The following is a 55,942-nucleotide window of genomic DNA, read 5'->3' on the forward strand; positions in this document are numbered from 1 at the left end:
ACAGGCCGCACTCCAGCCTTGGCTACCGGACACCCAAGCAGTTCAAGGAAGATCAGCAGCAAGAGCAGCAACCGACCCACCGAGCCATCGTCAACTAACCGGTGGTCCTAAAAAACCCGGCAGGTCACGGCGGCGGGGGCCCGGGAGCCGGCGGCAGTGCTGCCGGCCCGCATAGGTTAGCGGCAGCGCGGCCGCCGCCTGTAGGAGCCCATCTTCATGGGCGACCCGGCGCCCCGAACGTAGGGCCCATCCTTATGGGCGACCCGATGCCACCGATCGTAGGAGCCCATCCTCATGGGCGACCCGACGCCCCGAACGACGCGGCTATCTCGTCAACGACACCGGCACAGGGGACGTTCCTGCTGCTGCGACGCCAGTGTCGCCCATGAAGATGGGCTCCTACACGGGGGACCATCGGCGAGGGGCGCTAGCCGGCGGCTCCGCCTTCAATGGCCGGGTGCGGCCACGCCATCGCCGCCGCGCAGCGAGTACAGCGGCTCCAGCAGCCATTCGTGGAGCTTGCGGCGCTCGCCGAGGATGTCGGCTTCCAGCAGCATCCCCGGGCGCAGCGGTTCGGGCCTGCCGTAGGCCAGCACCTCCTGGCGGTCCAGCGCGACCAGGATCCGGTAATGCGGCTCGGACGACGGCGCGCCGGCAACAGGGGGAACCGCGCTGCGCGAGATGCGGGCCACGCGCCCACCCTGGTGGCCGAACTTCTGGAACGGATAGGCCTGGTAGCGCAGCCGTACGCGGTCACCCGGCCGGATGAAGCCGATCGCGCGACTGGGCACCTGCAGCTGGGCCTGCAATCGCGCACCCTCGGGCAATAGGCTCAGCAACGGCTGGCCGGGCTGCACCGCCTGGCCGGGCTCGACGAAGCGATGGGCGACCAGGCCCGCCAGCGGTGCCTTCACCAGCACGCCACCGTCGGCCTCATGGCGGTAACGCTCCTGGGCCAGCAACGCGTGTTCGCGTCGCGCGGTCGCCTCGATGGCTTCGCGCTGGGCCGGCAGCCCGGCCAGCGCCTGCTCCAGCCCGGCGATCTCGCGCGCCAGCGCAGTGGCCTGGCGTTCGAGCACCTGCCGCGCATTGAGCATCTCCAGCATCGCCTGCTCCTGCTGGCGCACCTGCACCACGCTGACATAGCCGGAGGCGGCGACCTCGCGGTAGCGCTCGGCGGTCTCGCGTCCCAGCCGCACCTGCGCGTCGCGCGTGGCGATGCCCGCGCGCACCTGGCCCAGCTCCGTGCGCAGCATCGCCAGCTGGCGCTGCTGGCCCTGCTCCTGGACCGCCAGCTGCGCGAGCTGGGCCTGCGCCAGCTGCGCGCTCGAGGAATCGCGCTCGTCCAGCCCACGGCCGATGACGGTGTGGGCATCGGCACCGCTCGCGGCAACGCGCGGCAGGTCGATTCGCACCAGCGCCTGGTCGCGGGCGACGCTGGCGCCCTCCTCGACCGTCATCCGGCCCACCATGCCCGAGGTCGGGGCGACCACCGTGGACACGCCGAGGTCCGGCACCAGTTGGCCACCCACGCGCGAGCGGTGCGCGTATTCCCCGAACAGGAGCAGGTATGCGACCGCTCCCGCGGCCAGCAGCGCGAACACGGCTCCCACCCACACCGGCATGGGCTGGGCGAGGGAGATCCTGCCGAGCCAGTCCTGTCGCCGCGCCTGTACGACCTCCGGACGGAAGAGCGGCGCATTCATGCCGGCAGGCCAATGATCGACGTGCCGATCCCGCCGACGGACTCCATGGCCGGCGCGGCGCCGGCAGCGAGGCCATCGCTGCGCGGCCTCTCGCAGATCCGGCCATCGCGAAGCTCGAGCACCCGATCGGCGCTGGCGATGGTTTCGGGGCGATGGGCGATGATGATGCGGGTCAGGTGCAGGCGCCGGACCGCCTCGTTGACTTCGCGTTCGCGCGCGACGTCGAGGTGGCTGGTCGCTTCGTCGAGCACCAGCAACTGCGGCTTCCGGTACAGGGCACGGGCGAGAATCACGCGCTGCTTCTGGCCGCCGGACAACGTAGTGCCCATGTCGCCGATCAGGCTGTGGTAGCCCATCGGCATGGCGGCGATCTCGTCGTGCACGGCGGCCTGCCGGGCCGCTTCCTCGATCCGGCGCGGGTCCGCATCCTCGTCGCCGAAGGCGATGTTCTCGGCGATGCTGCCGGCGAACAGGTGGTCGTCCTGCATCACCGCCGCGACCAGCTTCCGGTAGGACGCACTGCCCAGCTGCCGGATGCCGATGCCGCCCCAGCGGATTCCTCCCTCGGTCGCCGGCAGCAGCCCCAGCAGCAGCTTGGCCAGGGTGGTCTTGCCGCAGCCGGAGGCGCCGACGATGGCCACCGACTCGCCCGCCCCGATCCTGAAGTTGCAGTCACGCAGTACCCATGGCTCGCCCTCGGCATAGCGGAAGCCGAGCCCGACCGCCTCGATCGCCGCATCCGCCGGCGTCCCGGTTTCCGGCAGGCCGCTGTCGGACTCCGGCTCGGCCAGCACGATGTCGGCCAGGCGCTCTCCGTGCAGGCGCAGCATGCGGAACTCGACCCCGCGGTCGATCAATGCCGCCACCCGCTGCGCGAACTGGTCCTTGTAGGCCAGGTACGCCACCAGCATGCCGACCGAGAACGCGCCCTCCAGCGTGAGCAGCGCCCCCATCCAGATCACCGCCACCCGTTCGATGCCGAACACCAGCTGGCTGGCAGCCTGGAAGCCGATGCCCATCTGCGCCAGCCGAACCTCCCGGTTGACCGTCTCGCCCATCAGGTTCAGCCAGGCGGACTGGCGGACCGGTTCGCAGCGCGCCACCTTGACCGACTGCATGCCGCGCAGGGTCTCCAGCAGGTGGCCCTCCTGGCGCGCCGCCGCCACGATGTGCTGCTCGGTGCCTTCGCGCAGGGCGCCGAACGCCAGCAGCCGGATGCACAGGTACAGCAATGCGGCCACCAGCGTGACCAGCGCCAGTCGGGGGCTGTACAGCAACAGCATCGACACCGTGGCGACCGCCATCATGCCGTCGATCACCACTTCGACGAACCCGGTGGTGACCGTGCGCTGGATCGCCTGCACGCTGCCGAAGCGCGAGATCACGTCGCCGAGGTGCCGCTTCTCGAAGTAGCCGAGGGGAAGCCGCAGCAGGTGCGCGAACACGCTGGCCGTCCACTGCATGCCCAGCTGCATGGACAGCGCCAGCACCGCCCAGCCCCGCAGCGCACCCGTGCCGACCTGGAGCAACGCGGACAGGCCGAAGCCGATTCCGAGCACCACCAGCAGGTCGCGGTCGCCCGCGACGAGCACCTGGTCGACCACCCATTGCATGAAGAAAGGCGCGAGCAGGACGAATACCTGCAGCACCAGCGAAAGCGCGAATACGACGGCCAGGGCGCGCCAGAAGCCCGATACCGGACCGGCAAGATGGCGCAGCGGGATCGACAGGGGCTGCCGCTCCGGCTTGAACCCGGCCGCCGGCGACAGCTCCAGCGCCACCCCGGTGAAATGGCGCGACAGCTCTTCGGCGGAGACGCGCCGGCTGCCGTTCGCCGGATCGATGATCGAGGCGCCGCGCGGACCCGCCTTTTCGAGTACGACGAAGTGGTTGAGGTCCCAGTGCAGCACGCAGGGTGTACGCAACTGCGTCAGCTCCCCCAGCTCGAGCCGCAGCGCGCGGCCCGACAGCCCCAGCCGCGCGGCGACATCCAGCAACCGCGACAGGCTGGCGCCCTTGAGCGAAAGCGGAAAGCGGCGACGCAGCTCGCGCAGCGGCAGCACCATCCCATGGTGCGAGGCCACCATGGCCAGGCAGGCCAGTCCGCATTCGGCGGGTTCGGCCTGGAGGATGACAGTCCTTGTCACACCTGCACCCTCTCTCGTCAGTTCACTTACCTAGCCCAATCAGAAGAAGCCAAAGCCGGACGTGAGGTACCAAGCCATAACTATGGCATTCACTGCACCATGAACAACCGCTCTCTGAAGCGTTCCAATGTTCTTACTCAGCGCCAACCAACAAAGCACCATCGAAAGAATGAAAGACCATGCCACTGCATTTCTATGAACTAGGGAAAAAACTGCGGATACGACAACCGCCGACAACCAAGGCGTGGCCAGAATCGCCCCTCCACGAAGCAAAAGATTCCTGACCACCTTCTCTTCAAAAATTGGCGCGGTGACTATCGAGCTCGACAAGCCGACGAGAACAGCGACTTCGCTACCGGCAGCAAGATCGGGGAATCGTGTCCTGCCCCATGCAAAAACAACCACCCAGAAGATAGCCAAACTACAACCGAGCAATAGAAGTGCCGCGGCGCGCTTAAGAGTCCAAGATGCAACATGCGGTTCGGGGTAAAGCTTTAGGAGAATTACCGCGAGAAGAAGTTCGGTTAGTGGCTTGGCGCCGGCCACTGCAAAAATCTCTCCTAAGCGAATCAGGCCGGCAGCCAATACCGTCGCGAGGACTCCAGCCCCTAGAAATTGCCACCCAGCGGCACGCGAACCGGGCGGCGTGCGCCCGGCGCGCCTGAACGAGGAAGAGCGCGAGCGCTCTTCCTCGGATTGGTCACTTGATGCGTTCAATGATGCCGGGGACCGTGACAGGACTGGCCGCCAGGAAATTCCACACCGCCTTCCCCGCCGCAGCCCAATCGGAAGCCGAACCGGTACACGACAGAGACGGATCCTTCGACACGGTCACGGTGCACTCCAGCTCCCCACCAGCAACCGCCCCCACCTCATCCACAGTCAGACTACGCATGACATCCACTCCTTGGTTGTATGCATGACGGGCCACCCTGGTCCGCATGGCCGGCTTGGCCGGCCGCCTACCTATCGCACAACCGCCTCGCCGGCGGGATAGTCCGACTCCGGATCCGGGGTCGGAAATCCCTGATCCGCATCACCCCTTCCGCTCCCCCTCCCGCTGCGCCCGGATCTGCGCATCCACCGCGGCGATCGCGGTCATGTTCAGCACCCGGCGCGGGGTGGCGCTGGAGGTCAGGATGTGGACCGGCTTGCTGATGCCCATCAGGATCGGGCCGATGGCCACGCCCTCGGTGACCACGCGGACCATGTTGTAGGCGATGTTGGCCGAGTCCAGGTTGGGCAGCACGAACAGGTTGGCGCGGCCCTTGAGGGTGCTGTTGGGCATGATCTTCTGCCGCAGCAGCTCGTCCCACGCGGTGTCGCCCTGCATCTCGCCATCGACATTCAGCTTGGGCACGCGCTTGAGCAGCAGCTCGCGGACCTTGCGCATCTTCAGCGCGCCCGGGGTCTCGTGGCTGCCGAAGTTGGAGTGCGACAGCAGGGCGATGCGCGGCTCGATGCCGAACAGCTTCAGCCGGTAGGAGGCCTGCAGGGTCGCCTCGGCGATCTGCTCGGCGGTGGGGTCGTCCTGGACGTGGGTATCGAGGAAGAACCACACGCCCTGGTTGTTGATCACCCCGGTCATGGCGGCGGTGGACTGCACGCCCGGGTCCAGGCCGATCACGCTGCGCACGTAGCCGAGCTTCTTGTGGAAGCGGCCGACCACGCCGGTGAGCAGGGCGTCGGCCTCGCCGCGGGCGACCATGACCGAGCCGATCAGGGTGGGCCGCGAGCGCATCAGGTTCTTGGCCGCCTGCACGGTCACGCCGCGGCGCTCGGTGATGGCGTGGTAGTGCTGCCAGTACTCGTTGAAGCGCGGGTCGTCGTCCTGGTTGGTGATCTCGAAGTCCACGCCGGCCTTCATCCGCAGGCCCAGGCGCTGGATCCGGCTCTCGATCACCTCCGGGCGGCCGATCAGGATCGGGAAGGCCACGCCCTCGTCGATCACGGTCTGCACCGCGCGCAGCACCACCTCTTCCTCGCCCTCGGCGTAGGCCACGCGCTTTTTGTCGGCGCGGGCGCGGTCGTAGACCGGCTTCATCATCAGGCTGGTGCGGTAGACGAACTGGCCCAGCTTCTCGCGGTAGGCGGCCATGTCCTCGATCGGGCGCTCGGCAATGCCCGAGTCCATCGCCGCCTGGGCCACGGCCGAGGACAGCTCCACCAGCAGGCGCGGGTCGAACGGGCGCGGGATCAGGTATTCGCGGCCGAAGCTGGGGATGTCGTCGCCGTAGGCGCTGCCCAGGTCGGAGGCCTCGCGCCGGGCCAGCGCGGCGATGGCGTGCACGCAGGCGACCTTCATCGCCTCGTTGATGCCGGTGGCGCCCACGTCCAGCGCGCCGCGGAACAGGTACGGGAAGCACAGCGCGTTGTTGACCTGGTTCGGGTAGTCCGAGCGGCCGGTGGCGACCACCGCGTCCGGGCGCACGCGCTTGGCGTCCTCGGGCAGGATCTCCGGATAGGGGTTGGCCAGGGCCAGGATGACGGGGTTCTCCGCCATGGTGGCGACCATCTCCGGCTTGAGCACGCCGCCGGCGGACAGGCCGAGGAAGACGTCGGCGCCCTTGACGATCTCCTCCAGCGTACGCGCCTCGGTGTCACGGGCGTAGCGCTGCTTGTCCGGGTCCAGGTCGGTGCGGCCGGTGTGGATCACGCCGCCGCGGTCGAACGCGGTGATGTTCTCCGGCTTCAGGCCCAGCGACACCAGCATGTCCACACAGGAGACGCCGGCCGCGCCCATGCCGGTGGTGGCCAGCTTCACGTCCTCGATCTTCTTGCCGACCACGTGCAGCGCGTTGACCACCGCGGCGCCGACGATGATCGCGGTGCCGTGCTGGTCGTCGTGGAACACCGGGATGTTCATCCGCTCGCGCAGCTTGCGCTCGACGATGAAGCACTCCGGCGCCTTGATGTCCTCCAGGTTGATGCCGCCGAAGGTCGGCTCCAGCGAGGCGATGATGTCGACCAGCTTGTCGGGGTCGTTCTCGTCGATCTCGATGTCGAACACGTCGATCCCGGCGAACTTCTTGAACAGCACGCCCTTGCCTTCCATCACCGGCTTGCTGGCGAGCGGGCCGATGTTGCCCAGGCCGAGCACCGCGGTGCCGTTGGTGACCACGGCCACCAGGTTGCCGCGGACGGTCAGCTCGCTGACCTGCCTGGGGTCCTCGACGATCGCTTCGCAGGCGTAGGCCACGCCGGGGGAGTAGGCCAGCGCCAGGTCGCGCTGGGTCAGCATCGCCTTGGTCGGGGCGACCTTGATCTTTCCGGGGCGGGGCTGGCGGTGGGAGTCGAGGGCGGCCTGCTTGAAGTCTTCTTGTTCGGACATGTCCGTCACGGCGAGGGGCAGGCACGGGATTCTACGCGGACGCCGCTGGCGGGGTCCCGGCCGCGGCCGCCGCGCTGGCTGACGGAATCGGCACAGGCGCTTGCGGCAACGGGCTGACACCGGTTGCAGGCGGCGGCCGGCCCGGGTGGCGCGGGGCGGCGTGGCGCGGTCCGCGCGCCTTCGCGTATGAAAAAGTTTTCCAGCCCTTGTGCTACGTGGTACATAGGTTGCGGTAAGGAAGGCGGGGGCCACGGGCCGGATCGGGATGCCACACGAGAATTTCTTTCAGACGCCGGGCGGAGAGTTGGCCGGCAAGGGCCTGGGCGCTGGCCAGGCGGTGTTCGACGCCGGGGAAGTCGCCGCGGCCGGCTGGCGCATCCTCGAAGGCGAGGTCAGCCTGCCGGTGGCGGTGCTGCGCGACTCGGCCCTGGCCCACAACCTGGACTGGATGCGCCGGTTCATGGCCGCCTACGGGGTCGAGCTGGCCCCGCACGGCAAGACCACGATGAGTCCGGAGTTGTTCGCGATGCAGCTCGACGCCGGGGCTTGGGGCATCACCCTGGCGACCGCGCCGCAGGTGCACGACGCGTACCGCCACGGCGTGCGCCGGGTACTGATGGCCAACCAGCTGGTCGACCGGGCCAACATGGCGATCATCTCCGGGCTGCTGGCCGATCCGGAGTTCGAGTTCTGCTGCCTGGTCGATTCGGCGGCCAATGCGCAGGCGCTGGGCACGTTCTTCGCCGGCCGCGGGCAGCGCCTGCGCCTGCTGCTGGAAATCGGCGTGGCCGGCGGCCGCACCGGCGTGCGCGACCAAGCGCAGGCGCGCGAAGTGACCCAAGCCATCGCGCGCTGGCCGCAGTCGCTGGCGCTGGTCGGGGTGGAGACCTACGAGGGCGTGCTCAAGGATGAAGCCGGGATCCGCGCCCTGCTCCGTCGCACGGTCGCCACGTTGCAGGCGCTGCGCGAGAACGGCGCCCTCGCCGAGCCGGTCTCGCTGCTGTCCGGGGCCGGCTCGGCCTGGTACGACGTGGTCGCCGAGGAGTTCGCCGAGACGGCGAAGGATCCCGGCGTGCGCGTGCTGCTGCGGCCGGGTTGCTACCTGACCCACGACGCCGGCGCCTACCGCGAGGCCGATGCGCGCATCCACGCCGCCAATCCGGTCGCCCGCTCGATGGCCGAAGGACTGCGCCCGGCGCTGCAGCTGTGGGCCTGCGTGCAGTCGCGGCCCGAGCCGGGCCGGGCCATCGTCGGCCTGGGCAAGCGCGACGCGGCGTTCGACGCCGGCCTGCCGCTGCCGGCGCTGCACTACCGCGCCGGCGACGACGCGCCTCGCGACGCGCCGGCGCACTGGCGGCTGGGCGCGATGATGGACCAGCACGCCTTCCTCGAACTGGCCGGCGACGACGACCTGCAGGTCGGCGACCTGCTGTGCTTCGACATCTCGCATCCGTGCCTGACCTTCGACAAGTGGCGCCACCTGCTGCGCGTGGACGACGCCTGGCGGGTGACCGGCGCCGTGCGCACGTTCTTCTGACCGCATGGTCACCGGGACCCTGCTGCTGCTCTACGCCGCCATCGCGATCTGCGCGCTGATCGTGCTGATCGCGCGCTACCGGCTCAATCCGTTCATCACCCTCACCCTCGTGTCGCTGGGCTTGGCCCTGGCCGCGGGCATGCCGGCCGGCGAGATCGTCGCTGCCTACGAGCAGGGTGTGGGCCGCACCCTGGGCCATATCGCCCTGATCGTGGCGCTGGGCACCATGCTCGGCAAGATGATGGCCGAGTCCGGCGGCGCCGAGCGCATCGCGCGCACGCTGATCGCGTGGTTCGGCCCGGGGAACGTGCACTGGGCGATGATGCTGGTGGCGTTCGGCATAGGGCTTCCGATCTTCTTCGAGGTCGGCTTCGTGCTGCTGGTGCCGATCGTGTTCAACGTCGCCCGCCGCACCGGAGTACCGCTGCTGCTGGTCGGGCTGCCGATGGTCGCCGGACTGTCGGTGGTGCACGGGCTGGTTCCGCCCCATCCGGCGGCCATGCTGGCGGTGAAGGAATACCAGGCCGACGTCGGCCAGACCGTGTTCTACGCGCTGCTGGTCGGCCTGCCGACCGCGGCGCTGGCCGGGCCGGTGTTCGCCAGGTTCGTCGCCCCGCGCGTACGGCTGCCGGCGCACAACCCGATGGAAGCGGCACTGCTGGACGCAGGCCACGGCCGCGTGCCGGACGAACAGTTGCCCGGCTTCGGCATCACCGTCGCCACCCTGCTGCTGCCGGTGGGGCTGATGCTGCTGGGCGGCTGGGCCGACGTGCTGGCCACGCCGGGCACCCAGGCCAACGAATGGCTGCGCTTCCTCGGCAATTCGGTGGTGGCGCTGCTGCTGGCCACGCTGCTGAGCTTCGTCACCTTGGGCCTGATGCGCGGCTTCAACCGCGAGCAGATCCTGAAGTTCTCGCAGGAGTGCCTGGCGCCGACCGCGGCGATCACCCTGCTGGTCGGCGCCGGCGGCGGACTCAACGGGATCCTGGTCAAGACCGGCGTGGCCGCGGAGATCACCGCGCTGTCGCAGCGCTTCGAGCTGTCGCCGCTGCTGATGGGCTGGACCGTGGCCGCGCTGATGCGCATTGCCACCGGCTCGGCGACGGTGGCGATGAGCACCGCCGCGGGGATAGTGGCTCCGATCGCGCTGGCCGCCGGCTACCCGCACCCGGAACTGCTGGTGCTGGCCACCGGCGCCGGCTCGCTGATCCTGTCGCATGTCAACGACGGCGGCTTCTGGCTGATCAAGGAGTACTTCAACATGTCGGTGGCGCAGACGTTCAAGACCTGGACGGTGCTGGAGACGCTGGTATCGCTGGTCGCACTGGCGCTGACCGCGCTGCTGGCGACGGTGCTGGGCGCGTGACCGTGCACGATTTTGTCTACCAGCTGCGCCAGCGCCTGGACGGTTTCAGCCCGGTGGAGCGGCGCGTCGCCGATGCGATCCTGGCCGACATCCCGGCCGCGGCGCAGTCGGGCGTGGGCGAGCTGGCCGCGCGCGCCGGGGTGAGCGTGGCGGCGGTGTCGCGCTTCGCCAAGGCGGTCGGCTGCGCCCATGTGCGCGAGTTGCGCGCGCGTCTGGCCGAGGCCGGCGCGGTCGGCCGGCGCTTCCTCGAGCAGGCCGACGCGCCGCCGCTGCCGGCGCTGCATGCGCAGATCGCCGGCGATGTCGAAGCGGTGGTGCGCCGCAACCTGGCCGGCCTGGCCGAGCCGGTGGTCGGCTCGCTGGCGCAGGCGCTGGCCGGCGCGCGCCGCGTGCACGTGTTCGGCATGGGCGGCAGCTCGGCCGTGTTCGCGCAGGAACTGCAGCACCGCCTCACCCGGCTGGGTCTTCCCGCCGCCGCCTGCAGTGACGCGGTGGCCATGCGCATGCTCGCCGCGGCGATGGAGCCGGGCGACGTGGTGGTCGCGCTGTCGGTGGGCGGGCTCAACCCGGAACTGCGCGAGGCACTCGAAATCGCCCGCGGCTACGGCGCGCGGCTGGCGGCGATCACACGCGCCGGCACGCCGCTGGCCGCGCAGGCCGAATGGCTGCTGCCGCTGGTGCTGGACGAGACCGACTTCGTGTTCAAGCCCTCGGCCTCGCGCTATGCGGTGCTGCTGGCGATCGACGTGCTGGCCACCACCGTGGCCCTGTGCGATGCGGCCGGCAACCGCGAGCGGCTGCGCCGGACCAAGCTGGCGCTGGACACCTGGCGCGGCGGCGACGACGAACGCCTGCCGCTGGGGGACTGACGTGGGCCGCACGCGCTCCCCTGCCCGCCATGACTACGACCTGGTCGTGCGCGGCGCGTGCGTGTACGACGGCAGCGACGCGCCGGGCGCGGTCGTCGATGTCGGCGTGCGCGACGGCGGCATCGTCGCGGTCGGCACGGTCGAGGGCAGCGCCGGCGAGACCGTCGACGGCAACGGGCTGGCGCTGGCCCCGGGCTTCATCGACGTGCACACCCACGACGACCTGGAAGTGATCCGCCAGCCGGCGATGCCGGCCAAGCTGAGCCAGGGCGTGACCACGGTGGTGGTGGGCAACTGCGGGATCAGCGCCAGCCCCGTGGTGCCGGGCGGCGGCGCGGGTGGCGGCGGCGTGCCCGATCCGATGAACCTGCTCGGCGCCGACGAAGAGTTCGCCTATCCGCGCTTCGCCGACTACCGCGCCGCGGTCGAGGCGGCACGCCCGGCGGTGAACGTGGCCGCGCTGGTCGGCCACACCGCGCTGCGCCAGAACCACATGGACCGCCTCGACCGTGCCGCCAGCGACGCGGAGGTCGCGGCCATGCGCGTGCAACTGCGCGAAAGCCTGGACGCCGGCGCGCTGGGCCTCAGCACCGGCCTGGCCTACGCCTCGGCGCTGCAGGCCCCGGACAGCGAGGTGCTGGCGCTGTCGGAGGAACTGGATGGCCGGCGCCATGCCTACGCCAGCCACCTGCGCGACGAGTTCGCGCGGATCGTGCCGGCGATGGAAGAGGCGATGGCGGTCGGCCGCCACAGCGGCGCGCCGGTGCGGATCTCGCACCTCAAGTGCGCCGGCGTGGACAACTGGGGCCGCAGCACCGAGGTCCTGGCCGCGCTGGAGCATGCGGCGCGGGAGCATCGCGCCGACGTCCAGGACGTGGCCTGCGACTGCTACCCCTACGCGGCCAGTTCCTCGACTCTTGACCTGAAGCAGGTGACCGGCGACTACGACATCCTGGTCACCTGGTCCGAACCGCATCCGGACCAGGGCGGCCGCCTGCTGGCGGACATCGCCGCCGACTGGCACACCACCCTGGTCGGCGCGGCACGGCGGCTGCAGCCGGCCGGCGCGGTGTACCACTGCATGGACGAGGCCGACGTGCGCCGGATCCTGGCCCACCCGCTGACCATGATCGGTTCCGACGGCCTGCCGCGCGACCCGCGCCCGCATCCGCGCCTGTGGGGCACCTTCCCGCGCGTGCTCGGCCACTACGCGCGCGATGCGGGGCTGTTCCCGCTGCATACCGCCGTGCACAAGATGACCGGCCTGCCGGCCGCGCGCTTCGGCCTGCACGACCGCGGTGCGATCCGCGCCGGCATGGCGGCCGACCTGGTGCTGTTCGACCCGGCCACGGTGCGCGACGTGGCCGACTTCCACAATCCGGTGCAGCCGGCCGCGGGCATCCACGCCGTCTGGGTCAACGGCCGCCGCGCCTACGACGGCCAGGCGGTGGCTGCCGGGCGCCACGGCCGCTTCCTCGCGCCGCGCTGACTTCCTTCCGTTCCCAGGAGACGATCCATGAGCGACATCATCCGCTACGGCGCCGAGGGCGGCACCGGCCAGGGCCGGCAGCACATGCCGTTCTCGCGCGCGGTGCAGGCCGACGGCTGGCTGTACGTGTCGGGGCAGGTACCAATGCGCGACGGCGAACTGGTCACCGGCAACGTCACCGAGCAGGCGCACGTGGTGATCCAGTCGCTGCTGGCGATCCTGGCCGAGGCCGGCTACGGTCCCGAGCACGTGGTCCGCTGCGGGGTGTGGCTGGACGATACGCGCGACTTCTACGCGTTCAACAACGTGTTCCGGCACTACTTCGGCGAGCACCCGCCGGCGCGCGCCTGCGTGGAATCGCGGATGGTGGTCGACTGCAAGGTCGAGGTGGACTGCGTGGCGTACAAGCGTCCCGGGTGATCGCGCTGCTCCCGGGGCCGAATCGTTGGCTGCCGGGCGCCATGGCAACGGTGAGCGGCTCGCGGAACGTGCGGCGCGGTCGCCCATGAGGATGGGCTCCTACAGGGGTCCGCATGCCGCGCAAGGAATCCCGCACGCCGCGCAACCAAACGCGCACCGCCACGCTTCCCGTGTAGGAGCCGATTCATCGGCGACCCGATGACGGCCGCACCGGCGAGTCCGTCGCGATTCCGGCGGCGCGGTCGCCCATGAGGATGGGCTCCTACAGGGATCCCCACGCCGCGCAAGGAATCCCGCACGCCGCGCAACCAACCGCGCACCGCCACGCTTCCCGCGTAGGAGCCGATTCATCGGCGACCCGATGACGACCGCACCGGCGAGGCCGTCGCGATTCATCGGCGACCCGATGACGGCCGCACCGGCGAGGCCGTCGCGATACCGGCGGCGCGGTCGCCTCGCGGCGCGTTGCCCCCGGCGGGCCTCAATCCAGCGGGCAGTCGGCGATCCGGTCCATCCGGATGCGGTTGGCGAACAGCGAGAACGCGAGCATGCCGGCCAGGCCGCTGGCGCGGTGCGCCCACGGCGGCAGCCAGCGCGGTGGCGCGAGGGTGCCGTCGTCGAACAGCGGTTCGAAGCGCACCAGGTCGTCCAGGGTCATCTTGCCGGCGAACAGCCAGCGGCACAGGCGCAGCCGGTCCTGCTGCAGCGCGCGGCGGAAGAAGGTGTGCACGCCGATCAGCCCGCGCAGGTACACGGTGTCCTTGGTGAAGGCGTGGCCGCCGGTGAGCGGCACGCCGCGGAATACGCGCTGGGCCGAGACGAAGCTCTCCGCCTCGTTCTGCCCGCCGTCGAGGAAGTAGCGGAACACCTGCAGGAAGTCGGCGCCCTCCAGCGCCATGGCCACCGCGTCGATGCGCATGCTGATCCGCTTCATGCGCTCGATGTCGATGCTGCCGGTGATCTGTTCGGCGAACGTGGCCAGGCCCTCCTGGGTGGCGGTGACCCGCGGCGAGGCCAGGCCCAGGCTGCGCAGGTGCGGCTGTTCGCGGCCGTTGATCGCGGTGAGCGAATGCACCAGCGCCTCGTGGTGGAACAGCTGGCGGCGGTCGTAATCGCTGAAGGCGGCGCCGGCGCGCAGGCGGATCCGCGACGGGCCGGCGGCGGCCTTGGCGATCAGTTCCGGGTCCAGCTCCACCGTGATCACGCGCGCGCCGAAGAACTCGTCCAGGTCGCGCTGCAACTGCAGCGACAGCGCGGTCGCCGAGATCGGCACCTGTTCCTGCGGCGCGAGCAGCTCGTGGTCCAGCTCGCTGGCGATCTGGATGAAGTGCCCCGCGGCCTCGCGTGCGGTGGGGCCGTCGCCGGGCAGCACCTCGTCCGGGCGGCCGAACAGTGCGATCGACTCGGTGCAGGCCTGCGCCGTGCCCAGCACCTCGAGCAGCGCGGCAGCGCGGCTCCAGCTGGCCGCGGACTCGCGCAGGTAGTCGCCGAGCGGATGGCCGGGCTCGGCCGCGATGGCGATCGCGTCCAGTTCGCGCCGTTGCGCGCCGAAGTCCAGTGGCCGATAGGCGACCTCCGGCAACGCCGCCACGCCGCGATGCCAGCGCTCCAGGAACTCGACCTGGACCCGGGCCGGCCAGCTGGCCAGCGCCAGCAGGCGGATGTCGCGCACCGCCTCGACCATGCGCGCGTCGAGCGCGGCGTGGTGGACCACGTCGCGCGGCGCGCCGGTCATGATGGCGGGCCCGCTCATCCGGCCAACCGGGCTCGCAGGCCGGCGAGGGGCAAAGCGACCACGCGGATGGGCAGGGGCATCGGCATACGCTGGCGCAGGAGGTCGCAGCCAGTCTAGCCAAGCCGTCCGCCGGCCGGCGTTCACGGCGGGGAAACGCCCGCGCGGGAACCCTGCTGGCGAGCCGCTTGCCCTGGCCATCGGCGACCGGGTCCTCACCCTGCCGCTGGCGGTGTCGGGTTCCGGTGCGCGCTACGCCGACGCCCAGGGCAACGAGCTGTGGACCAAGGGCATGGAGGACGGCAGGTTGACCCTGGCCGGCGAGCCGCCGCGCACCTGCGTTGCGGCGGAGTAGCCGCCCGGCCGCGCGTCAGCGGCGCGGGTATTTCTCGTCCAGGCGCTTGCGCAGTGCCTTGTTCTGCACGCGCGCGTCCGACTTCTGCGCCAGCCGGGTGGCCAGGCGGTCGGCGGCGCCAGCGATCTCGTCGCGCAGCTTGAGGTAGTTGGCGACGCGCGCCGGATCCAGCGCACCAGCCTCGATCGCCGCGCGGATCGCACAGCCCGGTTCGCTGCGATGGGCGCAGTCGCTGAAGCGGCATTGCGCGGCGACCGCCTCGATGTCGGCGAAGCCGCCGTCGGCGAGTTCTTCCTCGCCGGTGGGCTTGAGCTCGCGCATGCCGGGCGTATCGATCAGGCAGGCGCCCGACGGCAGCGCGATCAGCGCGCGATGGGTGGTGGTGTGGCGGCCGCGCGAATCGTGCTCGCGCACCGCGCTGGTGCGCATGCGTTCCTCGCCGAGCAGGCTGTTGGTCAGGGTCGACTTGCCCGCGCCGGAGGAACCGACCAGCACCGCGGTGCACCCGGGCGCCAGCCACGGCGCCAGCGCGGCGACCGCGTCGCCGTCCTTGGCGTTGAGCGCGAGCACCGGCACCCCCTGCGCGCGCAGGTCGGCCAGCGCGGCCAGCGCGGCATCGACGTCGGCGCCGTCGCGGTCGGCCTTGGTCAGCACGACGACCGGCTGCACGCCGCCCCCGCCGACCAGCAGCAGGTAGCGCTCGATCCGGCGCGGGTTGAAGTCCGCGTCCAGGCCGCAGACCACGAACGCGGTATCGACGTTGGCCGCGATCACCTGCTGCTGGTAGTGCTCGCCGGCCGCCGCGCGCTTGATCGCGCTGCGCCGTGGCAGCAGGGCCAGGATCCGGCGGCCGTCGTGCAGCACCCAGTCGCCGACCGCGGCGCGTTCGTGCAGCGGGATGCCGTCGGCCGTGAATACCGGGCGACGCTGCCACTCCGGCGGCGACTCGGCGCGGAAACCCGTGTCGGGGGCGTCGGCGAGCACGTAGCCGGTGCGGTGCTGTTCGCTCACCCGCGCCGGGCGGGCGCCGGGATGGCCCGCCGCCAGCGCCTGCCAGTCCGTGTCCTCCGCTTCGCCCACCCACGGCCAGCCGATGCGGCGCAGGGAGGGGTAGTCGGGGGCGGCAGGCGTCATCGACGCATTGTAGTCAGCCGCGGGCGACGAACCCAGCGGAACGGACCGACGCCCTGCCCCCTCGTACGAAGAGATGCCGTGTCGCGCACGCGGGTCCCGCGGCAGGCACGCCGACCTGCCGGCTGCCCGGGCGGTGGTTCAGTCCGCGGCGGCGGTGGCGCGCCCGTCGCGGTCGAGCAGGCCGTGCATGGACAGCCAGCGCACGTAGGCATCGAACCAGCCGGTACTTGTGGTGGTCTTGGGGTACATGCCGAAGCCGTGCCCGCCCTGCTCGTAGAAGTGGAACTCGACCGGACGGCCGGCCGCGCGCCAGCTCTCGACCAGGCCGAAGCCGCTGTTGGCGAACAGGCCGTCGTCGGCGGCCAGGGCGATGAACAGCGGTGGCGCATCGGCCGGCACGGCCACCGGCGCCAGCGGGCCGTAGATGTTGGCGATGAACGCCGGCCTGGCCTCTTCGCCGGCCAGGGTGGTGGCCATGGTCAGCATGGCGCCGGCGGAAAAGCCGACCATGCCGATCCGCTGCGGATCCACGCCCCACTCGCCGGCGCGTTCGCGCACCAGGGCGAAGGCGGCGCGGGCATCGGCGATCTGCGGGCCCAGGCCGGCGATCGCCTCGGCCGGGTCCATGCGCCGCGGCGGACCGCCGGCGAACATCTCGCGCATCGACTGCTCGAAGGCCTTCATTTCGGCCGGGGTCTGGTTGAGCCGGTACTTCAGCACGAACGCGGCCACGCCACGGTCGGCCAGCGCGCGGGCCACGTCCCAGCCCTCGTTCTCCATCGACAGGGTGCGGAAGCCGCCGCCCGGGGCGACGATCACGGCGGTGCCGGTGGCCTTGGCCGGGTCGGGCAGGAACGGGGTCAGGGTGGCCACGGTGACGTTGCGCGCGAAGACCCTCTCGTACTGGCGATGCCACGACTCGGCGGTGCCGGCCCCCGGCAAGGCACCGGTGCCCAGTTCGATGGCATCGGGCTGGGCCGGGATCGCGATCGGGACCATCGCGTCGTCCTGCGCCCGTGCGGCCGGCACGGCGGACAACCCGGCCAGAGCGAACAGCCAGGCCGCCGCGTGGGCGAACGCGGCAGTGCGCGGGAGCGCGCGGGGAGTGGACGTCATCGGGTTGCCTCCTGGATGGGACGATTCGAGTGCGGATGCATGCGCGCTGGCGAGCATAGGCCAGCGTCCGCGGCGCAGTGATCAGGAGTTGCGTGGCCGACATAACGCCTTGGTGATGGCTGTGCGGCGCGGAATGGGCGCACCGGCTTGCGGCCCCTCCATCCGCGGTCCGGCCCGGGCTCCGTTGCGACAGAAACAGATCGCCCCGGCGCGTCCGTTGCGTCCCCAATGGCAACAGGCACTTGCGGGCGCTTTTTTCGCTACCATGCGAACCTCTTCCCACCCCCGCCGGCGTGCCGCCATGTCCATCGAGAAACCGCTCAGCGTCCGCGAGCGCCTGTCAGAAGTCCGCTACGAGATCCGCGGAGAACTGGCCCGGCGAGCGCATGCGCTGGAGGCGGAAGGACGCACGCTGATCAAGCTCAACATCGGCAATCCCGGCGCGTTCGGTTTCCGCGCCCCCGCGCACCTGCAGCGGGCGATCATCGACGACATCGACCACACCGACCCCTACACCCACCAGCTCGGCCTGCCGGCCGCGCGCGAGGCGCTGGCCTCGGCCTACCGCGCGCGCAACGCACCGCACGTGGACAGCGACCGGGTGTTCGTCGGCAACGGCGTGTCCGAGCTGATCGACATGACCCTGCGCGCCCTGCTCAATCCGGGCGACGAAGTCCTGGTGCCCTCGCCCGACTACCCGCTGTGGTCGGCGGCCACCATCCTCAACGACGGCCGCCCGGTGTACTACCGCTGCGCGCCGGAGAACGGCTTCCTGCCCGACCCGGTCGAGGTCGAGGGCCTGGTCTCCTCGCGCACCCGCGCGATCGTGCTGATCAACCCGAACAACCCGACCGGCGCGGTCTACCCGCGCGAGCTGCTCGAGCGCCTGGTCGCCATCGCCCAGCGCCACAACCTGCTGCTGCTGGTCGACGAGATCTACGACCAGGTGCTGTACGACGGCGCCGCGTTCGAGCCGCTGGCGCCGATCGCCGGCGACCACCCGTGCATCACCTTCAGCGGCCTGAGCAAGGTCCATCGCGCCTGCGGCTGGCGGGTCGGCTGGGCCGTGCTCACGGGCACCCGCGAGCGCACCTCCGAGTACCGCAACGCGCTGGACCTGCTGTCGGGCCTGCGCCTGTGCGCCAACGTCGCCGGCCAGTACGCGATCGCCGCGGCGGTCAACGGCCCGGACACGATCAGCGAACTGTGCGCGCCCGGTGGGCGCCTGTACGAGACCCGGCGCGCGGTGATCGAGGCCTGCGCCGCCAGCGAGCACCTGCGGCTGGTCGAACCGGCCGGCGCGCTGTACGCGTTCCCGTCGGTGGTCGGTCCGGCGGCGCGCGGCTTCGACGACCACCAGTTCGCGCTGGAGCTGCTGGAGACTGAGGGCGTGCTGATCGTGCCCGGCTCCAGCTTCAACGTGCCCTACCGCGACCATTTCCGCGTCACCCTGCTGCCGCAGGCCGGGGTGATGGGCGAGGTGTTCGGGCGTATCGACCGTGCGCTGGCGCGCCGTGCCGAAGCGGCGACCAAGGTCGTGCCGCTGAAGGCCAAGTCGCGGCACGCGGCGGCCTGAGCGCGACCCGCCGCACGATGACCGGCCCGGTCGATCCGACATCCCCTGCCGCACCGGCCTACCTGGCGCTCGGCGATTCCTACACCATCGGCGAAGGCGTCGAGCCGGCCGGGCGCTGGCCGGTGCAGCTGGCCGCCGCCTTGCGTGGCGAAGGCATCGCGATCGCCGATCCGCGGATCATCGCCACCACCGGCTGGACCACCGACGAACTGGACGCGGGCATCGACAACGCGCACGCGCAGGCGGCGATCGGCCACGAGCATGCGCTGGTCAGCCTGCTGGTCGGGGTCAACAACCAGTACCGCGGCCGGCCGCTGGACGAGTTCCGCGTCCAGTTCGCCGCGTTGCTGCAGCGGGCGGTCGCCTTCGCCGGCGGCGATCCGCGGCGGGTGCTGGTGCTGGCGATCCCCGACTGGGGCGTGACCCCGTTTGCCTTCGCCCAGTCCCGCGATGCCGGCCTGGTCGGCGCGCAGGTCGACGCGTTCAACGCGGTCTGCCGCGAGGAGGCCGCACGCGCCGGTGCGCACTGGATCGACATCGCCCCGGTGAGTCGCGCCCGCGGCGGCGAGGCCGCGATGCTGGTCGACGACGGCCTGCATCCGTCGGCGGCGATGTACGCGCTGTGGACCGCGCAGGCGCTGCCCGCCGCGCGGCAGGCGCTGGGCCGGTGAGCGACGCGGCCGCCACCGCCGCGCGCAACGATCCCGCGCGCCGGCCCCTACCCGGCGAGCGCGCGCAGAAGATCGCGTGCGCGTTCCTGCCCGACTGGCCGCTGGGCAACCGCTACCACTACTACTACGCGCAGGCCAAGCTGCGCAGCGACCCGTTGTATCCGGGCGTGTGCGAGGCCTTGCGCGATACCCGCGCACCGGTGCTCGACCTTGGTTGCGGCATCGGCCTGCTGGCGCATGCGCTGCAGCAGGACGGCATTCGCGTGCGCTATTTCGGCGTGGACAACGATGCGCGCAAGATCGCCTCGGCGCGCCGCGCCGCCGCGCGCGCCGGCCTGCTCGACGCCGGCTTCGAGACCCTGGACCTGTCCAAGGCGCTGCCGCCGCACCGCGGCAGCGTCGCGATCCTGGACGTCATGCAGTTCTTCGAGCCGGCGCGGCAGGTCGCTATCGTCGATGCGCTGGTCGGGATGCTCGACCCCGGCGCGGTCCTGGTGATCCGCACCGGCCTGGACGACGGTAGCCCACGCGCCCGCATCACCCGCGCCGGCGACTTCCTCGCCCGCGGCTTGCGCTGGATGAACGCAGCGCCGCGCCATTATCCGGAAGCGGCGATGCTGCGCGCGCGGTTCGAGGCGGCCGGGCTGCGCAGCGAGTTCACCCCGCTGTACGGCGACACGCCGTTCAACAACTGGCGGGTCGTGGCCTGGCGCGAGTAGCCGTGGCCTGTTGAAGCGTCAGCTCCGGGCGGGGCCGCCGCGGCCTGTTGAAGCATCAGCTCCGGACGGGGCCGCCGTGACCTGTCGAAGCGTCAGCTCCGGACGGGGCCGCCGCGGCTTGCGGATATGCCCCACCCTTCGGGACGACGTCCTGTCTTTACGAAGGGCCGTGGCACATCCATGTGCCACTTGGGACATATCCGCAAGCCACGGCGTCCTTCGCGAGGTTCACGGCCCTGGCTTCGATCGCCGAAAAGAGAGACTGGCCCTGCGTTTGAACGTCGATCGCCGCGCATCGGCATTCGCGCCCCTAATCGGCCAGCTCCGCCGAAGACACGGAATGCACCCCCGGCCGCGCGCACAGCGCCGCCTCGACCAGCGCCGCGGCGATCCGCGATGCCGGATTGATCCGCCAGGCACGCGGCAGCAGCGGTCCCAGCGCGCCCAGCACCACCGCGGCGGCGCTTTCGCCGGTGCGCCTCTCGCTGCGCTCGCCGCCGATCAGCCCGGGCCGCACGAAGGTCAGTGACGGATAGCCCAGCCCGGCCAGGTCGCGTTCAAGCTCGCCCTTGACCCGGCTGTAGAAGAACAGCGCCCGCGGATCGGCGCCCTTGGCCGAATTCAGCGCATAGGCGCCGGCGCCATGGCGACGCGCCAGCTCGGCCACGCGCATCGGATAGTCGTAGTCGACGCGGCGGAACGCTTCGCGGCTTCCGGCGATGGCCATCGTGGTCCCCAGCGTGCACACGACCGCGTCGACCGCCCACCAGGAGGCGTCCTCGGGCAGCTGCTCGTAGTCGAGCTGCACGTCCAGCAGCTTGCGATGCGGGGGCAACGGCCGGCGCGTGGGCGCGACCACACGCTTCACGCGCGGATCGTCCAGCAGCAGCGCCAGCACCTGGCGCCCCACCAGTCCGGTGGCGCCGGCCAGCAGCACGGTACGGGCGGGCACGTGGTCGTCCATGGCCACACCCTAGCCCATCGCGTGCCGGCGCGTCCCCGCGCGACCGGGCCGAACGCTACTCCGGAGGTTCGAGCGTCGCGTAGCCGCGCTCCTCGAGCAGGCACAGCGTCGCCTCGACGATCTCCACGCTGCGGCCGTGCGCGGCGCCCTCGTGCAGCAGCACGATCGCGCCGGGAGCCAGGTCGCGGCCGATACGTTGCAGGACCCGCACCGGATCGCCGTCGACCGCGTCGTAGCCGCGCGCGGTCCAGGCCACGCGCGCCAGTCCATGCGCGCGCAACGGCGCGGCCACGAACGGGTTGGTATGCCCGACCACCGAGCGGAACCAGCGCGGGGGCGCGCCGGCCAGGCGGGCGAGCGCCTGCTGCGCCTGTCCGACCTGGCCGGCCATCGCACGCGGCCCCAGCGCCCAGAAGCGGCCGGCCGGATGGGTCTGGCTGTGGTTGCCGATACCGTGGCCGCGGCGAAGGATCTCGCCGACCAGGCCAGGGTGCGCCTGCGCCCGTTCGCCGACCAGGAAGAACGTGGCGCGCGCCCGGTGCCGGTCCAGCGCAGCGAGGATGGCGGCGGTGTCCCCGGACGGACCGTCGTCGATGGTCAGCCAGACCGCGCGTTCGTCCACCGGCAGGCGATCGAGGACCGGGGCGTACAGGCGGGCCCGGGGCATGAACACCGGGACGACGAAGGCCAGGTGCGAGAGCACCAGCGCCGGCAGGCCCCAGGTCCAGCCCAGCCGCCACCACAACAGCGCCACCGCCAGCTGCGACAGCAGCAGCCAGGCCAGCCAGGCGTGCGGATGGCGCGGGACGCGATGCAGCGTTGCCGGAGTGGTCATCGCCGCATGATGCCACGGGGGTAGAATGGCCGGCCCGACGTTCCCCTACGCGAGTCCCGCCATGTCCCTCGATCCCGCCCTGCGTTCGCGCATCGAATCGCTGCTCCAGGCCAACCGCGTGGTGCTGTTCATGAAGGGCCAGCCGGGCATGCCGCAGTGCGGCTTCTCGGCCAAGGCCACCGGCGTGCTCGAGGACCTGGGCGTGGAGTACGCGCACGTCAACGTGCTGGCCGACCAGGAGATCCGCGAGGGCATCAAGGTGTTCGGCAACTGGCCGACCATCCCCCAGCTGTACATCGACGGCGAGCTGGTCGGCGGCAGCGACATCATCGAGCAGCTGTCCGCCAGCGGCGAGCTGTCGCAGCTGCTGGGCCTGCCGGCGCCGGACCGCACGCCGCCGCAGGTGACCGTGACCGACGCGGCCGCAGAGAAGCTGCGCGGCGCGCTGGCCGATGCCGGCAACGCCGCGCTGTCGCTGGGCATCGACGCGCGCTTCCAGCCGCGCTTCCAGATCGCGCCGCGCAACGAGAACGCGATCGCGGTGGAGACCAACGGCCTGCGCATCCAGTTCGACCCGGCCAGCGCGCGCCGCGCCAACGGCATCACCATCGACTGGGTCGACGATTTCCGCGGCCAGGGCCTGGCGATCGACAACCCGAACGCGCCCAAGCCCGTGCAGGCGATCACCCCGGCCGAAGCCGACCGCCAGGTGCGCGCCGGCGAGCTGGTGCTGGTCGACGTGCGCCCGGCCGACGAGCGCGCGATCGCCTCGGTCGGCGTCGCCCACCGCACCTTCGACGGCGGCGGCCGCGAAGACCTGGAGGCGCTGCCGAAGGACACCCGCCTGGCGTTCCTGTGCCACCACGGCGGTCGCAGCGGCCAGGCGGCCGAGGAGTTCCGCGGCAGGGGCTTCACCCACGTGTTCAACGTCGAAGGCGGCATCGACCGCTGGGCTGGCGAAGTCGACGGCAGCGTGCCGCGCTACTGAGCGGCCGCCCGTGTAGGAGCCCATCCTCATGGGCGACGCCGGGGCGCGTCCGGCTCCCGCGATGCCCGAAATCCCGGGTGGCTCGGGTCGCCGATGAATCGGCTCCTACATGGGTTCAGAAGCCCCCGTGTAGGAGCCCATCCTCATGGGCGACAACCGAGGCGCGTTCGGCCCCGGCGGTGCCCGAAGTCCCGGGCGCTCCGGGTCGCCGATGAATCGGCTCCTACACGGGTTCAGAAGCCCCCGCCCGCGTCCAGCCAGGCCTGCTCTTCCGGCGTGCTCTCCCGCCCCAGCGCCCGGTTGCGGTGCGGGAACCGGCCGAAGCGCTCGATGACCTGCAGGTGCTCGATCGCGTACTTCGTGTACAGCTCCACGCCCAGCGCCTGGAACAGCTCCACCGAGCGCCGCTGGTCGGCCATCTCTTCCGAGTGTTCGAACGGCAGGTAGAAGAACGCGCGCAGCATCGGCTCGAACGCACCGTCGTGGCCGGCGGCCAGCGCGCGCCCGGCGTAGTGGCGGGCCAGGCCATCGCTGGCGAAGGCGTGGCCGCTGCCGCGGAAGATGTTGCGCGGGATCTGGTCGAGCAGCAGCAGCAGCGCCAGCGCGCCCTCGGCCGTATCCAGCCAGTCCTCGTGCCTGCGCCGCGCGGCGGCCAGGTGGGCATCGAGGAAGCGCGACTCGCATTGGCGATCGAACGCCTCGCCACCATTGAACCATGCCTGGGCCCCGGCCTCGCGCCAGAACCGCACCACCTCGGTGGCGGTCGTGGTCATCGTTCTTCCTCCTGGTGTCGTCGGCGCACAGCATGCCGCAATCGCCATCGCGACCGCGTGCATCCGCGTGGCGGACGGCAAGGCCCCGGCACCCGCAACCGCGGCCCGCGGAGGGCGATCCGTGACCGGCGTGCGCCTGCGCCCAGCCATCGGCACATTGCACCGCGCACGCCGGGCGGCTAGGTTCGGGGATCAGGTCCATCCGGGGAAATCCATGCGCCACCTCCTGCTCGCCGCCGCGGGCCTCGCCCTCGGCACGGCCGCCTGCGCCGCCGCGCCGCCGGCCGCGGCCGCCTCGCGCTTCACCGACGATCCCTATCCCAGCACCTACCGGCCGCTGCCTTCCGAGCCCGTCCTCCTGCGCAACGCCACCGTGCTCACCGGCACCGGCCAGCGCCTGGACGGCGCCGACGTGCTGATGCGCGATGGCAGGATCGTCCAGGTCGGCGCGGCGCTGCAGGCCGACCCCGGCGTGCGCGTGGTCGATGCCACCGGCAAGTGGGTCACTCCCGGCATCATCGACGTGCACTCGCACCTGGGCGTGTACCCGAGCCCGGGGGTCAAGGCGCACAGCGACGGCAACGAGAGCACCGCGCCGGTGACCGCCAATGTCTGGGCCGAGCACTCGGTATGGCCGCAGGACCCGGGCTTCGCCGCCGCGCTGGCCGGCGGCGTCACCACGCTGCAGGTGCTGCCCGGCTCGGCCAACCTGGTCGGCGGCCGCGGCGTGACCCTGCGCAACGTGCCGGCCACCAGCTACCAGGCGATGAAGTTCCCGGGCGCGCCCTGGGGCCTGAAGATGGCCTGCGGCGAGAATCCCAAGCGCGTGTACGGCGGCAAGGGCACCACGCCGTCGACCCGGATGGGCAATGTCGCCGGCTACCGCGCGGCCTTCATCGACGCCAGCGAGTACCTGCGCAAGAACGGTGGCGGCAAGCCGCAGGAAAAGCCCAAGCGCAAGTGGTGGCAGTCCGCCGACGACGATGGCAAGGGCGACAGCGCCGGCGATGCCGGCGGCAAGCGCGACCTGAAGCTGGACACGCTGGCCGGCGCGATCAACGGCGACATCCTGGTCCACATCCACTGCTACCGCGCCGACGAGATGGCCACGATGATCGACCTGGCCAAGGAGTTCGGCTTCAGGATCGCCGCCTTCCACCATGGCGTGGAGGCCTACAAGCTCGCCGACCGGCTGGCTGCCGAAGGCATCTGCGGCGCGCTGTGGGCCGACTGGTGGGGCTTCAAGATGGAGGCCTTCGACGGCATCCAGGAGAACATCGCCCTGGTCGACCGGCCGAAGAACGGCTGCGCGATCGTGCACTCGGATTCGGACGAAGGCATCCAGCGGCTCAACCAGGAAGCGGCCAAGGTCATGGCCAACGCGCGCCGCGCCGGGATGGACATCCCGCCCGAGCGCGCGATCGGCTGGGTGACCTCCAACGCCGCGCGCTCGCTGGGCGTGGCCGACCGCACCGGCAGCCTGGAAGCGGGCAAGCTGGCCGACGTGGTGGTCTGGAACCGCGATCCGTTCAGCTCCTACGCCCAGGCCGAGCAGGTGTACATCGACGGTGCGCGCGTGTACGACCGGCACGATCCCGCGCGGCAGCCGCGCTCGGACTTCATGCTCGGGCAACCGGCCGCCGCGCCGGGAGGTGGCCTGTGAGCCGCGTCCTCGCTATCGCGCCGCGCCGCCTGCGTGGCGGCGCGCTCGCCACCGGTCTGGCGCTGCTGGCGCTGGGCCTGGCCGGCGCCGCCGGCGCCCAGGCTCCCGGGTTTTCGGACCCGGGACAGGGCGTCCTGATCCGCAACGCCACCGTGCATACCGCCGGCCCGCAGGGAACGCTGCGCAACACCGACGTGCTGGTGCAGGGCGGCACGATCCGCGCCGTCGGTGCCGGCCTGTCCGCGCCGGCCGGGGTGGCCACGGTCGAGGCCGGGGGCAGGCCGCTGACCCCGGCCCTGTTCGGCGGCATCACCGACATCGGCCTGGAGGAAGTCTCCGGCGAGGAGCCCACCGTCGACGGCGAGCTGTCGCTGGAAGACCAGCCGGTGCGTCCGGAGTTCGACGTGACCCTGGCCTACAACCCGGCCTCGGTGCTGGTGCCGGTGGCACGGGTGGAAGGGCTGGGCTTCACCCTGCTGGCCGCCGGCAGCGGCAAGTCCTTCGTCGCCGGCCAGGGCGGCGTGGTGCGGCTCGATGGCAGCGCCGACCCGATCGGGCCGCGCGCGCTGTTCATCCGCCTCGGCGCCGGTGCGGCCAACCTGAGCGGCAAGTCGCGCGCGGCGCAATGGATGCTGCTGGACCAGATGGTCGCCGAGGCGCGCGGCCGGGTGCCGGCCGATTCGCCGCATGCGCTGCTCACGCCCGCCGGGCGCGCGGTGCTGGCGCGGTTCCTCGGCGGCCAGGGACGGATCGTGGTCAAGGTCGACCGCGCGGCCGATATCCGCCAGCTGCTGCGCTGGGCCGCACGCGAGAACGTGCGCGTCGCCATCGCCGGCGGCGCCGAAGCCTGGCAGCTGGCGCCGCAGATCGCGCAGGCACGGGTGCCGGTGTTCGTCGACGCGCTCGCCGACCTGCCCGGCAACTTCGACCAGATCGGCGCGACCCTGCGCAACGCCGCGCTGCTGCAACAGGCCGGGGTGGAGGTCAGCTTCACCCAGGCCGGCGACGCCTCGCACAACGCGCGCAAGGTGCGGCAGCTGGCCGGCAATGCCGTCGCCAATGGCCTGCCGTGGGAAGCGGGCCTGGCCGGGCTGACCTCGGTGCCGGCGCAGGCGCTGGGCGTGGGCGACCGGATCGGCACGATTGCCGTGGGCCGCAGTGCCGACCTGGTGCTGTGGACCGGCGACCCGCTGGACGTGATCAACACCGCCGAGCAGGTGTGGCTGGGCGGGCGGGCCATGCCGATGCGCTCGCGCCAGACCGAGCTGCGCGACCGTTACCTGCGCGGCGTGGGCGAGAACGGGTTGCCGCCGGCGTACACGCACGGCCCCTGATCGGGACGGACATCGATCCGGGCCGCGATGCCGCCCTCGTAGAGCGGGGCTCGCCCCGCTGCTTGTACCCGGGCCGGGTCAAAGGCAGCGAGGCAGGCCCCGCTCTACGGTTCAGGCCGACCATTCTTTGCTGCGAGGTGCTGCGCGCCTGTCGCCATGGACGGGCGCGGCACCGGACTCCCGGGACGGCCGCAGCGGCGTAAGCTTCTCCACTCATACCGTCGGGAGGGACGGACGTGGCCGACATCAATCTCTGGGCGGTGCTGCTCGCGGCGGCTTCGGCATTCCTGCTTGGGGGGATCTGGTACGGGCCGCTGTTCAAGCACGCCTGGTGCCGGGAAGCCGGGGTCGACCCGGACAAGCCCAACGGGCATCCGGCGGCCGTGTTCGGCGGCGCATTCGTGCTCAGCCTGGTAGCCGCGGCGGTATTCGCGGTCTTCCTCGGCCCGGCGCCGCCGCTCGCCTCCTCGGTCGGGGCCGGGCTGGCGGTGGGTTTGGGATGGGTGGCGACCAGCTTCGGCATCAACTACCTGTTCGCCGGCCGCTCGCTGAGGCTGTGGCTGATCGACGGCGGCTACCACACCCTGCAGTTCGCGTTGTACGGGCTGGTCCTGGGCCTGTGGCACTGACCGGAGTGACGGGCATGGGCGCGCACTGGTACTTCGACTTCGTTTCGCCGTTCTCCTACCTGCACTGGCAGAAGATGCGGCCGCTGGTCGAGGCCGGCCGGGTGGAGGCGGTGCCGATCGTGTTCGGCGCGGTGCTGCATGCGCTGGGGATCCTCGGCCCGGCCGAGATCCCGAAGAAGCGCGAGTTCATCTACCGCCAGGCGCTTTGGCAGGCACGCCGCGACGGCGTTCCCCTGCGCTTCCCACCGGCGCATCCGTTCAATCCGCTGCCGGCGCTGCGGCTGTGCGTGGCTGCCGGTGCCACGCCGCCGGCGATCGGTACGGTCTTCGATGCCATCTGGGCCGAAGGGCTGGCCGGGGACGCGCCGGTCGTGCTCGATGGCCTCGCCGCCCGCCTGGGGCTGGCCGATGCGGCCGCCGCCATCGCCGACCCGGTGGTGAAGGACCGGCTGCGCGCCAACACCGACGCCGCGCTGGCGGCCGGGGTGTTCGGCGTGCCGACCCTGGCCGTGGAGGGCGAGCTGTTCTGGGGCAACGACAGCCACGACCTGATGCTGGCCGCGCTCGAGGATCCCGGCCTGCTTCGCCAGGGCGAGCTCGCCGGCGTGGCCGCGATCCCGGTGGGGGTCGAGCGGCGGCGCTGAGGCCGCTTCCGGCAGTCGCCACGGGCGCCGCTTTTGCGATAGGGTTCACGCACAAGACGTGCAGGCCTACACGGGAGGGGCTCATGCGCATCGGAATCGTGGTCGACTCGACCTGCGACCTGCCAGGGGACTACATCCAGAACAACAACGTCGTCCTGCTGCCGATCACCGTGCGCATCGGCGAGGCGGTCCTGGCCGACCACCGCGACGAGGAGGCCACGCTGAGCTTCCTGCATGCGCACGTGGCCGAGCGCGGCCACGAGGCCGAGACCGTGCCCTATTCGGTCGAGCAGATCCGCGACCTGTTCCTCGGCAAGCTCGTCGTCGACTACGACCACGTGTTCTGCCTGACCGTCACCAAGACCCGCAGCCCGATCCACGAACACGCGGTGCAGGCCAGCTTCGCGATCCTCAACGACTACAAGCCGGTGCGCCAGGCCGCCGGCTACAACTCGCCGTTCGCCCTGCGGGTGATCGACAGCCAGAACCTGTTCGCCGCCCAGGGCATCGGCGTGGTCGAGGCGGTGCGCATGCGCAAGGCCGGCGAGGGCGTGCAGAATATCCGCGAACGGCTGGAAGAGCTGGCGCTCAACACCCACGGCTACATGGTCCCGCCGGACCTCTACTACCTGCGCAACCGCGCCCGGACCAAGGGCGACCGCAGCGTGAGCCTGTTCAGCGCCGCGCTGGGCACCGCGCTGGACATCAAGCCGATCCTGCACTGCCATCGCGGCGAGACCGCGCCGGCCGGGAAGATCAAGGGATTCGAGACGGCGGTGCAGAAGCTGTTCGACTTCGCCGTGCAGCGCATCCACGCCGGCCTGATGACCCCGACCCTGTGCGTCAGCTACGGCGGCGAACTGGCCGAGCTGCGCGCGCTGCCGGGCTACGCACGCCTGCGCGAGGCCTGCGCGGCCAACGACGTCGAGCTGTTCGAGAGCGTGATGAGCCTGACCGGCATGGTCAACGTCGGCAAGGGCGCGGTGGTGGTGGGCTTCGCCGCGCCCCCGCACAAGTTCGCCTGAGCCGCTGCCGTTGCCCGGTGCCCCCGGTACCGGGCGGCGGGCGGAGCCGGAGGTCGCGTGACACCGGCTTCGCAGGCGCGCCGCTAGATTGGATGCACCGTCACTCCCGGAGCCACGCATGGCCATCCGTTACCAGATCCGCCTACCCGATCCCGCGCAGGCGCGCGGCAGCGAACCGTCGCTGGCCTTCCACGCGCACGGCGCCGAGGCCTTCGCCGAGCAGTTGCAGCAGGCGCTGAGCACGCCGGCCCTGTTCGAACGCTGGCGCGCGCTGCAGGCCGAGCCGGACGAGGTCGATCCCGCGCTCGGCGTCACCGACCCGGACGCGCGTGTGACCGGCGAGCAGCGTGACCTGGCGATCAACCTGGTCGCGCTGACTACCCTGCCCGGCGACATCCTCCAGCACCGCCTGCGCCTGCTCGCCGGCAACCGCTGGGAGATGCGCAACGTCAGCCACGGCTGAGGTGGCGGCGCAGGTACTGCTGGCCTGGAGCGGCGGCAAGGACGCGGCCTGGGCGCTGCACGTGCTGCGCCAGCGCGACGACGTGGAGGTGGTCGGCCTGCTGACCACCGTGACCATCGAGTACCGGCGGGCCTCGATGCAGGGCATCCGCGTGGAGGTGCTGCGGGCGCAGGCCGCCGCGGCCGACCTGCCGCTGCTGGAAGCCGGCATCCCCGTGCAATGCAGCAACGATGACTATGACGCGGCGATGGCCGGCGCCCTGGCCGGGGCAGCCTCGCACTGGCCCGGCCTGCGCACGGCCGCGTTCGGTGACCTGTTCCTGGCCGACATCCGCGCGTACCGTGAGCAGCGGCTGGCCGCCGCCGGCTGGGACCTGCTCACGCCGCTGTTCGATGCCGACACGGCCGCGCTGGCGCGGCAGATGCAGGCCGGCGGCCTGCGCGCCCACCTGTGCTGCGTCGATACGCAGCAGCTGGATGCGCGCTTTGCCGGCCGCGCCTTCGACGACGCCCTCCTGCGCGAGCTTCCCGCCGGCATCGATCCGTGCGGCGAGAACGGCGAGTTCCACACCTGCGTGTCGGCCGGCCCGATGTTCGCCGCGCCACTCCGCCTACAGCAGGGCGAGACCGTCCTGCGCGACGATCGCTTCGCCTACACCGACTTCAGCCTCGCGCCCCTGTAGGAGCCCATCCCCCTGGGCGGCCCGGGCACCCGTCCGCCATCAACGGTACTGATGCCGCTGTAGCCCGGCCCATGCGGGTACCGTTCCTCGCCCCTTCCTGTAGGAGCCCATCTTCATGGGCGACCGCCGTGATGCCCGGGCCGGAGGATGGCGGACGGGTGGCTGGGTCGCCCATGAAGATGGGCTCCTACACAAGGAAAGGCCGGCCGCATACGCCGGCAGCCGGGGGGCCCGTCAATGCCTGCCGCACCCGTCATGGGGCTCGTGCGCCACGCCGGCATGCACCTTCGCTTCGCCATGCAGGGCGGCTGCATGGTGGGCGATGTGTTCGCCGATGAAGCTGGCGATGAAGTAGTAGCTGTGGTCGTAGCCGGGGCGCATCCGCAGCTGCAGCGGGTGGCCGGCGGCGACCGCGGCGGCCTGCAGCAGCTGCGGGCGCAGCTGCGTGTCGAGGAACTCGTCGTCGCCGCCCTGGTCGACCAGCAGCGGCAGCTTCTCCGTGGCCGAGCGCACCAGCTCGCTGGCGTCCCATTGCTTCCACGCCTGGCGGTCCTCGCCCAGGTAGGCGCCGAACGCCTTCTCCCCCCACGGCACCTTCGACGGCGCCACGATCGGCGAGAACGCCGACACGCTGCGATAGCGGCCCGGGTTGCGCAAGGCCACCACCAGCGCGCCGTGCCCACCCATCGAATGGCCGCTGATGGCACGGGCGTCGCCCACCGGGAAATGCGCTTCGACCAGCGCCGGCAGTTCGTCGGCCACGTAGTCGAACATGCGGTAGTGCGTGGCCCACGGCTGTTCGGTGGCGTTGAGGTAGAAGCCGGCGCCCTGGCCCAGGTCGTAGCCGTCGTCATCCATCACCTGTTCCCCGCGCGGACTGGTGTCCGGCGCGACTATCACCACGCCATGCTCGGCCGCGTACCGTTGTGCGCCAGCCTTGGTGATGAAGTTCTGTTCGCTGCAGGTCAGGCCGGACAGCCAGTACAGGACCGGCAGCTTGCCGTTCGCCGCCTGCGGCGGCAGGTACACGGCGAACTTCATCGTGCAGCCCAGCACCTTCGACTCGTGCCGGTACACGTCCTGCCAGCCACCAAAGCAGGCGCGGTGTTCAATGCGTTCCATCAGAAGTTCCTCGGCTCGGGCCTTCGACCCGCTTACCAGTCAATAGCCCCCTTTGGTAAAGGGGGCGCGGCGGCAGCCGCGGGGATTCGGGTGTAACGAAATCGGGGGCCCATGCTTCCGCGCAACGCGGAAGCATGGGGGCGCAGCCTGCATTTCAGCCCGCGCTGAAATGCACCACCGAGCGGATCGACTTGCCTTCGTGCATCAGGTCGAAGGCGGTGTTGATCTCGTCCAGCGGCATGGTGTGGGTGACGAACGGCGCCAGTTCGATCTTGCCGGTCATCGCGTCCTCGACCATGCCCGGCAGCTGGCTGCGGCCCTTGACGCCGCCGAAGGCGGTGCCCTTCCAGGTACGGCCGGTGACCAGCTGGAACGGCCGGGTGGAGATTTCCTGCCCGGCGCCGGCCACGCCAATGATCACCGACTGGCCCCAGCCACGGTGCGCGCATTCCAGCGCCGCGCGCATCACGTTGACGTTGCCGATGCATTCGAACGAATGGTCCACGCCCCAGCCGGTCATCTCCACCACCACCTGCTGGATCGGCTTGTCGTGGTCCTTAGGGTTGACGCAGTCGGTGGCGCCGAACTGGCGCGCAAGCTCGAACTTGGCCGGGTTGGTGTCGATCGCGATGATCCGCCCGGCCCTGGCCTGGCGCGCGCCCTGGATCACGGCCAGGCCGATGCCGCCGAGGCCGAACACGGCGACCGAATCGCCTTCCTGCACCTTGGCGGTGTTGTGCACCGCTCCAATGCCGGTGGTGACGCCGCAGCCGAGCAGGCAGACGTGTTCCGGGTTGGCCTCCGGATTCACCTTGGCCAGCGAGACTTCGGCCACGACCGTGTACTCGCTGAAGGTCGAGCAGCCCATGTAGTGGTAGACCGGCTCGCCGTTGTAGGAGAAGCGGCTGGTACCGTCGGGCATCACGCCCTTGCCCTGGGTCGCGCGCACGGCCACGCACAGGTTGGTCTTGCCGCTGGTGCAGAACAGGCACTGGCCGCACTCGGCGGTGTACAGCGGGATCACGTGGTCGCCCGGCTTCACCGAGGTCACGCCCTCGCCCACCTCGACTACGATGCCGGCGCCCTCGTGGCCCAGCACCACCGGGAACAGGCCTTCCGGGTCGTCGCCGGACAGGGTGAACGCGTCGGTGTGGCAGACGCCGGTGTGGGTGATCCTGACCAGAACTTCGCCGGCCCTGGGCGGGGCAACGTCGATCTCGACGACCTGCAGCGGCTGGCCGGGACCGAAGGCGACGGCGGCACGGGATTTCATGGCATGGGCTCCTGCGATGTTGCGGAAAGACGGTCGGGGAACACGGGCGCCGTGGCGGCGGCGCTCACTTGAGGTAAGAACGCACCAGCCCGGTCATCTCCTCGATGCGGGCCTGGCGCTGGGCGTCGGTACCGGCTGGCTGGCCGAACTCCTCGCGGATATGCGCTTCCATCACTTCGGACATCAGGCCGTTGACGGCACCGCGGATGGCGGCGATCTGCTGCAGCACCGCGCCGCAGTCGGCGCCGCCTTCCAGCGCGCGCTCCAGCGCTTCGGTCTGGCCGCGGATGCGGCGCAGCCGGGTCAGCACGCGCTTCTTCTCGTGGGCGGTGTGCGGCATGGCGACGGCTCCTGGATACTGGGGGATAGTATCAGCGGCCAGGCCATCCGTCACCCGCGCCCCACCTAAAGTCCGCGCCCGCGCGGCCGACAACGGTCCCATGGAACGTCCGTCCGATCCGGCGGCAGGGAACCGCCAGATGCTCAAGACCATCGATGTCGACCAGCTGCGGCCGGGCATGTTCATCCAGCGCCTGCACGGGTCCTGGCTCAAGCACCCGTTCTGGCGCTCGTCGTTCCTGGCCAGCGAGCAGGACGTGGAGCGGATCCGCGCCAGCGCGGTGGAGTCGGTGGAGATCGACGTGCGCCGCGGGCTGGATGCGCCGCCGGCCGATCGGCGCCAGGCGGTCGATCCAGGCGGGCACGAGGCGTCCGCCTCTGTCGGTGCGGCGGCCGACCCGGATCCAGCGACCGGGGCTGGATCCCGGGCCGACGCGGTCGCCGGCCCGCATGCAGCCGCCGACCTCGGCTCCGAGCTGACCCGCGCGCGCCGCATCTGCCAGGAAGGCCGCGATGCGGTGGAGGCGATGTTCCGCGAAGTGCGCATGGGCCGGATGGTCGATCCGGCGGCGATGCTGCCGCTGGCCGACGAGATCACGGCGTCGGTCGACCGCCACCCCGGCGCCCTGATCTCGATCGCCCGGCTCAAGACCGCCGACGACTACACCTACCTGCATTCGGTCGCGGTCAGCGCGCTGATGGTCGCCTTGGCGCGCCAGCTCGGGCTCGACGAGGCGCAGTGCCGCGAAGCGGCGATGGGCGGGCTGCTGCACGACCTGGGCAAGGCCTGCATGCCGCTGGACATCCTCAACAAGCCCGGGCAGCTGACCGACGACGAATACATGGTCATGCGCTCCCACCCGGAGGAAGGCGAGCGCCTGCTGCGCCACAGCGGCCTGGAGAACGCGGCGGTCCTGCACATGGTCCGCCACCACCACGAGAAGTACGACGGCGGCGGCTATCCGGCGCGACTGCCCGCCGATGCGACCCCGCTGCTGACCCGGATGAGCGCGGTCTGCGACGTGTACGACGCGATCACCTCCAACCGCCCCTACAAGGAAGGCTGGGATCCGGGCGAATCGCTGCGCCGGATGGCGTCGTGGAAGGGCCACTTCGACCCGGCAGTGCTCAAGGCCTTCATCGCCAGCGTCGGCATCTACCCGATCGGCACCCTGGTGCGGCTGTCCAGCGAACGGCTGGCGGTGGTGCTGGAGCAGGGACCGGGTGCGCTGTCGGCGCCCCGGGTGCGGGTGTTCTTCTCGGCGCGGCTGCGCAGGCAGGTCCTGCAGCAGGACCTGGACCTGTGGGCGCCGGCCTGCGGCGAGCGCATCACCGGGATCGAATCGCCGCGGCAGTGGGGTTTCCGCGAGCTGGATAAGCTGTGGGCGCCCTAGGGCGCGCCGCGTCACTTCACCCGGCGACCGTGCTTGACCACGATGTCCACCCGCTGCAGCAACGCCACCTGCTTCAGGACGTCGCCCTTGACCGCGATGATGTCGGCGTACTTGCCCTCGGTCACCGTGCCGTAATCCTTGTCGGCCTTCATCGCCACCGCCGGCCAGTAGGTGGCCGCGCGGATCGCGTCGATCGCCGGCACGCCGAGCCGGTTCACCCACACGTCCAGCTCGTTCCAGGTGCTGCCGCTGTGGAATTTCATCGGGATGCCCGAATCGGTGCCGATGAGCAGCTGCACGCCGTTCTCGCGCAACTGCTGGAACTTGCGCTGCAGGGTCGGCCAGCGCTGCGGCGTCTGCTGGAAATAGGAGATGCGTTCCGGGTGCGCCAGCGACTGGCGGATGTCCGCCACGATCGCCGGCGGCAGGCCCTCATGCCAGTCGCTGCCGTCGATGAATTCGTGGTTCTTCACCGTGTACGGGAAGTTGTAGAGGCCCTCGATCGTCGGCGTCCAGAACAGCGGGCCGGCGGCCATGTTGGCGGTGCGCTCGCGCAGCGCGGCGATCACGTCGGGCGGATATTCGGGCGCGGCGGCCAGGCCGGTGTGTTCGAAGCAGTCGACGCCGGCTTCCAGGCCGCGGCGGATCTCCTCGGGTCGGTGCGCGTGCGCCACCACCGGCAGGCCGTGCCGGTGCGCCTCGTCGACGATCGCCCGCAACTCGGCCTCGCTCATCCCGTCCTGGTCGATCAGCTTGACCACGTCCACGCCGGCTTCGGCGATGCGGCGCACCTTGGCGCGCGCATCGGCCGGCGAATCCACGCCCCAGCGGAACTGCTCGGTGCCCGGATAGGGCTTCTTCTGGATGAAGGGACCGGACACGAACAGGGTCGGGCCCGGGATGCGACCGGCGGCGATCGCGTCGCGCACGGCGATGCTGTCCTCCAGCGGGCCGCCGAGGTCGCGCGCGCCGGTGACGCCGGCCAGCAGCAGCTGCCTGGCCGAGGCGGGCATGATCACGTCGCGGAACTGCGCCGGATAGGTCCGGTCCCAGTGCTCGTAGTCGGCGTGGCCGTTGATCATCAGGTGCACGTGCATGTCCCACAGGCCGGGCAGCACGGTCATGCCTTCGGTCGAAACCACCGTGGCGTCGGCCGGGACCGGCAGGGTGTCGACCGTGCCGACCGCGACGATCCGCTCGCCCTCGACCAGGACCACGCTGTCGCGGATCGGATCGGCCAGGGTGCCATCGACCAGCGTGCCGCCGACCAGCGCCAGCGTCTGCGCCGCCGCGCCTTGCGCCAGCAACGAACCCACCAACAGCCACATGCTCCTGCCCGCCTTGCCCATGCCCTGCTCCCCGTCCGCCAAAGCCGCAGCCTAACCGGCGGCCGCGGCCCGCGACAGGACCGCCGGCACGGTACGGCGCCTGCAAGGTTGTCCTCGTTGCGCTGCTTCCGGCGTGTCCTGTCTGCGAACCCTTCCACGCCACCGTCCCCCGCACGCCGCGCAGACCCGACATGAACCCCATCCGCCATCCGCTGACGCTCGCCCTGGCCGCCGCCGTGTCCGTCGCCCTGCCCGCCAGCAGCGCGCCGTCCGGTCCCGAAACCCAGGTCTGGATCGACGTGGCGACCCACCACCAGGCCGGCATGCCCGACATGGAATCGATGATGGGCGGCATGGGCGGACTGGCCGCGAAGATGATGGGCGGAGGCCAGGGGACGTTCGCGTATCCCGACGCGCGGCATCCGATGATGACCGGCAAGTTCTTCGACATCGCCATGCTCAACACGCTGGCGCCGGGCAAGGAAGCCGAACAGCAGGTCCCGGCGGGGCTGGGCCTGGGCGCGTCGCTGCCATTGCTGCGGCCGGCCGCCAGCGTCGGTCGTGAAGCCGGCGGCACGACTGGAGTGCCCGACGGCGAGATCCACATCAAGTACTACTGGGGCTGCGGCAGTGAGGTCCGCGCCGGCCAGCCGCGCGAACTGCACATGCGCGCCAGGGGCGGCAAGTTCGAGATGAGCGGCGACCCGATGCAGGGCCGCTACGCGCCCGACCGCGGCGTCGACCCGAACCCGTCCTACGTGCTTTGGCCGAACCCGAAGACGCGCAACCGCGCGCCGGCCAGCGCCTCGCTCGTCGGCCAGCACCGCATCACCGGGCAAGGGGTGCCGGAGTCGCTGGAGTTCGAACTGCAGCAGGCCGCCGACTTCATGCCGAAGATCGCGCTCACGCAATCGGGCGAACTGGCCAGCGGACTGACCCTGGGCTGGCAGCCGGTCGATCGCGCCAAGGCCTACTTCCTGCACGGCCTGAGCCTGCAGGACAAGACCATCGTGATCTGGAGCAGCGCCGAGGTGCCCGATGCGGGCCAGGGCGTGGTCGACTACCTCACCGGCGCGCAGATCGACCGCTGGCTCAAGGAGAAGGTGTTGCTGCCCCCGTCCACCACTTCTTGCGCGATCCCGAGGGGGATCTTCGCCGACGCCAGCAGTGGCCAGGCCAGCCCGGGCATCCTGAGCATGATCGCCTATGGCCCGGAGACCCACGTCGCCTGGCCGCCGAAGCCGGCCGATCCGAAGCAGCCGTGGGATCCGGAGTGGAACGTGCGCGTGCGCACCAAGTCCACCGCGGGCGCACTGCTGGGCATGGACCTGTCCGGCATGCAGGGCATGGACGGCATGGACGCCGGCGATGCGGCCACGCCGCAGGATCCGGGACAGAAGAAGCCCGAGGAAGGCGCGACCAAGAAGCTGCTCAAGGGCCTGCTGCGCAACCTGTGATCGCGTCCGGGCGATGGCCCGGCGCGGCCGTCGGCCCGCGCCGGACGCGCGCTCAGTAGGCGAATTCGCCGAACACCCGGTCGATGTCGCCCTTCCACGCGCCATGGAACAGCTCGAGCTTGCGCTCGGCGGCGGTCTGCCCGCTCTCGGCGATCTCCACCAGCGTTTCCAGGAAGCGGGTCTCGTCGATGCCGTCGTCGTTGAGCGCGGCGCGGCGGCGCAGGCCGGCGACGGAAATCTTCAGCGCTTCGACCGCCAGCTCGCGCACCGTCGCGCCACGGACGCTGCCGAGGCGGGCCGGCAGCTTGAGCGCGTGCTTCGGCACGCCGTCGCGCAGCGCGTGGCGCTCGGCGGCGCCGAAGTCCCTGACCAGGTCCCAGGCCGCGTCCAGTGCCGCGTCGTCGTACAGCAGGCCCACCCAGAACGCCGGAAGCGCGCACAGGCGCGACCACGGGCCGCTGTCGGCGCCGCGCATCTCCAGGTACTTCTTCAGCCGCACTTCCGGGAAGGCGGTGGTCATGTGGTCGGACCAGTCGCGCAGGGTCGGCAGCGCGCCCGGCAGCACGTCCAGCTCGCCCTTGAGGAACTTGCGGAACGACTTCCCGGACGCATCGACATAGACGCCGTCGCGGTAGGAGAAGTACATCGGCACGTCGAGCAGGTAGTCGATGTAGCGCTCGTAGCCGAAGCCGTCCTCGAACACGAAGTCGAGCATGCCGGTGCGATCGGGGTCGGTGTCGGTCCAGATGTGCGAGCGGTAGCTGAGGTAGCCGTTGGGCTTGCCCTCGGTGAACGGCGAATCGGCGAACAGCGCGGTGGCCACCGGCTGCAGCGCCAGGGACACGCGGAACTTCTTCACCATGTCCGCTTCGGAGGCGTAGTCCAGGTTGACCTGCACGGTGCAGGTGCGGGTCATCATGTCCAGGCCGAGCTGGCCGACCCTGGGCATGTAGGACTTCATGATCTGGTAGCGGCCCTTGGGCATCCACGGCATCTCGTCGCGACGCCACTTGGGCTGGAAGCCCATGCCGAGGAACCCCAGCCGCAGTTCGTCGGACACCTGCCGCACCTCGTTGAGGTGGGTGCCCAGTTCCACGCAGGTCTGGTGGATGGTTTCCAGCGGCGCGCCCGACAACTCCAGCTGCCCGGCCGGCTCCAGCGTGACCGACGCGCCCTCGCGGAGCAGGGCGATGACCCGCCCGTTCTCCTCGACCGGTTCCCAGCCGAACCGCACCAGGCCCTTGAGCAGCGCCTCGATGCCGCGTTCGCCGTCGAACGCCGGCGGCCGCAGGTCGTCCAGGCGGAAGCCGAACTTTTCGTGCTCGGTGCCGATGCGCCACTGGTCGCGGGTCTTTTCCCCGGACGCGACGTACTCCAGGAGCTGGCTGCGCTGGGTGACCGGGGTATCGGCGACGTGGCTCGGGCTCGACAAGGGCAGGCTCGCAGGCGGCCGTGGGGGCCGCGGGGCAGCGCACTATAGCCTGCCGCGGTAAAGGCGACGTTGCCGCTCCTGCGCCTCAGCATTCCGTCCATGCGCACCCGCGACAGCCGCGGCCGCGCCCGGGTTAGGCTATGCCGATGCCGAACCGCGCGCGCCCCCGGACCCACGCCGAACTGCACCGCACCGACCGCGTCGGCTGGCTGCGCGCGGCGGTGCTCGGTGCCAACGACGGCATCGTCTCGGTCGCCGGCCTGGTGGTCGGCGTGGCCGCCAGCGGCGCGGACTCCGGCGCGATCCTCACCGCCGGCATCGCCGGCACCGTCGCCGGCGCGATGTCCATGGCCGCAGGCGAATACGTGTCGGTGCAGTCGCAGGCCGACACCGAGCGGGCCGACATGGCGATCGAGCGGCGCGAGCTGCGCGAGCAGCCGGAAGCGGAGCTGCGCGAGCTGGCCCGCATCTACGAGCAGCGCGGACTGGACCCGGCGCTCGCGTTGCAGGTCGCCGAGCAGCTCACCGCGCACGATGCCCTGGCCGCGCATGCCCGCGACGAACTCGGCATCAGCGCCAGCCTGCGCGCGCGGCCGGTGCAGGCGGCGCTGGCATCGGCGGCGGCGTTCTGCGCCGGTGCGGCCCTGCCGATCGCGGCCACGCTGCTGGCGCCACCGGCGCACGCGGCCACCGTGGTCACCGCCAGCACCCTGTTCGGCCTGCTGCTGTCCGGCGGACTGGCCGGCTGGGCCGGCGGTGCCTCGGTACCGCGCGGCGCATTGCGGGTGACGTTCTGGGGCGCACTGGCGATGGGTGCCGCGCACCTGATCGGCGGCCTGTTCGACGTGGCGGTGTAGGAGCCCATCCTCATGGGCGACCCGATGCCGCCGGCACAGGCAACGGTGTCGGCATGCCGACGCCCGTGTCGCCCATGAGGATGGGCTCCTACAGCAGCTCCAGCCAGCCGGCGACGACCGCGCGGGCTTCGTCCACGCCCTGCTTCGATTCGCTCGAGAAGGTCTGCACGCCGATGCCGGCATCGCCGAACGTGGCCTGCAGCTCCTTGCGCACCGCCTGCAAGGCCTGCGCCTGCTGGCCGCGGCCGAGCTTGTCGGCCTTGGTCAGCAGCGCATGCGCCGGCAGGCCGCGCGCGACCGCGTACTCGAGCATCTGCCGGTCGTAGTCCTTGAGCGGGTGGCGGATGTCCATCACCACGACCAGCCCGCGCAGCGCCTCGCGCTGGCGGAAGTAGCGGTCGATGAATCCCTGCCAGTGCGCCTTCATTTCCATCGGCACCTTGGCGTAGCCGTACCCCGGCAGGTCGACCAGGTAGCGCTGCGGCTGGACCTCGAAGAACACCAGCTGCTGGGTGCGTCCGGGGGTCTTGGACACGCGGGCCAGTGCGTTCTGCCGGGTCAGCGCATTGAGCGCACTGGACTTGCCGGCATTGGACCGGCCGGCGAAGGCGACTTCGAGCCCCCCATCGGCCGGAAGCTGGGCGGGCGTGTGCGCCGAGCCCAGGTAGCGGGCTTTTTCGAGTGGATTGGACATGGCCATAGGATCGCACGTCGCGCGCCCCGGGCCCCGCGACGACGCGGCGGCCGGCGCTTTCGTTGACCGTCGCGCCCCGCGACAGGGATAATCCCGACGTTTCGCGGCCGTTCACGGGCCGCCTCGATCGGGTTCCCGGAGCTCTAGCATGCGCCACGCTCGCGTTTTAACCCTTGCCGGACTGGCCGTCGCGGTCACCGCCGTCGCCGCCTATGCCGCCCAGACCACGGTGGTGCCGGTGCCGGACAACGCGCCCGTGCAGACCGCACCGCTGGAAGTGGACCTGAGCAAGACCCACTGGGGCGACGCCGAAGCCGGCGCCGGCAAGGCCGCCGCCTGCGCCGCCTGCCATGGCGCCGACGGCAACCCGGTCGACCCGATGTACCCGCGCATCGCCGGCCAGAGCGAGCGCTACATCGCCAAGCAGCTGGCCCTGTTCGCCAGCGGCGAGCGCCACAGCGGCCTGGCCGCGGTGATGGCCCCGTTCGCCCAGGCGCTGAGCCCGCAGGACATGCGCGACGTGGGTGCGTTCTTCGCCCAGCAGAAGGCCGGCGCCGGCGTGGCCGACGACACCGAGGTGGCCGATGGCCCCTACGCGGGCCTGAAGTACTACGAGATCGGCCAGCAGCTGTTCCGCGCCGGCGACGCCGAACGCGGCATCCCGGCCTGCGCGTCCTGCCACGGCCCCACCGGCGCCGGCAACCCGGGCCCGCCGTACCCGCACATCGGCGGGCAGATGGCCGAGTACTCGGCCCGGCGCCTGCAGGAATACCGCGCCGGCACCACCAGCGAGAAGGACGCGGCCTCGTTCCACATCATGGCCAAGGTCGCCAACAAGCTGACGGACCAGGAAATCGGCGCGCTGGCCAGCTACCTGCAGGGCCTGCACGACCATGCCGACGATGCCGAGGTCGCCGCGGCCGAACCGCGCTCCTGAACTTCGGCGCGCCGGCGCGGTCTGACCACCGTAGTCCCTCTCTCTTGAACTTGCGCCGGCCCCATGGCCGGCGTCTTTTTTCCGCCGGGCGCCACCGCCCGGACCACGCCGGAGACCCCCGATGAAGGCAGTGCTGACCGGACTTCTGCTCGCCGCCCTGGCCTGGCTTCCGGCCGCCGCCGCCGCGCCGGCCGGGTCGGCGCCGCAGGCCGGCCACGACTACATCGAGCTCCCCGCGGCCCGGTCCTGGGCGGCCAGGCCCGGGCGGATCGAGGTCGCCGAGGTGTTCGGCTATTCCTGCCCGCACTGCGCCCACCTGGAGCCGCTGCTGGCCGAATGGAAGGCGAAGCTGCCGCGCGACGTCGACTTCGTGGCCGTGCCCGCCGCCTTCGGCGGCCCCTGGGACACCTGGGCCCGCGCCTACTTCGCCGCTTCCAGCCTGGGCCTGATGCCCCGCGCCCACAAGGCGACCTTCGACGCCGTGCACCGGTCCGGCTCCCTGCCGCGCAACCCCAGCGCGACGGAACTGGCCGCCTTCTTCGCGGGGTATGGTGTCGATGCGGCGAGCTTCCAGGCCGCGATGGCCGATCCCAAGGTCGACGCGCAGGTGCGGCAGGCCGCGGCGCTGGCGCAGGCCTGGGAGCTGGAAGGCACGCCCGCCCTGGTGGTGGCCGGCCGTTACCGGGTGCTCGGCCATGATTTCGAGGACATGCTGCGCATCGCCGACTGGCTGATCGCGCGCGAGCGCCAGGCCGGGCGCAAGCCGTGACCGCCGGGTTGCCGGCCCCGACCGCGCATTGACGCCCCGTACCCCATCCTTTCCGTACCCAGGAGACCACCCGCCATGACCAAGCGCCACCTGCTCAGCCTGTCCCTGCCGCTGCTGCTGGCCCTGACCGCCTGCTCCGGGCCGGAGGCCCCCGCCCCGGCGGCCACGCCGGCACCGGCCGCGCCCGCCGAAACCGCTGCTCCGTCCGCCCCCGCCACGCAGCCGGGCGAAGCCGCGGCCACGGCCGCCGAACCCGCCCAGGCGGCCGCGCCGGCGCCGGCACCGAGCGCGCCCACCGGCCCGGCCCCGGTCGCCGGCGTGGACTACATCGAGATCGCCAACGGACAGGCCTTCCAGCCGGCGGCCGGCAAGATCGAAGTCGCCGAAGTGTTCGGCTACACCTGCCCGCACTGCGCCCAGTTCGAGCCCGAGTTCCAGGCATGGAAGCAGCGCCAGGCCGCCGACGTGGCGGTGGTCCAGGTGCCGGCGGCGTTCGGCGGCTACTGGCTGCCGTACGCGCGCGCGTTCTACGCCGCCGAGGCGCTGGGCGTGCTGCCGCAGAGCCACGACGCCATGTTCAACGCGATCCACGTGCAGCGCAGCCTGCCGGTCAACAACAACGTCACCGCCGAGCAGATCGCGCCGTTCTACGCCCAGTACGGGGTGGACGCCAAGCGCTTCGCCGATACCTTCAACAGCTTCGGCGTGGACGCCAAGATCAACCGGGCCAAGCAGTTCGCGGTGAAGACCCGGATCGAGGGCACGCCGGCGATCGTGGTCAACGGCAAGTACACCGTGCCGGTGGACCAGCAGGGCTTCGGCAAGATGCTCAACACCGTTGACTGGCTGGTCGCCAAGGAGCGCGGCGGCGCGAACTGACGCGCCGTCGCACGCTCCGATGGGCTCCCCCGCGCCCTCGACCGGCACAGCCAGGCCACCGGAGGTCGCCGACGCGACCTCCGGCGCGCGCCGGCTGCGCCTGCTCAGCGCCAACATCCAGGCCGGCTCGAGCACGCGCCGCTACAGCGATTACGTGACCCGCAGCTGGTCGCATGCGCTGCCGGCCGGCAAGCGCACCAGCCTGGACGCGATCGCGCAGCTGGCCAGCGGCCACGACATCGTCGGCCTGCAGGAAAGCGACCCGGGCAGCCTGCGCTCGGGGTTCACCAACCAGACCCATTACCTGGCCCAGCGCGCCGGCTTCCATTACTGGACCCACCAGCCCAACCGCAGCGTCGGCGGCGTGGCCTCCAGCGCCAACGGCCTGCTCAGCAAGCTCGAGCCGGTCCGGACCAGCGACCATTCCCTGCCCGGCCGGATCAAGGGCCGCGGCGTGCTGCTGGCCCACTTCGGCGACGACCGCCCGGGCCTGACGGTGGCCGTCGCGCACCTGTCGCTGGGCGCGAAGTCGCGGCTGGCGCAGCTGTCCTTCATCGCCGAAGTGCTGCAGGACCATCCCAACGCGGTGCTGATGGGCGACTTCAACTGCCTGCCCGACCAGCCGGAGATGGAGGTGCTCTACCGCAACACCACCCTGCGTCCGCCCGAATGCGTGGTGCCGACCTTCCCGAGCTGGAAGCCGCAGCGGGCGATCGACCACATCCTGGTCAGCGGCGACCTCAAGTGCCTCGGCTCGCAGGCCTTCCCCGCCGCGTTCTCCGACCACCTGGCGCTGGCGATGGAGATCGAGGTGCCGGAGGACGCGCTGCGCACCTGAGCCGCTTGTTCGGCCCACGTCCTGGGCGTAAGACGACCCCGGGTTACCCGGATCCGGATAGACCGCCTTCTCCGCGATCAGGCACGGCCGTTGCAGCGGCGGTGGATCTTCGCCCCGGCCTTGGCCGTCCAGCGTCTTCGAGCAGGCCGGAGATCACCGGCCCGCGCCAGTGCAATGGCCAGCGCGTGGCACCCTTGCGGCTCAGAAGCCGTAGCGCAGGAACCCGCCGTCCACCGCGATGCATTCGCCGGTGACGTAGCTGGCCGCCGGCAGGCACAGGAAGGCGACCGCCGAAGCGACCTCTTCCGGCTCGCCGATCCGGCGCATCGGCGTGCGCCCGATCACTTCCTCGTAGTAATCCGGATCCGACAGCGGCCCGGAGGTCCGCCGCGTGCGGATGTACCACGGCGCCACCGCGTTGACCCGGATGCCGTCCTCGGCCCATTCGGCGGCGAGGTTGCGCGTCATCTGGTGCAGGGCCGCCTTGCTCATGCCGTAGACCACGCCGCTGCGCACGTGGGTGATGCCGGAAACGCTGCCGACGTTGACGATACTCGACGCGGCATGCCGGGCCAGCAGCGGGTGCGCGTAGCGCGACAGCTCGAAGGCGGCGAACAGGTTGGTCTCGAAGATCCCGCGCCACTCGTCCTCGGTGTAGTCCACCGCGGCCTTGGTGACGTTGCCGCCGGCGTTGTTGACCAGGACGTGCAGGCCCTCGCCCTGGTCCTCGACCCAGTCCAGGATCGCCTGGCGGTCGGCGTCGTCGGCCACGTCGGCGGCCATCGCCAGGATGTCCTGCGCCGGGTGGCGGTCGGCGAGCTCGTCGCGCGCCTCCTGCAGCGGATCCTCCTCGCGCGCCACCAGCAGCAGGTGCGCACCCAGTGCCGCGAGTTCGCGCGCGATCGCCAGGCCGATGCCGGCGCTGGCGCCGGTCACCAGCGCCAGTTGCCCGTCCAGCCGCCACCGGTTCGTCGTCATGGGCGTAGGATAGCGCCGGCCTTCCTCCGGAGCGCGCCGATGTCCGATAACGTCCATCCGTTCCCGTTCCGCCCGGCGCTGTGCGCGATCGCGCTGGTCGCCGCGCTCGCCGCCTGCCGCCGGGAACCGCCCCCGACCGAACGGCCGCCCGAACCGCAGGCACAGGCGCACACCGGATTGCGTGATGCGATCCAGGCGCCGCAGGACAAGGCGCACGGCGTGGAGAAGACCGTGCAGGACGCGGCCGACCGCCAGCAGGCGGAGATCGACGCGGCCGAAGGCGGCTGAGCCGCGCCATCGACGACGCGAGCGCCCCGTAGAGCCGGCCCTGGCCGGCTGCTTCCGCCCGCCATCGACATGCAAGGCCGCGGGGCAAGCCCCGCTCTACGCGGGGCCGCGCCCGCGCGGGCGCATCACCACCCGCAGAAGCAATAGGCCAGCGACTTCACCGGCGTGCCGTTGCGGTCCTTGAGTGCGTTCTCGACGAAGCGCAGCTGCGCCTCCGCCTCGGGCATGGCCTGCGCCAGCGCCGCGCGTGCCAGGCCCGAATCCTGCAGCAGCGCCGCGCCGACCCGGCTGCCGGCGAAACCGGCCAGGAACTGCGCGAACGGGGTGGCCGGCTTGTCGATGTAGGTCACGCGGAACTTGCCCTTCTCGCCCAGCTTGGCGCGCGTGGCCGCATCGGCGACCGCATCGCCCAGGTCGCCGAGCTCGTCCACCAGGCCGCGCTCCTTGGCCTGCGCACCGCTCCACACGCGGCCACGGGCGACCGCGTCGACTTCTTCCACCGGCTTGCCGCGCGCGGCGGCGACCTTGCCGGTGAAATCGGCGTAGCCCTTGTCGATCACCGCCTGGATCACGCGACCCACCTCCGGATCCATCGGCCGGGTGACGTCGAACGCACCGGCGAAGCGGGTGGTGCTCACGCCGTCGGTGTGCACGCCGATCTTGTCCAGGGTGCGGGTGAAGTTCGGGATCAGGCCGAAGATGCCGATCGAGCCGGTGATCGTCGACGGATCGGCGTAGATCCGGTCGGCGTTCATGCTGATCCAGTAGCCGCCCGAGGCGGCCAGGTCGCCCATCGACACCACCACCGGCTTGCCGGCGGCCTTGAGCTGCTCGACCTCGCGGCGGATCTGCTCGGAGGCGAACACCTCGCCGCCGGGCGAATCCACGCGCAGCACCACCGCCTTGACGTGCTCGTCGTCGCGCGCCTGGCGCAGCAGCGCCGCGGTGGACTCGCCGCCGATCCGCCCGGCCGGCTGGTCGCCGCCGCTGATCTCGCCCTCGGCCACCACCACGGCCACCTGCGGGCGGCGGTCGACCGGCGAGCGCTTGCTGTCCAGCTGCACCAGGTAGGCATCCAGGTCGACGCTGCGGAAGCCGCGCTCGTCGTCCTCGTCGGCCACGCCACGCTCGGCCAGCAGTTGCTCCACTTCCTCGCGGGTCTTGAGCCCGTCGACCAGCTTCATCGACTGCGCATGCTTGGCGATGTCGCCACCGGCGGCCTCGATGCCTTCGGGCAACGCGTCGATCTGCGCGGCCAGCTGCGCCGGGTCGAGCTTGCGCGCCGCGCCGACGTCGGCCAGGTAGCGCTGCCACACGTCGTTCATCCAGTACAGGTCGGCTTCCTTGGCTTCCGGCGAGGCCGCATCGAGGATGTAGGGTTCGGCGGCGGACTTGAACTCGCCGACCCGGAACAGGTGCACGTCCACGCCGAGCTTGTCCTGCAGGCCGGTGCGGAAATACTGGCGGTAGCGCCCCAGCCCTTCCAGGAGCAGGCCGCCCATCGGGTCGAGGTAGATCTCGTCGGCCTGCGCGGCCAGCAGGTACTGGCCCTGGCCGATGTTCTCGCCGAACGCCACCACCTGCTTGCCGGAGGCGCGCAGTTCGCCCAGCGCCTGGGCCACCTCGCGCATCGAGGCCATGCCCGAGGGTTGCAGCTTGTCCAGCTGCAGCAGCACGCGCTCGATGTGCTTGTCGTCCCTGGCCTCCTCGATCGCCCGCAGCAGGTCGCGCAGCTGGATCTCCTCGGCCGACCGGTCGCCCAGCGCGCGCGCCAGCGCGCGGGTCACCGGGTCGGCGGTGAACTGCTCCACCAGCCGGCCTTCCGGCGCGATCACCAGGGTCGTGCGCTCCTGCAGCGGCTGCACGCCGCTGCCCTTGCCCAGCGCGGCGATGAACAGGATCAGGACCAGGAACAGCAGTCCGAAGAACAGCAGGTTGAGGATCAGCCGGCGCGTGAAGTTCATCACGTCCCACAGGCCGACGAAGAAGCGACCGACGGGATTGGGGCGCGGCAGGGGGGGCGGGTTCATCGGACAACGGCTCCGGCAGGCGGGATGCGGGTTACGACTGCAGGATAGCCCGTGCGCCAGGGCCTTTCATGCGCCTGAAGTCAGGGTGCCGCCGGGGGCGGCCACCGGCAGCGGCAAACGGTTCAGGCGCCAGGACAGGCGCCAGCCCATCAACACCGCCGCCGCCGACAGGCCGACGATCAGGCCGGCCCACATGCCCTGCGGCCCCCAGCCCAGCCCCAGGCCGAGTCCGGCGCCCAGCGGCATGCCCAACCCCCAGTACGCGGCCATCGCCAGGAACATCGGCACCCGGGTGTCGCGCAGACCACGCAGCGAGCCGGCCGACATCACCTGGATGCCATCCGGGAACTGGAACGCGGCCGCGTACAGCAGCAGGGTCGAGGCCAGCGCGGCCACCGCCACGTCGCGGGTATAGACGGCGACGATCGCGTCGTGCCCCAGCAGCAGCACGACCGCCGAGCACAGCTGGGTCGCCAGCACGATCGCGTAGCCGGCGCGCGCGGCCCGGCGCACGCCCGCCGGGTCGCCGGCGCCCAGCGCGTGGCCGACCCGCACCGTGGTCGCCTCGGCCAGGCCCATCGGGACCATGAAGCACAGTGCCGAGACGTTGATGGCGATCTGGTGCGCGGCCGCCGGCACTTCGCCGAGCCGGGCGATCAGCAGCGCCGTGGCGATGAACAGCCCGCCCTCCATCAGCACCGTCACCCCGATCGGCAGGCCGGTGGCGAGCAGGCTGGCGATCACGCGCCAGCGCGGCCATTCCAGGTGCGCGAACAGGCCCAGCGGCGCGAACCGGGCCGACCGCCACAGGTACAGCGCGAAACCCAGCGCCTGCAGCCACATCACCGTGGCCGAGGCCGCGCCCAGGCCGGCGGCGCCCATTTCCGGCAGCGGGCCGACGCCGAAGGTCAGCACGTAGCCCAGCGGCGCCAGCACCGCCAGGCCGCCGAAGCCCAGCAGCATCGTCGGCAGGGTCCAGTGCAGGCCTTCGCTGAGGTAGCGCATGCAGAAGAACAGGGTCAGCGCCGGCACGCCCCAGCGCACCGCATGGGAGAAGGCGGTCGCGCCGGGAATGATGTCCGTCGCGATGCCGAACGCGCCCAGCGCCAGCGGCACCGCGCTGAGGAAGGCGAACATCAGCAGGCCCAGGCCCAACCCCAGCCACAGCGCCTGCCGGAACAGCGGCGCGATCTCGTGGCGGCGGCCGGCGCCATCGAGCTGCGACACGGAGGCGGTCAGCGCGATGAGCGTGCCGATCGGCACCATCATCGGCAGCCACAGCAACGCGGTGCCGACCGTGACCGAGGCCAGCGTGCGCGTGCCGTGGTGGCCGGCGATGACGTTGTCGACGAAGTTGATCAGGCCGGTCGACACGTGGCCCAGCACCAGCGGCAGGGCAAGCGTGGCGGTGGCGCGCAGTTCGCGGCCGAAGCGCGGCGCGGATTCGGAAGGCATGCAAGGACACTTGGCGCGGGCTGCGGCCGTGCGGTCGGGCACTGGCACCGGGCTCCTGCGGCCCGCTATCTTAGCCTTGCCCCGGGGAAGCGACGAACACACGCCATGAGCGACAGCCCTCCTGCCGCCTGCGAGAACTGCGCCCAGCCATTGCAGGGCCGGTTCTGCCACGCCTGCGGCCAGGCCGCGCACAGCCCGGTACGCAGCTTCGCTCACGCGGTCGAAGAGGTATTCGAGTCCTTCTGGCACCTGGACGGGCGCATCTTCCGCACCCTGCGCCGACTGCTGGCGCCCGGCGCGTTGGCCGCCGACTTCCTGGCCGGGCACCGGGCGCCCTACGTGGCGCCGATGCGCCTGTTCGTGATCCTGTGCGTGCTGACCTTCTTCGTCGGCAAGCTGGTGGATTTCGGCGATTCGTCGGCCCTGCCGCCGGTACAGGTGAATGGATCGGGCAACAGCGACTTCGCCCGGGCCCAATCGGTGGCCGAGGTCGAGCAGATCCGCGACAAGGCCATCGCCGATATGGAACAGGCGCGCGAAAGCATGCCGGCGATCGCCGCGCCGGCGCGGCACGGCTTCGACCGGGGAATCGCCCAGATCCGCCGCCAGGCCGACCGGCGCATCGTCGAACTCGGCGGCACGCCTCGTGCCCCTGCGCCCGGAACCGATGCGGAGGCCGATGCCGAGCCTGCGAATCCCGATGCGATCGCCATCTCCACCGGCACGACCGCCGACGGGTGGCTGGAGCGGCAGGGCCAACGCATGCTGCAGAACCTGCCGCGCATCGAGAAGGACCCGTCGCTGTTCAAGTACGCCTTCATGGGCAGCGTGCCCACCGCGCTGTTCGTGCTGGTGCCGCTGTTCGCGCTGCTGCTGAAACTGTTCTACCTCGATTCCGGCCGCCTGTACCTGGAGCACCTGGTAGTGGCGTTCTACAGCCACGCGTTCCTGTGCCTGGCGTTGCTGGCCCAGTTCGCGCTGCTGGCGCTGGACCACTGGATCACGCCGCACCTGGCCTTCTTCGGCGCGATATCCGGGCTGGCAGCAGCCCTGCTGTGGCTGTGGATGCCGACCTACCTGCTGCTGATGCAGAAGCGCGTCTACGGCCAGGGCTGGACCCTGACTTCGCTCAAGTTCGTGCTGATCGGCGGCATCTATTCGTTCACGCTGATGCTTACCGTGATGGCGTTGATCGTGGTCAGCCTCGCCCGCGCCTGAGCGGTTGCATCGTCACTGCTGGCGCTGGTCCAGCCAGGCCGTGCGCGCCGCGGGGGGCGTGGCCAGCAGTTCGCGGCGCAGCCGCTCGCGTTCGGCCGGCGGGGTGCGCAGCGACAGCGCGCCGAGCCGGGCGCGCTGTTCGGGAGTAAGCGTGCGCAGTACGGCCAGCAGCGGTTCGCGCTCGTCTTCCGGCACGAACCCGACCAGCGGCTGCAGCAGCACGAAGTCCGCGCCGAGCACCGGGCCCAGGCGCCAGCCGCGGCGCTCCATCGCATCCAGCGCGGCGAAGCGCGCGTGCAGCGCGGCCTGCGCGGCCGGATCGCGTGCCTGCAGCGCGACCGCCGCCGCATGCACCTGGGCCTGCTCGTGTGCATCCAGGCGGGCCCAGTCGGCACCGGTGCCGCCGGCATCCTGCAGCAGGTCCGCCGACGGCTCCGCCGGCTCGCCCTCCTGCTCCAGCCGCGAGGGCGGGGCGCCGGCCGCCAGCCAGGACAGCAGCGCCAGCCGGGCCACGACCGGATCCTGCACGCCCTCCTCCAGCGGCGCCGGCCAATCGACCGCGGCGACCGGCGGCGGATCGCCCTCCGGCAGCGGTTCGACCTGTACCGGCGGGTTGTCGTGCACGCGCAGGTCGTCGAGTGCCGCGGCGGCGGGCGCGTCGGCACCGGCGGCCGGCATCGCCGCGGGCCACCACCACAGCGCGGCCCCCAGCAGCAACGCGCCGAGCGCGGCGATGGCGACCAGGAGCCAGGCAGATCCGCGCGGCGGCCTGGCGGGGCGCGAGCGCGCGTCCGGCACCGGCGCGGCGGCCTCCGGCGGCGCAGCGACCTGCTGGCCGGCCAGGGCCGCTTCGCGAAGCTGCATCAGCCGCACGAGCTGGTCGCTTTCAAGCTCGCGCCCGGCCTGCTGGATCGCCTCGGCCTGGTGACGCCATCCGGCCGCATCGGGACGGCCGTCGGCGGCGCGCGGACAGGCGTCGGCCAAGGCCTGCTGGTAGGCCTGGACGTCCACGCCCAGCACCTCCGCGGCGGTGGCCTCGTCCAGGCCGGCCACCTGGCGCAGCAGCAGCGCGCGGCGCACTGGAGGGCGCATCGACGCCAGGAAGCCCAAGGCCACGGGCCAGTCGCCCCCCGGCTCCTGCGGCAGGGCCAGCAGCAGCTTCCAGAAGCGGGTCGGCCATTCCGCCATGGGCATCCGCGCGGCAGGGCCGGGGAACGCGCGGATCGCCGCCGCCAGGGACCGCTCCGCCGCCCGCGCATCCCCGGATTGCAGCCACAGGAACAGGAAAGCGCGGCGCTCGGCGCCCCGCAGGAAGGCGGCCAGCGCCGCCGGCAGCCCTGACGAACCGCTCACCGCACCAGCACCCGTCGCATCTCCACCATTGGCCAAGGATAGGCCCCCGCCGGGGTGCGGCGCGTCTTGACACGCCGCCGGGCGCTGTTCCAGCCCGCTGGGACAAGGCTCGCGGCCCAAACGGTTGTGCACAGCGCAATTACTTTCGGCGCAAAACCCGCATTTTTGCCTTCACGCCCTTCGCTGCATCGGTGTTTCACGGGCAAACCGTTGATTCTTTTTTGTTTTTTCATATGGCGTTTTTTTGACCAACCTGACTGACAGGCTTGAATTCCCGTCTTTGCGGCGTGAAGCATCGCGGTGATGCACAAGGTTATCCACATCTTGTGTGGATAAGCACAAATATCCAAGTGTGACGGCGGTTTACATCCCATTTATCAGCCGGCACGCAGCAATGCGGTGCAAGCGGGGGTCCTGCGGGCGGTCGGACGCTGGCTTTAGACTGGCCCGATATGCCCCCCTCCGACCCGATCGCCTGCCTGCAGGTCGCCTTGCCCGTGCCGCTGCCGCGGCTGTTCGACTATCTGCCGCCGGCCGGGCATGCGGCGACACCCGCCCTGGTCGGGCACCGGGTGCAGGTGCCGTTCGGCAGCCGCGAGCTGGTCGGCGTGGTGGCCAGCGTGGGCATGGCCGAGGCGGGCATCGAGCTGCGCCAGGCCAGGGGCCTGCCCGATGCCGAACCGCTGTTCAGCGGCGAACTGCTGGACTCGCTGCGCTGGCTCGCCCGCTACACCCACGCCCCGCCCGGCGAAGTCTTTGCCACCGCACTACCGGCGCCGCTGCGGGCGGGCGAGCCCTTGCCCGATACCCATGCATGGGCCTGGCTGCTGACCGAAGCCGGCGCCACCGGCCTGGCCGGCCTGCGTCGCAATACCCGGCCGCGGCGGCTGGCGGAGCTGCTCGAAGCCGGGCCCGCGGACGAGGAGAGGCTGGACCGGCAACTGGAAGGCTGGCGCGACGCCGCGCGCGCCCTGGCCAAGCGTGGTTACGCCGAGCGCGTGGCGATTCCGGCCACGCCCGGCGCGCCGGATCCGCAGGCCGGGCCGCCGCCCAACCCGGAACAGCAGGCGGCGATCGACGCCATCGTCGCGGCCCGCGGCTTCGCTCCGGTGCTGCTGGAGGGCGTGACCGGCAGCGGCAAGACCGAGGTCTACCTGCATGCCATCGCCGACTGCCTGGCGCGCGGCCGCCAGGCGCTGGTGCTGGTGCCGGAGATCGGCCTCACCCCGCAGACCCTGGCGCGCTTCCGCGCCCGCCTCGGCGTGCCGGTGCATGCGCTGCATTCGGGCCTCGCCGACGGCGAGCGCGCGCGGGTCTGGGCCGCGGCCTGGCGCGGCGAGGCGCGGGTGGTGGTCGGCACCCGCTCGGCGGTGTTCACCCCGCTGCCCGAGGCCGGCCTGATCGTGGTCGACGAGGAGCACGACGGCAGCTACAAGCAACAGGACGGCATCCGCTACCACGCGCGCGATTTCGCCCTGGTGCGCGGCAAGGCGCTGGCGGTGCCGGTCCTGCTCGGCAGCGCGACGCCGTCGCTGGAGACGCTGCACAACGCCGGCGCCGGCCGCTACGCGCACCTGCGCCTGCGCCAGCGCGCCGGCGAGGCGCGGCCACCGGCGGTGCGCATCCTCGACGTGCGCAAGCGTCCGCTGCAGGCCGGCCTGGCCCCGGAAGTGCTCGAGATGATCGGCGCGGCGCTGCGCGATGGCGGCCAGGTGCTGGTGTTCAAGAACCGCCGCGGCTACGCACCGGTGCTGCTCTGCCACGATTGCGGCTGGAGCGCCCACTGCCCGCGCTGCAGCACGCCGGTGCAGAGCACGCCGCTGACCGTCCACGCCGGCGGCGGCAAGCTGGTCTGCCACCACTGCGGCCACCGCCAGTCGCGCCCGCTGGCGTGTCCGGACTGTGCCAGCCTGGCGCTGCAGCCGCAGGGCGTCGGCACCGAGCGGCTGGAGGAGCTGCTGGCCGAACGCTTCGCCGACTGGCCGGTGCTGCGCATCGACCGCGGCACCACCCAACGCCGCGACGGCCTGGCAAGACTGCTGGCCGAACTGGGCGACAGGCCCGGCATCCTGGTCGGCACCCAGATCCTGGCCAAGGGCCACGACCTGCCCCACCTTACCCGCGTGGTGGTGGTCGGCGTGGACGAGGGCCTGTTCTCGTCCGATTTCCGTGCCGGCGAGAAGCTGGCGCAACTGCTGATCCAGGTCGCCGGCCGCGCCGGCCGCGCGCGACGCCCGGGCCAGGTGTGGTGGCAGACCCACCACCCCGACCATCGCCTGCTGCACGACCTCCTCAACGGCGGCTACGACGCCTTCGCCAGGGACGAGCTGGCCCAGCGCGAAGCTGCCGGCTTCCCGCCGTTCGCCCACCTGGCGATGCTGCGCGCCGAGGATCAGCAGGCCGGGAACGCCGACGCGTTCCTGCGTGCGGCCAGGTCGATCCTGCACGACGCCGCCGATCGCATGGCCGCGCCGGGAATCGAACTGCTCGGTCCCGTGACCGCACCGATGTCGCGGCGCGCCGGTCTCTACCGGATGCAGCTGTTGCTGTCCGCGGCCACGCGCCCGGTCCTGCATGCGCTGCTCGACGCGGCGTTGCCGGCAATCCACGCCCTGCCCGAGGCACGGCGCACCCGCTGGTCGCTGGACATCGATCCGGTCGACCTCTACTGATCGCAACATCGCAATGGCAGCATCGACCGGGCACGCAGGCATGCCGCGGACCGATGAAGCCTGCGCCCGTGGAGCCACGCCCGTTCCGGACGCAGGCGCGGCCGCGTGCGAATCAGGCCGCCTTGCCGGCCGCCGACTTCTTCGCCGCGGAGCTGCGGCCCGGCTTGTCGCGCACCAGCACGAGCTTGCCCTCCTGCTTGATCTCGAACAGGCCACTGGCCTTGACCAGGTCGCTGAGCTTGCCGTAGCCGTAGTTGCGCGGGTCGAACGAGGCCTGGTTGCTGATCTGGCTGCCGACCACGCTCAGGTTGGCCCAGCCGTCGTCGCCGCTGCCGGACTCCACGGCGCTGCGCAGCATCTGTACCAGGCGGGTGTCGCCGCGCAGCTCCTTCGCGGTCTTCTTCGCCGTCGCCTCGGCCTTGCCGTTGTCGGCCGGCGCGCCGAGCGCTTCGATGTAGGTGAACTTGGAGCACGCGTTGACGAATGGCTTGGGCGTCTTCTGCTCGCCGAAGCCGTAGACCTTGACCCCGTCGGTGAGCAGGCGCATCACCAGCGGGGTGAAGTCGGCATCGCTGGAGACGATGGCGAATCCATCGAGGTTGCGCGCGTAGAGCAGGTCCATCGCATCGACCACCATCGCCATGTCCGAGGCGTTCTTGCCTGACGAGTAGGCGAACTGCTGGATCGGGCGGATGGCGTACTCGTGCAGCACCGCTTCCCACTGCTTGAGGTTGGAACTCTTCCAGTTGCCGTAGGCGCGGCGCACGTTGGCCACGCCGTGGCGGGCCACCTCGGCCAGGATGACGTCGATCTTGCCCGCCGGCGCGTTGTCCGCGTCGATCAGCAGGGCGATGCGCTTTTCCGCTTCGGCCATCGGTTCGCTCCCTGGTCCGTGTGCCGCGCAGTCTTGCACAACCGCGGCGCCTGCGGGTCGACGCGCGTCCGTGCCAGAATCGGCCGATGGAACCCGCCCGCGAACTCACCCCGGCCCGCCGCCTGCGCAGCATCTTCAGCGGCTCGGTCGGCAACCTGGTGGAGTGGTACGACTGGTACGTGTACGCGGCGTTCTCGCTGTACTTCGCCGAGGTGTTCTTCCCCGGCGGCGACCGCACCAGCCAGCTGCTGAAGACCGCCGCGATCTTCGCCGTCGGTTTCCTGATGCGGCCGCTCGGCGGCTGGCTGCTCGGGCGCTACGCCGACCGGCACGGGCGCCGCGCCGCGCTGCTGCTGTCGGTGTGGATGATGTGCGCCGGCTCGCTGGTCATCGCCTTCACCCCGGGCTACGCCAGCATCGGCATCGCCGCGCCGATACTGCTGGTGCTGGCGCGCCTGCTGCAGGGACTGTCGGTCGGCGGCGAGTACGGCACCTCGGCCACGTACCTCAGCGAGATGGCCGGCCGCGAGCACCGCGGCTTCTGGTCCAGCTTCCAGTACGTGACCCTTGTGATGGGCCACCTGGTCGCACTGGCGGTGCTGCTGGCGCTGCAACTGCTGCTCACGCCCGAGCAGCTGCGCGAATGGGGCTGGCGGATCCCGTTCGCGATCGGCGCGCTGGCCGCGGTGGCGGCGCTGTGGCTGCGGCGGAACATGGCGGAAACCGAATCGTTCGCGCGCAGCGAGGCCGATGCCTCGGCCGCGCAGCAGCGTCGCCAGGGCACGTTGCGGGTGCTGCTGCAGCACCCGCGCGCGCTACTGACCGTGGTAGGGCTGACCATGGGCGGCACGCTGGCGTTCTATACGTACACCACCTACGTGCACAAGTTCCTGGTCAACAGCGCCGGCCTGTCCAGCCAGGACGCGGCGCGGGTGAACGCCTCGACGCTGTTCGTGTTCATGCTGCTGCAGCCACTGGTCGGCGCCTTGTCGGACCGGATCGGGCGGCGCCCGGTACTGATCGCCTTCGGGGTGCTGGGCACGCTGCTGACCGTGCCGATCCTCAGCCGCCTGCAGTCGGTGGGCAGCGCGGGCGAGGCGTTCTGGCTGGTGATGCTGGCGCTGGTGGCGCTCAGCGGGTACACCGCGATCAACGCGGTGGTGAAGGCCGAGCTGTTCCCGGTGGAGATCCGCGCGCTCGGGGTTGGCCTGCCCTATGCGTTGACGGTGGCGGTGTTCGGCGGCACCGCCGAATCGGTGGCGCTGTGGTTCAAGCGCGCCGGGCTCGAAAGCGGCTTTTACTGGTACGTCACCGCCTGCATCGCAGTCTCGCTGCTGGTGTACGTGTGGATGCCCGATACGCGCCGCCATTCCAGGATCGACCAGGACGATGCGGCCGCGCCGCGCGGAGGAACCCGGTGAACCACCACAACCGTCTTCCCCACCTGCTCGTGATCGGCGGCGGTTTCGCCGGCCTGTGGGCCACGCGTGTACTGGCCGGCGCGCCGCTGCGCATCACCCTGCTCGACCGCAGCAACCACCACCTGTTCCAGCCGCTGCTGTACCAGGTCGCCACCGCCGGGCTGTC

The 55,942-nt window shown here is 71.3% G+C and carries 52 protein-coding genes (1 of these 52 cut by a window edge); 29 read left to right on the forward strand and 23 right to left on the reverse strand.

The genetic code is table 11. From position 1 onward, the window contains the following. Positions 1-446 precede the first annotated feature (446 nt). The 5 genes from CSC66_RS14500 to CSC66_RS14520 all read right to left on the reverse strand — a co-directional run bounded on the left by CSC66_RS14500 (position 447) and on the right by CSC66_RS14520 (position 7,184). Positions 447-1,706 (reverse strand): HlyD family secretion protein, encoded by a 1,260-nt coding sequence (locus CSC66_RS14500; protein ID WP_162378127.1) that lies wholly within the window; start codon positions 1,704-1,706, stop codon positions 447-449. After that, positions 1,703-3,853 carry a peptidase domain-containing ABC transporter gene (locus CSC66_RS14505; protein WP_274381874.1) on the reverse strand — a complete coding sequence of 717 codons (2,151 nt, stop codon included), beginning with the start codon at positions 3,851-3,853 and terminating at the stop codon, positions 1,703-1,705. The genes CSC66_RS14500 and CSC66_RS14505 overlap by 4 nt, the downstream gene beginning before the upstream one ends. Before the next feature lie 39 nt (positions 3,854-3,892). Further along, a complete protein-coding gene (locus tag CSC66_RS14510) occupies positions 3,893-4,438 on the reverse strand; it encodes a CPBP family glutamic-type intramembrane protease (RefSeq protein ID WP_162378128.1) in 546 nt (181 codons plus the stop codon). 115 nt (positions 4,439-4,553) lie between these two features. After that, the gene (locus CSC66_RS14515) at positions 4,554-4,748 is read right to left on the reverse strand and encodes a hypothetical protein (RefSeq protein ID WP_162378129.1); all 195 of its coding nucleotides are present in this window, start codon (positions 4,746-4,748) and stop codon (positions 4,554-4,556) included. Positions 4,749-4,889: 141 nt separating this feature from the next. Further along, complete coding sequence (locus CSC66_RS14520) at positions 4,890-7,184, reverse strand: NADP-dependent malic enzyme (protein ID WP_162378130.1); 2,295 nt, start codon at positions 7,182-7,184, stop codon at positions 4,890-4,892. Between the two features lie 265 nt (positions 7,185-7,449). On the opposite strand from CSC66_RS14520, the gene CSC66_RS14525 reads away from it, so the two are divergent. Genes CSC66_RS14525 through CSC66_RS14545 form a run of 5 tightly spaced genes read left to right on the forward strand, consistent with a single transcriptional unit; the run spans position 7,450 to position 12,865 of the window. Continuing rightward, positions 7,450-8,721 (forward strand): amino acid deaminase, encoded by a 1,272-nt coding sequence (locus CSC66_RS14525; protein WP_162378131.1) that lies wholly within the window; start codon positions 7,450-7,452, stop codon positions 8,719-8,721. A 4-nt stretch (positions 8,722-8,725) separates the two neighbouring features. Beyond that, a complete protein-coding gene (locus CSC66_RS14530; protein ID WP_162378132.1) occupies positions 8,726-10,087 on the forward strand; it encodes a GntT/GntP/DsdX family permease in 1,362 nt (453 codons plus the stop codon). Continuing rightward, on the forward strand, positions 10,084-10,956 hold the full coding sequence (locus tag CSC66_RS14535; RefSeq protein ID WP_202935665.1) for a MurR/RpiR family transcriptional regulator: 873 nt from the start codon (positions 10,084-10,086) through the stop codon (positions 10,954-10,956). The genes CSC66_RS14530 and CSC66_RS14535 overlap by 4 nt, the downstream gene beginning before the upstream one ends. A gap of 1 nt (position 10,957) precedes the next feature. Further along, complete coding sequence (locus CSC66_RS14540; RefSeq protein WP_202935666.1) at positions 10,958-12,445, forward strand: N-acyl-D-amino-acid deacylase family protein; 1,488 nt, start codon at positions 10,958-10,960, stop codon at positions 12,443-12,445. A 27-nt stretch (positions 12,446-12,472) separates the two neighbouring features. Continuing rightward, on the forward strand, positions 12,473-12,865 hold the full coding sequence (locus tag CSC66_RS14545; RefSeq protein ID WP_162378134.1) for a RidA family protein: 393 nt from the start codon (positions 12,473-12,475) through the stop codon (positions 12,863-12,865). Between the two features lie 481 nt (positions 12,866-13,346). On the opposite strand, the gene CSC66_RS14550 is transcribed toward CSC66_RS14545, so the two are convergent. After that, the gene (locus CSC66_RS14550; protein ID WP_379655919.1) at positions 13,347-14,618 is read right to left on the reverse strand and encodes a flavohemoglobin expression-modulating QEGLA motif protein; all 1,272 of its coding nucleotides are present in this window, start codon (positions 14,616-14,618) and stop codon (positions 13,347-13,349) included. On the opposite strand from CSC66_RS14550, the gene CSC66_RS17715 reads away from it, so the two are divergent. After that, positions 14,602-14,952 carry an MliC family protein gene (locus tag CSC66_RS17715; protein WP_274381875.1) on the forward strand — a complete coding sequence of 117 codons (351 nt, stop codon included), beginning with the start codon at positions 14,602-14,604 and terminating at the stop codon, positions 14,950-14,952. The two genes, CSC66_RS14550 and CSC66_RS17715, sit on opposite strands and share 17 nt — an antisense overlap. Positions 14,953-14,967: 15 nt before the next feature. Here CSC66_RS17715 and rsgA read toward each other — a convergent pair whose 3' ends face one another. Beyond that, on the reverse strand, positions 14,968-16,086 hold the full coding sequence (rsgA, locus tag CSC66_RS14560) for a ribosome small subunit-dependent GTPase A (protein WP_162378136.1): 1,119 nt from the start codon (positions 16,084-16,086) through the stop codon (positions 14,968-14,970). Between the two features lie 138 nt (positions 16,087-16,224). Further along, complete coding sequence (locus CSC66_RS14565) at positions 16,225-17,202, reverse strand: alpha/beta hydrolase (RefSeq protein ID WP_162378137.1); 978 nt, start codon at positions 17,200-17,202, stop codon at positions 16,225-16,227. A gap of 301 nt (positions 17,203-17,503) precedes the next feature. On the opposite strand from CSC66_RS14565, the gene CSC66_RS14570 reads away from it, so the two are divergent. From CSC66_RS14570 to CSC66_RS14580, 3 genes are all read left to right on the forward strand, one after another. After that, positions 17,504-18,778: a pyridoxal phosphate-dependent aminotransferase gene (locus tag CSC66_RS14570; protein ID WP_162378138.1), complete on the forward strand. Its 1,275-nt coding sequence runs from the start codon at positions 17,504-17,506 to the stop codon at positions 18,776-18,778. Positions 18,779-18,795: 17 nt separating this feature from the next. Beyond that, positions 18,796-19,449, forward strand: coding sequence for an SGNH/GDSL hydrolase family protein (locus CSC66_RS14575; protein ID WP_162378139.1), 654 nt, complete (start codon positions 18,796-18,798; stop codon positions 19,447-19,449). A 71-nt stretch (positions 19,450-19,520) separates the two neighbouring features. Further along, a complete protein-coding gene (locus tag CSC66_RS14580) occupies positions 19,521-20,168 on the forward strand; it encodes a methyltransferase domain-containing protein (protein WP_379655921.1) in 648 nt (215 codons plus the stop codon). Positions 20,169-20,478: 310 nt separating this feature from the next. Here the strand turns inward: CSC66_RS14580 and CSC66_RS14585 are convergent, their stop codons facing one another. Together CSC66_RS14585 and CSC66_RS14590 are read right to left on the reverse strand one after the other, a co-directional pair. After that, on the reverse strand, positions 20,479-21,132 hold the full coding sequence (locus CSC66_RS14585) for an NAD-dependent epimerase/dehydratase family protein (RefSeq protein WP_162378141.1): 654 nt from the start codon (positions 21,130-21,132) through the stop codon (positions 20,479-20,481). 55 nt (positions 21,133-21,187) lie between these two features. Beyond that, positions 21,188-21,967 (reverse strand): polysaccharide deacetylase family protein, encoded by a 780-nt coding sequence (locus CSC66_RS14590; protein WP_162378142.1) that lies wholly within the window; start codon positions 21,965-21,967, stop codon positions 21,188-21,190. A 61-nt stretch (positions 21,968-22,028) separates the two neighbouring features. Here CSC66_RS14590 and grxD point away from each other — a divergent pair, with 61 nt between their 5' ends. Then, positions 22,029-22,955 (forward strand): Grx4 family monothiol glutaredoxin, encoded by a 927-nt coding sequence (gene grxD, locus CSC66_RS14595; protein ID WP_162378143.1) that lies wholly within the window; start codon positions 22,029-22,031, stop codon positions 22,953-22,955. 233 nt (positions 22,956-23,188) lie between these two features. Here the strand turns inward: grxD and CSC66_RS14600 are convergent, their stop codons facing one another. Next, entirely contained in the window at positions 23,189-23,728 is a 540-nt protein-coding gene (locus CSC66_RS14600) for a DUF924 family protein (protein ID WP_162378144.1), read from the reverse strand. Between the two features lie 214 nt (positions 23,729-23,942). Here CSC66_RS14600 and CSC66_RS14605 point away from each other — a divergent pair, with 214 nt between their 5' ends. From CSC66_RS14605 to CSC66_RS14635, 7 genes are all read left to right on the forward strand, one after another. Then, entirely contained in the window at positions 23,943-25,391 is a 1,449-nt protein-coding gene (locus CSC66_RS14605; RefSeq protein WP_162378145.1) for an amidohydrolase, read from the forward strand. After that, positions 25,388-26,725 carry an amidohydrolase family protein gene (locus CSC66_RS14610; protein ID WP_379655917.1) on the forward strand — a complete coding sequence of 446 codons (1,338 nt, stop codon included), beginning with the start codon at positions 25,388-25,390 and terminating at the stop codon, positions 26,723-26,725. Before CSC66_RS14605 ends, CSC66_RS14610 begins: the two co-directional genes overlap by 4 nt. A gap of 236 nt (positions 26,726-26,961) precedes the next feature. Next, positions 26,962-27,354, forward strand: a complete 393-nt coding sequence (locus tag CSC66_RS14615; protein ID WP_162378146.1) for a DUF1761 domain-containing protein — start codon at positions 26,962-26,964, stop codon at positions 27,352-27,354. A gap of 14 nt (positions 27,355-27,368) precedes the next feature. After that, complete coding sequence (locus CSC66_RS14620) at positions 27,369-27,998, forward strand: 2-hydroxychromene-2-carboxylate isomerase (protein WP_162378147.1); 630 nt, start codon at positions 27,369-27,371, stop codon at positions 27,996-27,998. Positions 27,999-28,081: 83 nt separating this feature from the next. Beyond that, the gene (locus CSC66_RS14625; RefSeq protein WP_162378148.1) at positions 28,082-29,023 is read left to right on the forward strand and encodes a DegV family protein; all 942 of its coding nucleotides are present in this window, start codon (positions 28,082-28,084) and stop codon (positions 29,021-29,023) included. Between the two features lie 118 nt (positions 29,024-29,141). Beyond that, positions 29,142-29,486 carry a hypothetical protein gene (locus CSC66_RS14630; RefSeq protein WP_162378149.1) on the forward strand — a complete coding sequence of 115 codons (345 nt, stop codon included), beginning with the start codon at positions 29,142-29,144 and terminating at the stop codon, positions 29,484-29,486. A 1-nt stretch (position 29,487) separates the two neighbouring features. Next, positions 29,488-30,168, forward strand: a complete 681-nt coding sequence (locus CSC66_RS14635; protein WP_162378150.1) for a Dph6-related ATP pyrophosphatase — start codon at positions 29,488-29,490, stop codon at positions 30,166-30,168. A gap of 234 nt (positions 30,169-30,402) precedes the next feature. On the opposite strand, the gene fghA is transcribed toward CSC66_RS14635, so the two are convergent. The 3 genes from fghA to frmR all read right to left on the reverse strand — a co-directional run bounded on the left by fghA (position 30,403) and on the right by frmR (position 32,903). Beyond that, positions 30,403-31,290 (reverse strand): S-formylglutathione hydrolase, encoded by an 888-nt coding sequence (fghA, locus tag CSC66_RS14640; RefSeq protein WP_162378151.1) that lies wholly within the window; start codon positions 31,288-31,290, stop codon positions 30,403-30,405. Between the two features lie 154 nt (positions 31,291-31,444). After that, positions 31,445-32,563 (reverse strand): S-(hydroxymethyl)glutathione dehydrogenase/class III alcohol dehydrogenase, encoded by a 1,119-nt coding sequence (locus tag CSC66_RS14645; RefSeq protein WP_162378152.1) that lies wholly within the window; start codon positions 32,561-32,563, stop codon positions 31,445-31,447. A 64-nt stretch (positions 32,564-32,627) separates the two neighbouring features. Continuing rightward, positions 32,628-32,903, reverse strand: a complete 276-nt coding sequence (gene frmR, locus CSC66_RS14650) for a formaldehyde-responsive transcriptional repressor FrmR (RefSeq protein ID WP_162378153.1) — start codon at positions 32,901-32,903, stop codon at positions 32,628-32,630. A gap of 139 nt (positions 32,904-33,042) precedes the next feature. Here frmR and CSC66_RS14655 point away from each other — a divergent pair, with 139 nt between their 5' ends. Continuing rightward, positions 33,043-34,296 (forward strand): HD-GYP domain-containing protein, encoded by a 1,254-nt coding sequence (locus CSC66_RS14655; RefSeq protein WP_162378154.1) that lies wholly within the window; start codon positions 33,043-33,045, stop codon positions 34,294-34,296. 11 nt (positions 34,297-34,307) lie between these two features. Here CSC66_RS14655 and CSC66_RS14660 read toward each other — a convergent pair whose 3' ends face one another. Then, a complete protein-coding gene (locus tag CSC66_RS14660) occupies positions 34,308-35,624 on the reverse strand; it encodes an amidohydrolase family protein (RefSeq protein ID WP_202935667.1) in 1,317 nt (438 codons plus the stop codon). 191 nt (positions 35,625-35,815) lie between these two features. On the opposite strand from CSC66_RS14660, the gene CSC66_RS14665 reads away from it, so the two are divergent. Beyond that, the gene (locus tag CSC66_RS14665) at positions 35,816-37,081 is read left to right on the forward strand and encodes a hypothetical protein (protein WP_162378156.1); all 1,266 of its coding nucleotides are present in this window, start codon (positions 35,816-35,818) and stop codon (positions 37,079-37,081) included. Positions 37,082-37,133: 52 nt separating this feature from the next. Here the strand turns inward: CSC66_RS14665 and CSC66_RS14670 are convergent, their stop codons facing one another. Continuing rightward, positions 37,134-38,513 carry a glutamate--cysteine ligase gene (locus tag CSC66_RS14670; RefSeq protein ID WP_162378157.1) on the reverse strand — a complete coding sequence of 460 codons (1,380 nt, stop codon included), beginning with the start codon at positions 38,511-38,513 and terminating at the stop codon, positions 37,134-37,136. A gap of 146 nt (positions 38,514-38,659) precedes the next feature. On the opposite strand from CSC66_RS14670, the gene CSC66_RS14675 reads away from it, so the two are divergent. Beyond that, on the forward strand, positions 38,660-39,370 hold the full coding sequence (locus CSC66_RS14675) for a VIT1/CCC1 transporter family protein (RefSeq protein WP_162378158.1): 711 nt from the start codon (positions 38,660-38,662) through the stop codon (positions 39,368-39,370). 88 nt (positions 39,371-39,458) lie between these two features. On the opposite strand, the gene yihA is transcribed toward CSC66_RS14675, so the two are convergent. Beyond that, entirely contained in the window at positions 39,459-40,064 is a 606-nt protein-coding gene (gene yihA, locus CSC66_RS14680; RefSeq protein WP_162378159.1) for a ribosome biogenesis GTP-binding protein YihA/YsxC, read from the reverse strand. Between the two features lie 148 nt (positions 40,065-40,212). Here yihA and CSC66_RS14685 point away from each other — a divergent pair, with 148 nt between their 5' ends. From CSC66_RS14685 to CSC66_RS14700, 4 genes are all read left to right on the forward strand, one after another. Then, the gene (locus CSC66_RS14685) at positions 40,213-41,001 is read left to right on the forward strand and encodes a c-type cytochrome (protein WP_162378160.1); all 789 of its coding nucleotides are present in this window, start codon (positions 40,213-40,215) and stop codon (positions 40,999-41,001) included. Between the two features lie 121 nt (positions 41,002-41,122). Beyond that, positions 41,123-41,770 carry a thiol:disulfide interchange protein DsbA/DsbL gene (locus CSC66_RS14690; protein ID WP_162378161.1) on the forward strand — a complete coding sequence of 216 codons (648 nt, stop codon included), beginning with the start codon at positions 41,123-41,125 and terminating at the stop codon, positions 41,768-41,770. A gap of 75 nt (positions 41,771-41,845) precedes the next feature. Further along, the gene (locus CSC66_RS14695; RefSeq protein WP_162378162.1) at positions 41,846-42,649 is read left to right on the forward strand and encodes a thiol:disulfide interchange protein DsbA/DsbL; all 804 of its coding nucleotides are present in this window, start codon (positions 41,846-41,848) and stop codon (positions 42,647-42,649) included. 100 nt (positions 42,650-42,749) lie between these two features. Further along, positions 42,750-43,487 (forward strand): endonuclease/exonuclease/phosphatase family protein, encoded by a 738-nt coding sequence (locus CSC66_RS14700; protein ID WP_162378206.1) that lies wholly within the window; start codon positions 42,750-42,752, stop codon positions 43,485-43,487. 201 nt (positions 43,488-43,688) lie between these two features. Here the strand turns inward: CSC66_RS14700 and CSC66_RS14705 are convergent, their stop codons facing one another. Continuing rightward, on the reverse strand, positions 43,689-44,465 hold the full coding sequence (locus CSC66_RS14705) for an SDR family oxidoreductase (protein WP_162378163.1): 777 nt from the start codon (positions 44,463-44,465) through the stop codon (positions 43,689-43,691). Between the two features lie 39 nt (positions 44,466-44,504). On the opposite strand from CSC66_RS14705, the gene CSC66_RS14710 reads away from it, so the two are divergent. Beyond that, positions 44,505-44,753, forward strand: a complete 249-nt coding sequence (locus CSC66_RS14710) for a hypothetical protein (RefSeq protein ID WP_238394412.1) — start codon at positions 44,505-44,507, stop codon at positions 44,751-44,753. Between the two features lie 125 nt (positions 44,754-44,878). On the opposite strand, the gene sppA is transcribed toward CSC66_RS14710, so the two are convergent. Both sppA and CSC66_RS14720 read right to left on the reverse strand, forming a co-directional pair. After that, positions 44,879-46,783, reverse strand: coding sequence for a signal peptide peptidase SppA (sppA, locus tag CSC66_RS14715; RefSeq protein ID WP_162378164.1), 1,905 nt, complete (start codon positions 46,781-46,783; stop codon positions 44,879-44,881). Positions 46,784-46,849: 66 nt separating this feature from the next. Further along, a complete protein-coding gene (locus CSC66_RS14720) occupies positions 46,850-48,238 on the reverse strand; it encodes an MATE family efflux transporter (protein ID WP_162378165.1) in 1,389 nt (462 codons plus the stop codon). 105 nt (positions 48,239-48,343) lie between these two features. Between CSC66_RS14720 and CSC66_RS14725 the strand changes: the two genes are divergently transcribed. Then, a complete protein-coding gene (locus CSC66_RS14725; protein WP_162378166.1) occupies positions 48,344-49,456 on the forward strand; it encodes a DUF3667 domain-containing protein in 1,113 nt (370 codons plus the stop codon). A 12-nt stretch (positions 49,457-49,468) separates the two neighbouring features. Here CSC66_RS14725 and CSC66_RS14730 read toward each other — a convergent pair whose 3' ends face one another. Together CSC66_RS14730 and CSC66_RS14735 are read right to left on the reverse strand one after the other, a co-directional pair. Beyond that, complete coding sequence (locus tag CSC66_RS14730; protein ID WP_162378167.1) at positions 49,469-50,809, reverse strand: hypothetical protein; 1,341 nt, start codon at positions 50,807-50,809, stop codon at positions 49,469-49,471. Then, positions 50,806-51,120 (reverse strand): hypothetical protein, encoded by a 315-nt coding sequence (locus tag CSC66_RS14735; protein ID WP_162378168.1) that lies wholly within the window; start codon positions 51,118-51,120, stop codon positions 50,806-50,808. Before CSC66_RS14735 ends, CSC66_RS14730 begins: the two co-directional genes overlap by 4 nt. Before the next feature lie 141 nt (positions 51,121-51,261). On the opposite strand from CSC66_RS14735, the gene CSC66_RS14740 reads away from it, so the two are divergent. After that, positions 51,262-53,481 (forward strand): primosomal protein N', encoded by a 2,220-nt coding sequence (locus CSC66_RS14740; RefSeq protein ID WP_162378169.1) that lies wholly within the window; start codon positions 51,262-51,264, stop codon positions 53,479-53,481. A gap of 112 nt (positions 53,482-53,593) precedes the next feature. Here the strand turns inward: CSC66_RS14740 and CSC66_RS14745 are convergent, their stop codons facing one another. After that, complete coding sequence (locus tag CSC66_RS14745) at positions 53,594-54,355, reverse strand: NYN domain-containing protein (protein WP_162378170.1); 762 nt, start codon at positions 54,353-54,355, stop codon at positions 53,594-53,596. Positions 54,356-54,441: 86 nt separating this feature from the next. Here CSC66_RS14745 and CSC66_RS14750 point away from each other — a divergent pair, with 86 nt between their 5' ends. Together CSC66_RS14750 and CSC66_RS14755 are read left to right on the forward strand one after the other, a co-directional pair. Then, the gene (locus CSC66_RS14750; protein WP_162378171.1) at positions 54,442-55,776 is read left to right on the forward strand and encodes an MFS transporter; all 1,335 of its coding nucleotides are present in this window, start codon (positions 54,442-54,444) and stop codon (positions 55,774-55,776) included. After that, a protein-coding gene (locus CSC66_RS14755) for an NAD(P)/FAD-dependent oxidoreductase (RefSeq protein ID WP_162378172.1) crosses the window boundary here: on the forward strand, positions 55,773-55,942 show its 5' portion. 1,120 nt of this gene lie beyond the right edge of the window; 170 of the gene's 1,290 nt are visible here — the first part of the coding sequence; its start codon is at positions 55,773-55,775; the stop codon falls past the right edge of the window. The genes CSC66_RS14750 and CSC66_RS14755 overlap by 4 nt, the downstream gene beginning before the upstream one ends.

It is taken from the genome of Pseudoxanthomonas kaohsiungensis (genome assembly GCF_010211765.1).
GTDB classification, from domain to species: domain Bacteria; phylum Pseudomonadota; class Gammaproteobacteria; order Xanthomonadales; family Xanthomonadaceae; genus Pseudoxanthomonas; species Pseudoxanthomonas kaohsiungensis.

What these genes read in the sequence shown, in the direction of transcription:
- CSC66_RS14500 (WP_162378127.1), bottom strand. Translation starts at nt 1,706, where the DNA reads ATGAATGCGCCGCTCTTCCGTCCGGAGGTCGTACAGGCGCGGCGACAG.
- CSC66_RS14515 (WP_162378129.1), bottom strand. Translation starts at nt 4,748, where the DNA reads ATGCGTAGTCTGACTGTGGATGAGGTGGGGGCGGTTGCTGGTGGGGAG.
- CSC66_RS14520 (WP_162378130.1), bottom strand. Translation starts at nt 7,184, where the DNA reads ATGTCCGAACAAGAAGACTTCAAGCAGGCCGCCCTCGACTCCCACCGC.
- CSC66_RS14525 (WP_162378131.1), top strand. Translation starts at nt 7,450, where the DNA reads ATGCCACACGAGAATTTCTTTCAGACGCCGGGCGGAGAGTTGGCCGGC.
- CSC66_RS14530 (WP_162378132.1), top strand. Translation starts at nt 8,726, where the DNA reads ATGGTCACCGGGACCCTGCTGCTGCTCTACGCCGCCATCGCGATCTGC.
- CSC66_RS14545 (WP_162378134.1), top strand. Translation starts at nt 12,473, where the DNA reads ATGAGCGACATCATCCGCTACGGCGCCGAGGGCGGCACCGGCCAGGGC.
- CSC66_RS17715 (WP_274381875.1), top strand. Translation starts at nt 14,602, where the DNA reads ATGGCGGGCCCGCTCATCCGGCCAACCGGGCTCGCAGGCCGGCGAGGG.
- CSC66_RS14550 (WP_379655919.1), bottom strand. Translation starts at nt 14,618, where the DNA reads ATGAGCGGGCCCGCCATCATGACCGGCGCGCCGCGCGACGTGGTCCAC.
- rsgA (WP_162378136.1), bottom strand. Translation starts at nt 16,086, where the DNA reads ATGACGCCTGCCGCCCCCGACTACCCCTCCCTGCGCCGCATCGGCTGG.
- CSC66_RS14565 (WP_162378137.1), bottom strand. Translation starts at nt 17,202, where the DNA reads ATGACGTCCACTCCCCGCGCGCTCCCGCGCACTGCCGCGTTCGCCCAC.
- CSC66_RS14570 (WP_162378138.1), top strand. Translation starts at nt 17,504, where the DNA reads ATGTCCATCGAGAAACCGCTCAGCGTCCGCGAGCGCCTGTCAGAAGTC.
- CSC66_RS14575 (WP_162378139.1), top strand. Translation starts at nt 18,796, where the DNA reads ATGACCGGCCCGGTCGATCCGACATCCCCTGCCGCACCGGCCTACCTG.
- CSC66_RS14585 (WP_162378141.1), bottom strand. Translation starts at nt 21,132, where the DNA reads ATGGACGACCACGTGCCCGCCCGTACCGTGCTGCTGGCCGGCGCCACC.
- CSC66_RS14590 (WP_162378142.1), bottom strand. Translation starts at nt 21,967, where the DNA reads ATGACCACTCCGGCAACGCTGCATCGCGTCCCGCGCCATCCGCACGCC.
- grxD (WP_162378143.1), top strand. Translation starts at nt 22,029, where the DNA reads ATGTCCCTCGATCCCGCCCTGCGTTCGCGCATCGAATCGCTGCTCCAG.
- CSC66_RS14600 (WP_162378144.1), bottom strand. Translation starts at nt 23,728, where the DNA reads ATGACCACGACCGCCACCGAGGTGGTGCGGTTCTGGCGCGAGGCCGGG.
- CSC66_RS14605 (WP_162378145.1), top strand. Translation starts at nt 23,943, where the DNA reads ATGCGCCACCTCCTGCTCGCCGCCGCGGGCCTCGCCCTCGGCACGGCC.
- CSC66_RS14620 (WP_162378147.1), top strand. Translation starts at nt 27,369, where the DNA reads ATGGGCGCGCACTGGTACTTCGACTTCGTTTCGCCGTTCTCCTACCTG.
- CSC66_RS14625 (WP_162378148.1), top strand. Translation starts at nt 28,082, where the DNA reads ATGCGCATCGGAATCGTGGTCGACTCGACCTGCGACCTGCCAGGGGAC.
- CSC66_RS14630 (WP_162378149.1), top strand. Translation starts at nt 29,142, where the DNA reads ATGGCCATCCGTTACCAGATCCGCCTACCCGATCCCGCGCAGGCGCGC.
- fghA (WP_162378151.1), bottom strand. Translation starts at nt 31,290, where the DNA reads ATGGAACGCATTGAACACCGCGCCTGCTTTGGTGGCTGGCAGGACGTG.
- CSC66_RS14645 (WP_162378152.1), bottom strand. Translation starts at nt 32,563, where the DNA reads ATGAAATCCCGTGCCGCCGTCGCCTTCGGTCCCGGCCAGCCGCTGCAG.
- frmR (WP_162378153.1), bottom strand. Translation starts at nt 32,903, where the DNA reads ATGCCGCACACCGCCCACGAGAAGAAGCGCGTGCTGACCCGGCTGCGC.
- CSC66_RS14655 (WP_162378154.1), top strand. Translation starts at nt 33,043, where the DNA reads ATGCTCAAGACCATCGATGTCGACCAGCTGCGGCCGGGCATGTTCATC.
- CSC66_RS14660 (WP_202935667.1), bottom strand. Translation starts at nt 35,624, where the DNA reads ATGTGGCTGTTGGTGGGTTCGTTGCTGGCGCAAGGCGCGGCGGCGCAG.
- CSC66_RS14665 (WP_162378156.1), top strand. Translation starts at nt 35,816, where the DNA reads ATGAACCCCATCCGCCATCCGCTGACGCTCGCCCTGGCCGCCGCCGTG.
- CSC66_RS14675 (WP_162378158.1), top strand. Translation starts at nt 38,660, where the DNA reads ATGCCGAACCGCGCGCGCCCCCGGACCCACGCCGAACTGCACCGCACC.
- yihA (WP_162378159.1), bottom strand. Translation starts at nt 40,064, where the DNA reads ATGTCCAATCCACTCGAAAAAGCCCGCTACCTGGGCTCGGCGCACACG.
- CSC66_RS14685 (WP_162378160.1), top strand. Translation starts at nt 40,213, where the DNA reads ATGCGCCACGCTCGCGTTTTAACCCTTGCCGGACTGGCCGTCGCGGTC.
- CSC66_RS14690 (WP_162378161.1), top strand. Translation starts at nt 41,123, where the DNA reads ATGAAGGCAGTGCTGACCGGACTTCTGCTCGCCGCCCTGGCCTGGCTT.
- CSC66_RS14695 (WP_162378162.1), top strand. Translation starts at nt 41,846, where the DNA reads ATGACCAAGCGCCACCTGCTCAGCCTGTCCCTGCCGCTGCTGCTGGCC.
- CSC66_RS14705 (WP_162378163.1), bottom strand. Translation starts at nt 44,465, where the DNA reads ATGACGACGAACCGGTGGCGGCTGGACGGGCAACTGGCGCTGGTGACC.
- CSC66_RS14710 (WP_238394412.1), top strand. Translation starts at nt 44,505, where the DNA reads ATGTCCGATAACGTCCATCCGTTCCCGTTCCGCCCGGCGCTGTGCGCG.
- sppA (WP_162378164.1), bottom strand. Translation starts at nt 46,783, where the DNA reads ATGAACCCGCCCCCCCTGCCGCGCCCCAATCCCGTCGGTCGCTTCTTC.
- CSC66_RS14720 (WP_162378165.1), bottom strand. Translation starts at nt 48,238, where the DNA reads ATGCCTTCCGAATCCGCGCCGCGCTTCGGCCGCGAACTGCGCGCCACC.
- CSC66_RS14725 (WP_162378166.1), top strand. Translation starts at nt 48,344, where the DNA reads ATGAGCGACAGCCCTCCTGCCGCCTGCGAGAACTGCGCCCAGCCATTG.
- CSC66_RS14740 (WP_162378169.1), top strand. Translation starts at nt 51,262, where the DNA reads ATGCCCCCCTCCGACCCGATCGCCTGCCTGCAGGTCGCCTTGCCCGTG.
- CSC66_RS14745 (WP_162378170.1), bottom strand. Translation starts at nt 54,355, where the DNA reads ATGGCCGAAGCGGAAAAGCGCATCGCCCTGCTGATCGACGCGGACAAC.
- CSC66_RS14750 (WP_162378171.1), top strand. Translation starts at nt 54,442, where the DNA reads ATGGAACCCGCCCGCGAACTCACCCCGGCCCGCCGCCTGCGCAGCATC.